The sequence below is a fragment of the bacterium genome (assembly GCA_035549195.1).
In the GTDB taxonomy this organism is placed as follows: Bacteria; Oederibacteriota; Muellerivitia; order Muellerivitales; family Muellerivitaceae; genus DASZRK01.
This window is the reverse complement of the sequence record DASZRK010000015.1, coordinates 1-56,015: the sequence shown is the minus strand read 5'-3', so window position 1 is coordinate 56,015 and position 56,015 is coordinate 1. Positions and strand designations below refer to the sequence as shown.

Sequence of the window (56,015 nt, the reverse complement as noted above, 5' to 3'; positions counted from 1 at the left end):
GGGCGTGACGGTGGCCGAGGTGCAGGGCCACGGCGTCCAGAAGGGCATCACCGAGTCCTACCGGGGCCAGACCGTCGAGGGGCTGCTTCCCAAGCTGGTCCTCACCGCGGTGGTGAACGACAAGAAGGTGGCCAAGGTCACCGATATCATCGTGAAGTGCGCCAGGACCGGCGAGATCGGGGACGGGAAGATCTTCATCTCCCCCGTCGCCAACGCCATCCGGATCCGCACCGGTGAGAAGGGCGAAAAGGCCGTTTAAGGCCCTTTCGCGGCCGATCCAAGCCCCGGTGGACATTCCGTCCGCCGGGGCTTTTTTATTCCGTCAATCGGTCTTGAGGCGGTAGCCGACGCCGGACTCGGTGACCAGGTAATGGGGCCGGTCGGGGTCGGCTTCGAGCTTACGGCGTAATTGATAGATGTAGATGCGCAGGTATTGGACCTGGTCGCCGCTGGCGGGGCCCCAGACCTCCTGGAGGATCTGCTTCTGGGTGACGACCTTGCCCGCGTGCCGGATGAGGCAGGCCAAAAGATCGTACTCATTGGGGGTCAGGTGGGTCTCCTTCCCGCGGACGGTGACGACCCGGGCGGAAAGGTCCACCCTGAAGTCGGGGGCTTCGAAGACGGCGTCCGATTTGCCCCCGGCCTTGAGCCGTTGGGAATGGCGGAGCGCCGCCCGGATGCGGGCCATGAGCTCGCCCACGTCGAAGGGTTTGGTCAGGTAGTCGTCGGCGCCCGCGTCGAGTCCCGCGATCTTGTCCTTCTCCTTGCCCCGGGCGGTCAGGATGATGATGGGGGTGGCGGTCCACTCCCGAAGGCGCTTCACGACCTCCAGGCCGTCCAGATCGGGAAGTCCCAGGTCCAGCAGGATGATGTCGGGATTGTGGGACGAGGCCAGGGCGATCGCTTCCTCGCCCCTTTCCGCCTCGACGACCTTGAAGCCGTGGCTTTGCAGGGAGGGTTTGAGGAAGCGCCGGATGGGGAGTTCGTCCTCCACCACCAGGACCGTGCCTTTATCCGCCATGTCCGGCCTCCAGGGGAAGGGTGAACCGGAAGACCGCCCCGCCGCCCGGACGGTTGCGCGCCTCGATGGAGCCGCCGTGGATCTGCACGAAACCCTTGCAGATGGAAAGGCCCAGCCCCGCGCCCGCCGCCCGTCCCTGTTCGGGACCCCGGTAGAACTTCTCGAAGAGCCGGGGCAGGTCGGCTTCGGGCAGGCCCGGCCCCCGGTCGGCGACCTCGATCTCCAGGAAACCTTCCCCCACCCCCGCGATGATCTCCACCGGGGAATCGGGGGGGGTGTACTTCAAGGCGTTGTCCACGAGGTTCACCAGGACCTGTTCGATCAAGAGGCTGTCCATGGGGACGAGCGGCAGGTCCGGGGGGATGCGGGTGGTGATCTTGCGGGCCGATGCTTTCTTGTCGAGGCGGGCCAGGGCGGAACCGATGACCTCGGCCGGGTGGTTCAATTCCCTGTTGGGCTGGATGGAGCCCGATTCCAGCTTGGTCATCTCCAGCAGGTTGTTCACCAGCCGCTCCAGGCGTTCCGATTCATCGTGGATGTTCTCCAAGAGGTCCCGCCGGGTGGGGGCGGGGAAGGACTCGCCGTTCTGCAGGAGGCTGCTGATGGAGCCCGTGATGGCGGCCAAGGGAGTGCGAAGGTCATGGGAGACGGAGCTCAAAAGGGAACTGCGGAGCTTCTCCGATTCCACCTCCATCTGGGTCTGTTGTTGTTTTTGAAGGAGCTTGTCGGCCGCCACGGCCAAGGCGGTCTGATGGGCGAAGGCCTCCAGGAGATGGAGCTGTTCGGGGATGAAGAGCTTCTCGGGGTGGCGGGGTTTCACGCCCAGCGCCCCCACGGGGGCGCCGGAAGCGAGCAGGGGCAGGTAAAGGGCATCGGTCCCCGGCAGGGTGTCGGTGCCCCGGCCTGCCGGTTGACCCAGGTCGAAGGCCCAATGGGCCACCCCCATTTCCTTGGAGGTCAGGTCGAAAGCCCCCATGTCCCCGCATTGGACCTTCAGCCGTCCATGCTCATCGGGCAGGAAGGCGATGACCGAGCTCTCGAAGACCTCGGCGATGTGCTTGACGGCGATGTCCAATAGTTCCGCCGTGCCCCAAGTGGAGGCCAACTCCCGGGAAAGGGCGTAGAGGGCGGCGGTGCGGCGTTCCCGTAGACGGGAATGCCGGGCCTGGTCCCGCACCCGCACCGTGAGGTTGCTGATGGACAGACCCACGACCAGCATCACGAGGAAGACCACGATGTATTGGGTGTCGGATACCGCGAAGGTGAAGCGGGGAGGCACAAAGAAAAAGTCGAAGGCCAGCACGCTCAGGACCGAGGCCAGGGTCGAGGGCCCCCGGCTCTGCTGGTAGGAAACGGCCAGCACCCCGAGCAGGTAGACCATGATGAGGTTGGCTAGGTCCAACCATTCATAGATAAAGGAGCAGATGAGGGTGCTGGCGGCGACCCCCAGGAGGGCGTAGAGGTAACCCTTCCATTCCCCTTGTCCGGCCGCCTTTCCTTGGAACCGGGGGCGTTCGGGGGCCCGTGGATCGGCGGATTCGCCCCGGGTGGCATAGATGTCGATATCACCGCTGGCCCGAAGGAGCCGGTCCACGGGGGATGGCCGTAAAAGATTCCGCCAGGAATAACGCGGGGGCTTCCCGATGAAGATCTTGGTGACGTTGCGTTCCTTGGCGTAGTCCATCACCTCTTCGGCGAAGTCGCTGCCGGTCAAGGTGGCGGTCTCCGCTCCCAATTGTTCGGCGAGTCGCAGGTGCTGGATGGCCTGGGAACGGGCCTCATCACCCCCCCGGGATGGGATCTCCACGTAAAGGGCGATCCAATCCGACCGCAGGGATTTGGCCATGCGGTGGGCGGCCCGCACCAGGTTCGCGGACGAGGGGCTGGGCGAGACGCAGACCAGGATGCGGTCGGAGGTGGCCCAGGTCTGGGTGATGGCCATGGTGCGCCGGTAATCCTGCACCTGGTCGTTGACCCGGTCGGCGGTGGTGCGAAGGGCCATCTCGCGAAGCGCGATGAGGTTGCCTTTCTTGAAGAAGTTCTGGACGGCCCGCTGGGCCGCCTCGGCCATATAGACCTTGCCCTCCTGCAGGCGCTTGAGGAGGTCGTCGGGCGGAAGGTCGATGAGCTCCACCTCATCGGCTTCCTGGAGCACCTTGTCCGGCAGGGTCTCACGGACGGTCACGCCCGTGATCTGGGCCACGATGTCGTTGAGGCTCTCCAGGTGCTGGACATTGAGGGTGGAATAGACGTTCACGCCCAGGTCGAGCAGTTCCTGCACGTCCTGCCAGCGCTTCAAGTGGCGGGCGCCGGGCGCGTTGGTGTGGGCCAGTTCGTCAACGAGCAGAACGTCGGGGCGACGCTTCAGGGCCGCGTCGATGTCGAATTCCTTGAGCTGGGTGCCACGGTATTCCAATTCCTGCGGGGGGAGGATCTCCAGCCCTTCCAGGAGGGCGGCGGTCTCCTTGCGGCCATGGGTCTCGAGGAGTCCCACGACCACATCGAGCCCCTCGTTCTTCTTCGCGCGGGCCGCCTCCAACATGGCGAAGGTCTTGCCCACCCCGGGTGAGGCGCCAAAGAAGATCTTCAATTTGCCCCGTTTTTCCAGCGCCGCTTCCATCTTCACGCGGTCCAGGAGCTTGTCCGGGTCGGGCCTTTTGTCGTTCATGGCCTTGATTTTAAGTCCCAGGACCAAGGGGGGTCCATGTGAGGGGTCAGAAAGCCGTGTTTTTAATCTTTTCCTAATGCCTTCCCCTCCCCTCTTAACAGCATCCTTATCCATTTCCGTCCTATCTTTCCCATGACCCAGGACATAGGTGTTTTCCAAGCCCGGGCGGAGGATGAAGAAAGGAGCCGTCCCATGAACGAAGACCATGTGCTGTTTTGGGAAGTCTTCCTTTCCATCTGTTCCCTTTGCCTGGCCATTGCCTTGGGAAGCCATTTTTGGTTCCTGCGGAAAAAAACCGGGGTCCGGAAGGAAAAGGGCGGAAGGTCCCGGACCTTAAAACGGAAAAAAAGCATTCCCCGGAAAAAGGGAAGCGGGAAAAGGAGGAAATGATGCTGGAACTGATCTGTATAGGACTGTTCTTAGGGCTCGCCTTGTCCACCCTGGGGTTGGTGGCGGGCCTGGACCGGATGATGGGGGACGAACCATGAATATCATCTATGTCGTGAGCGGTTTTGTTTCGGCCGGGTTGTTGGTCTATTTGGTCGTGGCTTTGATCAAGCCCGAGAAGTTCTAAAAGAAAGGTCAGGGAACGCAAATGACGACGAATCAATGGATCCAGATCCTGTTTTATTTCGGGGTGCTCCTGGTCCTGGCGAGGCCCCTGGGGACCTATATGGCCAAGGTCTATGGGGACAAACCTTTCTTTTTAGGGAAGCTGTTCGGTTGGCTGGAAGGTCTTCTTTATAAGCTCGGCGGCATCAAGCCGAAGGAGGAGATGGACTGGAAGGGTTATGCCCTGGCCATGCTCCTCTTCAACATCGTGGGAGGAATTCTGCTCTATGGGATCGAAAGGCTCCAGGCTTCTTTGCCTTTGAACCCGGCCGGTCAATCGCCGGTCCCGCCGGACCTGGCCTTCAACACGGCTATCAGCTTCATCTCCAATACCAATTGGCAGTTCTATGGCGGCGAGACCACCATGAGCTACCTGACCCAGATGATGGGGTTGGCGGTCCATAACTTCCTTTGCGCCGCCTCCGGCATGGCCACCCTGGTCGCCCTCATCCGGGGTTTGGTGCGGAAAGAGACCACCAAACTCGGGAATTTCTGGGTCGATATGACCCGGGGGACCCTTTACATCCTCCTGCCTCTGAGCCTGATCTTGGCCCTGATCTTGATCCAGCAAGGATCGCCCCAGACCTTCGCCAATACGGCGACGGCTTCCCTGGTCCAACCGACGTCTTATGACAAGCCAGCGGTCGACGACAAGGGGAACCCCGTGACCATCGCCGGGAAACCAAAAATGGACCACGTGGTGGTCAATGAACAGTCCATCGCTTTGGGGCCCGTGGCTTCCCAGGAGGCCATCAAGATGCTGGGGACCAATGGGGGCGGTTATTTCAACGTGAACTCGGCCCACCCCTATGAGAACCCGACGCCCTTTACGGATCTCCTCGAACTTTTGGCCATCCTTCTCATCCCGACCGCCCTCTGTTTCACCCTGGGCGCCATGGTGAAGGATATGCGCCAAGGATGGGCCATCCTAGCCGCCATGTTCCTTCTGTTGGCACCCATGCTTTATCTCTGCGCCCAACAGGAACAAAGCGGGAACCCTCTTTTGAACAAGCTCACGGCGGGGGCCGGTGGGGAAGTCCTGGCCAACGGCAACATGGAAGGCAAGGAAGTGCGCTTTGGCATCGTGAATTCGGCCCTGTGGGCTTCCGTGACCACGGCGGCTTCCAACGGGTCCGTCAATTCCATGCACGATTCCTATACTCCCCTCGGGGGGATGGTCCCCATGTGGATGATCATGCTGGGCGAGGTCTCCTTCGGCGGGGTCGGATCGGGCCTTTACGGCATGCTGGCCTTCGTCATCCTGGCGGTCTTCGTGGCGGGGCTCATGGTGGGCCGCACGCCCGAATACCTGGGCAAGAAGATCCAGGCCTACGAGATGAAGATGGCCTCGATCATGATCCTCATCCCGCCCCTGCTGGTCCTTATCTGCACGGCGGTGGCGGTGGCGACCGGCGGGGCAGGCACCAACAACCCGGGCGCCCATGGTTTCTCCGAGCTCCTTTACGCTTTCGATTCCCAGTCCAATAACAACGGCAGTGCCTTCGCGGGTCTTTCGGGGAACACCCTTTATGACCTGATGGGAGGAGCCGCCATGTGGTTCGGTCGTTTCTGGTTGGCCGTGCCGGTGCTGGCGCTCGCCGGGAGCCTGGCCAGGAAGAAAGTGGTGCCGGAGAGCGCGGGGACGCTCCCGACCCATACGCTCCTGTTCGTCGTGATGCTTTTTTGCACGGTCATCATCGTGGGGGCCCTGACCTTCTTCCCGGCCCTGGCCCTGGGGCCCATCGTGGAACACCTGAAGATGATCCATATGTAAGGGCATGAAAAGGAAAGGGCGCCGGAAGGCGCGGCCAAAACGCGTGCGGGTCCCTAGGACCCGCACGAAAGGCGAGAAAAAGGGCCGAATGGCCCAAGGGACTGAACCCAAAGGAACGGAGAAAAAAATGACGACCGAACACGTGAAAGAACGCAAATTATTCGAAGGGGAGATCACCCGCAAGGCGATCCTGGAATCCTTCAAGAAGCTGAACCCGGTCCACATGATCAAGAACCCGGTCATGTTCACGGTCTATGTGGGAAGCATCCTGACCACGGGGTTGTGGCTGCAATCCTTGGGGGGCCATGGTGAAGCCGCCTCGGGCTTCATTTTTGCCGTATCCCTTTGGTTGTGGTTCACGGTGGTCTTCGCCAATTTCGCCGAGGCCATGGCGGAAGGGCGGGGCAAGGCCCAGGCGGACACCCTTCGCAAGAGCCGCCAGGAAGTGAAGGCCAAGAAGATGGCCAAGGCCGACAAGGATTCCAAGCGGACCGAGGTCCTTTCGGGCGACCTGCGTAAGGGCGACCTAGTGTTGGTGGAGGCGGGGGATTTCATCCCCGCCGACGGCGAAGCGGTGATCGGGATCGCCATGGTGGATGAGAGCGCCATCACGGGCGAGTCAGCGCCTGTGGTGCGCGAATCGGGCGGGGACCGAAGCGCCGTCACGGGGGGAACGCGGGTCATCTCCGACTGGCTCATCGTGAAGGTCTCCTCCAATCCGGGCGAATCCTTCCTGGATCGCATGATCTCCATGGTCGAGGGCGCCAAGCGCCAGAAAACCCCCAACGAGATCGCCTTGAACATCCTGTTGGCGGCCCTCACCATCGTGTTCCTCATCGTCTGCGCGACCCTCCTGCCTTTTTCCTTTTATAGCGTGGCGGCCTCGGGCGCGGGCAAGGTCGTGACCGTGACGGTGTTGGTGGCCCTCTTCGTCTGCCTAGCCCCCACCACCATCGGCGGACTTTTGTCCGCCATCGGGATCGCCGGTATGGACCGTATGATCCAAGCCAACGTCATCGCCATGTCGGGCCGGGCGGTGGAGGCGGCGGGTGACGTGGATATGCTCCTGCTCGATAAGACAGGGACCATCACCCTGGGCAATCGCCAAGCCGCCGAGTTCATCCCGGCGGACGGTGTTCTGGTCCGGGAACTGGCGGAGGCCGCCCAGCTATCCTCGCTGGCCGACGAGACGCCGGAAGGGCGCAGCATCGTGGTCCTGGCCAAGGAGAAATACGGCCTCCGGGGCCAGGAGATCCATGAATTGAAGGCCACCTTCGTACCCTTCACCGCCCAGACCCGCATGAGCGGGGTGGATATCGGGAAACGCTCCATTCGTAAGGGAGCGGCCGAGGCCATCGAGGCTTACGTGAAGAAAGAGGGCGGGAAGTACCCGGAGGATGTGCGCACGGGGGTGGAGGCCATCGCCCGCCGGGGAGGCACCCCCCTGGTGGTGGCCGAAGGTAAGGAAGTGCTGGGCGTCATCCACTTGAAGGACATCGTGAAAGGGGGCATCCAGGAACGGTTCGCGGAGCTTCGCCGCATGGGCATCAAGACTGTCATGATCACGGGGGACAATCCACTGACGGCCGCGGCCATCGCGGCGGAGGCCGGTGTGGACGACTTTTTGGCCCAAGCGACGCCCGAAGCGAAGCTCAAGCTCATCCGGGAATCCCAAGCCGGAGGCCGCCTGGTGGCCATGGCGGGTGACGGCACCAATGACGCGCCGGCCTTGGCCCAGGCCGACGTGGCGGTCGCTATGAACACGGGCACCCAAGCCGCCAAGGAGGCGGGGAACATGGTGGACCTGGATTCGAACCCCACCAAGTTGATCGAGGTGGTCAAGATCGGGAAACAGCTCTTGATGACCCGGGGTTCCTTGACGACCTTCTCCATCGCCAACGACGTGGCGAAATACTTCGCCATCATCCCGGCGGCCTTCGCCCTCACCTATCCGGAGTTGAACGCCTTGAACATCATGCATTTGGCCACGCCCCAGTCGGCCATCCTGTCGGCGGTCATCTTCAACGCGGTCATCATCGTGTTCCTGGTGCCGTTGGCCTTACGGGGCGTGAAATACCGTCCTTCCTCGGCCTCGAAACTGCTGCAGGACAACTTCCTCATCTATGGGGTGGGTGGGCTGATCGTGCCCTTCGTGGGCATCAAGTTGATCGACGTGATCCTGGTGGCCTTAGGTCTGGTTTAAAAAGACAGCTGGCGGCTGTCAGCTACCCGCTGCCAGCCAGAAATTCGGAGGCTTAAATGCTTAAAGACATTATGGTTCAAACCAAACATTCGCTGATCTTCGTGGCGGTCTTCACGGTCCTCCTGGGCCTAGTCTATCCGGGCCTGACGACCCTTTTGGGGAAGGCCCTATTTCCCCGCCAAGCGGACGGAAGCTTGATCGAAGTGAATGGGAAGAGGGTGGGGTCGGAATTGATCGGCCAGTCCTTCGACGATCCCAAGTATTTCTGGAGCAGGCCCTCGGCCACGGGGCCTTATGGCTATAACGCCTCTTCCTCGACGGGCTCGAATTTGGGACCAACGAACCCCGGGTTCTTGGACACGGTCCAAGGACGCATCGACGCGTTGAAGAAGGCCGACCCTGACATGGCCGGCAAGCCGATCCCTATGGATCTGGTGACCGCCTCGGGGTCCGGGTTGGATCCCCATATCAGTCCGGCCGCCGCCGAGTACCAGGCTTCCCGCGTGGCCAAAACCCGAAAACTTCCCTTGGAAAAGGTGAAGGAGCTGATCGCCCAGAACACCCAAGGCCGTTGGTTGGGTTTCATCGGGGACCCCGGCGTGAATGTGCTGAAGTTGAACCTGGCCTTGGACGCTTTGGTCCCGGCGGCTTCTAAGTAGGGAGGTGGCACATGCGTTGGAGGATCAAGGTCGATCTCAAACAACGCCTGGGGGACCTGCGGATCCGGCGCCGGTTCGCTTTTTTCCCGGCGAAGGTCGGGGGATTCAAGGCTTGGCTGGAACCTTTTTATTGCGTCGAAAAATGTTATCACGTCTATGGCGGGTTCCTAGGTGCTCGGTGGGGTGAAGAATACCGGGCTTTCAAGAAGGAAGAATGTTTCGAATTCCTCCGCTCGTTCTACGAAACACCCGCTTATCTGAAAAAATTGGGCCTTTATCGGATGGGACCCGGATCCGAACCCGGGAGCCCCTGGTACCTGGATCCAGTTTCCTGAGAAGAATATAAGTCCACGTCCAAAGTGTAGAATGGCTCCGGTCCGTCATTCGCTGGGCCTTCTTCCGTGCCTTTGAAGGCTATCCGGAAGGCCCGGAACGGGAAAGTGCCTTTTCATGGATCCATTGACGCTTTTCGGCTTGTTCGCCGTCACCGCCATGCTGGTCACCTACGCGCTGGAGGACAAAAGCCGGTGGTTCATCCTGGCTTTCGCGGGCAGTTGCCTGCTGGGTTCGGCCTATGGATTCCTCCAAGGGGCCTGGCCCTTCGGGCTAGTGGAGGGGATCTGGTCCTTGGTGGCGGTGGGGCGTTGGTGGCTGATCAGGCCCGGTCTTAGGGAACGCGGCGGGAAAAAGAAGCCTATCCGACGATGACCAGTTCGGCCGACTCGGGCAGGTTCTGGGCGAGTTTTTTGAGCATCCGTCCCCTCACCATCCGCCAGAAGAAGGTCCGCTTGGACGAACCCACGAAGACCTTGGCGACCTTCAATTCGGTGGCGGCCTCCGCCAGGGAAGTGCCCGCGTCCTCGGCCATGCGCCAGACGGGGATGGCATTGATCCCGATCTTTTGAAGGTAAGCGCATGATCCGACCAAAACATTCACGGCGTTCTCGCTGGGCTTGATCTCCTGGGGCAGGAAAAGCCCGGGCATCTCATCGATATAGATCACATAAACATTCCCTTTTTTCATGCCGCGGGCGAAGACCGCCGCGTCCTCCAGGAGTTTTTCGTTCACGAAACGCAGGGCCACGATGATGGGGGAGGATTCGAAGGCCGAAGCCTCCAAGGCCTCCTCCAGGGTCAGGATATTGGAGGCCTCCGGAAGATCGGCGACGGTCGCTTCCGCCGCCGCGAACTGGGAAGAAGCCTTGCGGGCGGCGCCGATCCGGTGCCAGACCCCCACCCCCACGAGAATGACCGCCAGGGTCCCGCCGAAGAACAGGGCATCGGGCTTATGGAACATGTTGATGAACCAGGCCGCCAGGAGGGCCAGGGTGGTGAAGGCGCCGGTCCAGAACTTGAAACCCCGATCCCCGTCGCGCCAACGGAGCCGGTCGATGGCCAGGGAAGAAAGGGACAAGGTGCCCAAAAGGCCGAAGTTATAGAGATCGCCCAAGGCATCCACGTTGGCCCGGGTGATGAGGATGATGGCCATGGGGACGAGCCCGGAGATGAGGATGGAGAGGTAAGGGGTCCCCAGGGTCGGGTGGCGCTTCCGCAAGAAAGAAGGGAGGAAGCCCAGGTCCGAGAGCCGGACGTTCACGTGGTAGTTGCCCACGATGGCGGTGTTGCAAGCCATGAAAAGGAGGGTGGAGGCGGTCAGGACCACCGCCAGCCCCAGGAGCGGGCCGCCCACGGTGAAGCCAAGCGCCGAAAGAAAGGAATCGGCCTGGGCCCGTTTGACCTCGTCGGGGAGGATGTAAAGGATGACGGAGGTCATGGGGGAGGAGACCACCACGATCATGCCGATGACCCACCACATGGCCTTGTTGGCGGTGGACTTCACCGGGAGGCGCATGGAGCCTGAGATCTGGGCCACCGATTCCAGCCCCGAATAGGCCAGCCAGGTGGTGGCGTAGCCGATGGCAAGGGAACTGACGGTCAAGGGGACCCCGGGGTGGATGATGCTGTGCCAGAGGCCGGCGAAGGACAGCGAAGGGGTGACGGCGATGTGGAAAAAGGAGACTCCCAGCAGCAGGAGGATGACGGCGATCTCCACGGTGGCGAAGGTGGAATTGACCGAAGCCGATTCCTTGATCCCGATGATGTTGACCAGGATGAGGACCAAGAAAAGGATCATGGAGGCGGGGAGGACCAGGTCCTTGGTACTGGGCATCAGGCTGGAGAGGTAATAGAGGCCCGAAACGCCGGAAATGGCCGAGGTCAGGAAGTAATCGACGGTGATGAAGGAGCCGCCCACCAAAGGAAGGAATTCCAACGCGGAAAAGGCCTCGCGCACGATGGAAACCACGCCGCCGCCGTCGGGACAGCGGTCGCAGATCTCGACGTATTTCAAGGCGATGGTGATGAAGACCCCGGTGCAGATGAACTGGGCCAGGGTGGCCAGGTAGCCGATGGAATCATAAAGAATGCTGGGAACGTAAAAGACCGAGGTCCCGATATCCGCGTAAACGATGGCGAAGACCAGGACCCAACCGAGCTGATGGACCTTGATGGATGATTTGGGATCGGACATAGGGGTGACGCCTCCTGAAGCCTACGAGGTTAGCTGTCGGGCTCGGCGGGAACGGCTCGCCTTCCTCGTCCGGTCTTTCTTTTCGGATAAGGATTCGCCCCAAGAACTTGGGTCCCCCGTTCGGACAGGCCAAAAGGCTTGTCCGACTCGGCATTAAGGTGCATCTTTATACTTTCTTAATATTTTAATTCAAGGGCCCTCCGGCCCGGGGCCTTCCGGAAAGGCCCTTGGAGCAATGAAAGTGGGCTTTTTCCATTGCCGGGAATCCGGGGTCTGGAGGCTAGAATGGCCGACAAGGCGGCAGGAAGGGCGGAGCTCACTCTGGGCAAAAGGGTGCCATTTGGAAAATAAAGAAAAGACCAAGGACCAGCGGACCCTTTTATGGGCGGCGATGCTCTGGATGGCCGGGACCCTTTGCGGCGCCGAGGTCCCGGCCCCGGCCCATTTGAAGGCCGGTCAGTCCCAGGGGAAATTGGTCCTTCAATGGACCGCGCCCAAGACCCAGGGCCTCCAGGGCTACCGGGTCTATTGGAAACGCCCGGGCGCGGACCGGGCCACCTGCCTCACCCCCCAACCCATCCGGGACACGGAGATCATCCTCGGCCATTTCGAGATCGGGAAGACCTATGAAGTGGGCGTCTCGTCGGTGGACGCGAAGGGCGTGGAAAGTCCCCAGGCCCGGCTGAAGGTGGTGCCCAAGGACCCAACGCTTCCGGTCCCGGAAGGTTTCCAAGTGGAGTGGTCGGCGGGTCAGGCGACCCTCCGTTGGGACGAAAGGGACCTGTCCACGATCGCGGGCTATAACCTTTATCTCGCCGACGAGGATGGGAACCCGGTCCGAAAACTCAACGACGGACCCGTCACCGAAAGCCGGATCGACCTCAAGAACCTGAAGAAGGACAAGCTCTACCGCTTCCTGCTGACCTCCACGGACCGCCATGGCTGGGAAAGCCTTCCCGCCCCGATGTTGGAGTTCCAGCCCCAGGCCCTGGCCGTCCAGGAGAGCAGGGCGTCCCTTCCGGCAAAGCCCTCCGCGCCCCCGAACGGCCAATGGTTCCTGACCTGCGCGGCGGGCCTGGACCTTCCCCTGTCGGGCCGTTCCACCTATTCCTGGGGCCCGGCCGGATCGGTGGGCTTCGGTTTCGAGTGGTTCGACGGCCTTTCGCTGGGTCTGGAATTCCAAAAGACCGACTTCTCGACGATCAATGATTCGGGGTTCCTCTCGGAGACCGGGTTGGCCTTCCTCCCCGTTCTGCGGCTTTGTCTCCTGCCGAAAGGGGTCCGCCCTTATCTTTCGGCCGAGGGGGGACTGGACCTGGGGGTCGCCTACTCGGACGCGGGTGAGGCCGTTTCGCTGGACCCGGATGTGAGGGTCGCGGCCGGGTTCCAGTTCGAGATGGCCAAGGACGCCTATGCCTTTGTCGAGGGGGGCTATAACCTCATCCTTTCCTCCAACGGCACTGGACGGGATGTCCCCCTCTCCACGGGCCTGATGATGGGGCTTTAACTATGAACGGAAGTTGGTTTTCCGTAAGGCGGGTCGCTGCCGGAAATCAGGAATTAAGACCCGGGAAAAAATCGATAAGAATCAATCGTTTTTGAAAATTTTTCCACACTTTAGACAGATCCATCTTTTTGACCATTCTTTGTACAAGCCTGGCCATTCTTCCGTATTGAATTGCCAGGCGGTATAAGCGAAGCCGGAGAAAATAATCATTCCGAATATCCCGAAAATCGTGAATCCCTGTGAATTTTTGTCGAACAACCCACCTTGGGGAAAGAACTCGTTCTGGGGTAAAAAACGGTTTAGCGCCAAGAGCAAAGAAACGAAGAACCAAATGGCCCAGGCGGCGACCGTCTTTTTGGAGGGTGGGGAAACTTCTTCAGCGAGCAAGGTTTGAGAAGAACCGACCGTTACCCCCACGCCATTTTCTCCTCGGGCTGAAACGCCATAAGTGATCCCGTCAAAATCGGAAGTACCTTCCTCGTAAACCAACTGAAGTTTTTTAATTTCTTTCGCACCGCAATTCGGGCATTTGGCCATGATGTTCCTCTCGATTCTTGGTAGTTCGGAATATTTTATAGAGGACTGTATTTTTATGTTTGATATTCTGCGGACGCCCTCGATGCTGTTTTTGGATTTTGGTATTTTTTCATCTTGGTTTCACCGGAAGCCGAAGAATGGTCTAAGGCTGTTCTTGGTCCGGGTTCGGAATGCATATCAGGATCTTCGCGGCTCGAGACTTTTCTGTGCGCTATAAACCCACGTTATTAAGGTGGGGGCTGCGGAGTGGTGTTTTGCCGTACGATTGGAGATCATTGTTCGGTTAGAAATTTGTCCGAAGAGTTCTTGCCACTTCTTCTCCTTTCAGGTCCCATAGTAGTAGGGCTTCTGTTTGAGTGAACAGTTAGGTGGGGTCGGCGGATGGGCTTAAATTTTCGTCTGGATGATCGGTTTTTGGCCCAAGGTGGAAGAGAAATGAAGGATATGAATAAAACTGACTTTCGGATCATTCCGTTCGTTCTTTATCTCTTTATTCTCCTGGTCTTCCTCAAAATGTCCTGGATGAGATGGGGGGACCTCATCATCGATTCGGGCAAGGAATGGTACTTGCCCGAGCAGATCCTCCGGGGACGGGTGCTCTACCGGGATCTGGCCTGGCTCTATGGACCCTTCGTTCCCTATTGGAACGCCCTGCTCCTGTGGGTGGGCGGCGTCCACCTGCATAGCCTGGTGGCCAGCGGGATCCTTTCCATCGTGTTGACCGTCCTCCCCCTCCATTTCCTGGGTCGCCGGTTGCTGGGGGAGGGCTTGGCCGGGCTCACGGTCGCGACTTTCCTTTGCGTGCTGGCCTTCGGTTTTTACATCTCCCCCCATAACTACGATTACATCCTTCCCTATACCTATGCGGCCACCTATGGAATGGCCTTCGCCCTTTGGACCCTTCTTTTCTTCGCCCGTATCCTGGAAGGGGAACAGGACGGGCCTTGGGCCATCCTGGCCCTGACCTTGACCGCCTTGACGCGGTGGGAACTGGCCGCGGCCTTGGCTTTTTCCATCCTTTTGGCCGCCTGGGACCCGGCCCAACGGGGCAAGGGGCCCAACCGGTTCCGGTCGGCCCTTTCCTTCCTGCTCCCGTCACTGGGGATCACGGTGATCCTCTATGTCCTTTTCTTCGTGCTGTTGGTCCGGGGCCAGGGCTGGACCTGGGAGGCCATCCGGACGCATCTTTCCCCCACCAGCCCCTTCGCCCGTTCCCTGATGGGACTGGACCTTTTGAGGGACAACCTCCTGGGCCTGGCGGTGACCTTGGGGCTTTACGCCGTCTTCGCCCTTTTCTTTTTCGCCGGTGGCCGGGCGGCGGCGGGGCTCCGCATCGAAACCGGCCAGGCTCGTTCCTGGGGCCCGGTCCTGGTGATCGCGGCGGTGGTGGCGGTGCCGGTGGCGCTGATCCTCGAGAACCTTTTCGGCCCCCAAGCCCAGTTCCGTTGCGTACCGCTGATCTGCCTTTACTTGGCCTGGGGCACGCTGAAAAGGGGACGGCCGGACCCGAAGGATAACCTCTGGCTGGCCACGTCCCTGTTCGCCTTCCTGTCCTTAGGGCGCATCCTGCTCAAGGCCAGTCCGGAGCAATATGGGTTCACCCTGCTGGTCCCGGGTCTTTTGGTCTATTACGGGTTCTTCCTGAAGGACCTTCCGGGCAGGTTCCCGGAGGGGAGGATCAGGCTTTTCGTGAAGGGCGGGTTCCTGTTGGTGTCGGGCCTTTTCCTGGCCGGCCACGTCGGCATCGCATCGGGCTGGTACGCCAAGTGCACCTTCCCGGTGGAGACGCCCCGCGGGACCTTGATGTGCTTCCCGACCGAACCCGCCCCCGGCTGCGCGAAGCTGCTGCAGTTCCTGCGCGAAGATTCCCAGGCGGGCGACAGTCTGGCAGTCTTCCCCGAAGGAGCGGCCTTGAACTTCCTCTCCGGGCTCCCCAACCCGCTGACCGATTACGTCTGCAATCCGGTGGACCTCATGCCTTCCGGGGCCCCGAAAAGGGTCATCGACCAATTGGAGGCGAACAAGGTGACCTATGTGGTGCTTCTCCAGCGGGATACGGGCGAATACGGCCCCGCTTCCTTCGGGCGGGATTACGCCAAGGACATCATGGGTTACGTTTTCGCCCACTATTCCCCCATCCAGCAATGGGGGCCCTTCCCCTATGTCACGCAGTTCTTCGGGATGGTGTTGTTGAAGCGGCATTCGGACCAGGTCATCGTCCGTTGAGGGATACAGGCGGACCTTTCCCCTAAAGCTTGGTCCAAGGGGCGGTGCCCACCGGCCGCAGGAAGATGTCGGGGATCACGAAACCATTGGGGTTGCGGAAACGCAGTTCGATCCAATGGATCCCCATGGTCAGGTGGATCTTCCCTTTGGCTTTCGTGGCCACGGAAGGCGCATCCTGCTTCCACAAGGTCCTTCCGTCGATCCGGAGCCAGACCGGGTTGGGGGTCCCGATGCTCCATTCGTAATCGCCTTCCTGGGCGATGGGGAGGGACCCCACGGTGCGGACCAGGCCGGGCGACCCGAAATCCTTGAAAAGGTCCGACCGTAGCAGGTCCGCCGGCAGGGGCGAACCCAGGTCCGGGGTCCTTTCCTCATAGAAGATCCCGCCCAGTCCCCAACCATAGCTATTGGTGAAATAACGCCTCAACCAGGCCCCTTTTTCCGTGCCCGGCAGGAGCAAGGGCGAGGCCACGGAGGCGACGACCGGGCCGGGAAGGGCGACCCGCCACATATAGAGTTCCGGGTTCGGGTCCCCCTCCTCGTGTTTGAAGACCCAGATCTTCTCCCATTGGGCCGATGGATAGGTGCGGTGCAGTTCATCGATGAGCTTGGCGGCGGAGCCGTAAACATAGAGGACGATGTCCTCGGGAGAGTCCCCTTCGGCCAGGGGGATCCGGTTGGTCTTTTTGAGGATGTAGTAGCGCTGGCCGTCGTTCAGTACGAACTGGGTGTTCAGTCCAAAGAACCAAGGGGCCGGGGCGAGGTAAATGCGGTGGTCCTTCCCATCCTGCCGGACGTGTTCGGCCAGGACAGTGTCCGGTCCCGGGTTCCGGGCCCAGGAACCGAAAAGCTTATGGAATTGGATCCAAGCGCCGCCGGCCGCATAAAGGGAAAGGAAAAGGGCCAGGAAAACCCGGCCCCAGCGAAAGTCGCTTTTTTGCCCCGGCAGTCCGTCCCAAAGCCGGGATAAGGCCCAACCCGCCAAGAGGTACGCAGGGGGGGCACAACCCAGCAGTTTGGTGGAGGCGGGGTCGATGGAGATCACGTAGACGGCGACCCCCAATCCCCCCATTCCCACCAGGAAGGCCTTGCGCCAATCGGGTTCAACGATGAGGAAGGCCAATCCCAGGATGAGGGCCCCTTGGGAAAAGACATCGAAGAAGGGGTCCAGGGCGATGGCCAGGTCATTGCGGTCCGCACAGGCGAAGAAAAGGGAGCGGAAGGTCTGGATGGTCTGGGAGGCCAGGAAGGCCCAGGGATGGGACGCGCCGTCGCCGCTTCGGAAAGGGGATAGGTTGGCGATGCGGTCGTCGAATTGGGGGGAGAGGGTCAGGGGATAGACGAGCAGGCAGGCCAAGCCGAGCCCCAGACCCCAGCCGGCCAGCCGGGAAAGGGGGCCCTTTCGGATCGAGATACCGGCGGCCAGGGCCGAGGAAGCCAGGGTCATGACGAAGAAAGCCGCGATCACTTGGGGACTATGGGCGACCCAAAGGCCCCAGCGCTGGGTCCAAGGCTGGAACAAAGCCAACATCCCGTTGAAGGTCCCGGAGTAGATCCCGGTGAGGAGCAGGAGCGACCCAAGGGCCCCCACCGCCGCCGGCAGGCGGGGTTGGGGGACGTTCCGCAGGACCCAGGGGAGGAGAAGGAGGGGAAGGCCGATCATGAAGACCCGGAACGACGAATAGGTGTGGATGCCGAAGGCCATGGCGAAACCCCAAAGCAGGAAATGGCCCAGGGAGGGTTTGCGGAACAATTTCAGGGAAGCGAGGATCAGGAAGGACACCGCCAGCGAAAGGGAAAAGGCCCGCATGCCCGTCAGGCTCAGTTGGATCATGGGCCGTCCCAAGGCGGCCAGGCCCGCGGCGGCCAGGCCGGCCCGCCGGGAGCCCAACTCCTTCCCGCAAAGGTAAAGGACCCAGAGGGCCGCCAGGTCGATGAGGGCGGCGGTCAGGCGGGGGATCATGAAATCCGGCACGGACTCGGGAAGCAGGGCGAGGAAGAGCGCCTGCACGTAAGGCACGAAGGGTTCGATCCCATCGGTGGGAAGCATCCAATAGAAATGGTCCTTGTCCAGGATGCCGTGGACCCAGACCAGGATGGTGGCCCAGTCGTCCCAGAAGGTCCCCGGGGGATGGTCCAGCCGATAAAGCCGCAGGAAGGTCCCGGCCGCCATCAGGAGGGCCAGGATGGCCCAAGCGGCCTTTCGGCCCAGGTCGGGGGTCCTCTCCTTCGGGAGACGCCGATAACCCAAGGACAAAAGGGTGATCCCCAGGAGGAAGAGGGTCCCGATCAGTCCCGCAGGCGCACCGGGGGCCCAGGCCGTCTTGACCACCACCTGGAAGCTGAGCAGGAGCAGGACCGCGAAAAAAGCCAGTGCCCAGCCGCAGGCGATGGGGGGCCAGGTGGTCCGGGAGACCCAGGGCCGGCCCTGGGTCTTCATCCTTTTCACTCGTTTTTTGGGACGGGCCATGGATCAGGCTCCCTTGTCCTGCGCCGTGAGTTCGAGGGCGAGTAGGCGCAGGAGGTTGAACTCGTTGACGCGTCCCTCCCGGTAACCGTCCGAGGGGGCGGCTTGGGGAATATCGTTATGAATGGCCGGGTGGATGAGCACTTCCGAGTCCGCCACCCGGTTCAGGCAACGGACCAGACGGTTGAAGTTCGAGAGATCCCCGGGAAGCGGGTAATAGAAGGGTTCGGTGCGGAAACCCAACCACCGCACCCGGTCCTTCAAGGAACGGCCGAACCAGGCCACCAGGGCCCTTTTTCCCCACCAGAGGGAGGGATGGTAAGGGACCCGGACCTGGCGGATGCCTTGGGCATGGAGGGTCTTCGAAAGGGCCTCCAGCACTCCGGGGACGGCGTGCACATGGTGGTGGCTTTCCAGGCGCCTGGGCCGGATGCCCATTTTTCGCAACAGGGCCAATTGTCCGATGAGTTCGGCGCGTATCTTCCCCGCCAACTGGGCCCGTCCTCCGGCCAGGCTCCGGAACCAGTCGTCCAGGAACCCGCCGACGGATCGGTAGAGACCGCCGCTCTCGGGACTGGTGAGGTTGAAGTGGAGGCCGAACTCGATCCCGGGGACCCGCTTCAGTTCGGCGAGGCGGTAGCCCATGAACTTGCCGCCGGCCAGGACCGAGACCCGGCGCAGGTGCCCCAGGCGCGCCATCTCCAGGATGGCGTCGTTGATCGCGGGCGAGAGGCCCCAGTCATCGGCGGTGAGCCGGTTGCGGTTCAGGCGCAGGAAGGAGTAGTCCCCCTGGCGCAGGCCCTTCAGGAAACGCCAGGTCCAGCGGAGGACGCTGCCGATCTCCCGATAGACCCGCAGGCGGGGTTTCTCCCGCTCCAGGAAGAAGGAGGCGGGGAGGTCGGTCAGGCGATAGCCATTGGCCTTGGCCACCAGGGCCAGCTCGGCTTCATAAAGGAAGCCGGGGCAGGTCAGGCGGTTGAAGACCCGGAGCGCGAAGGTCCGTTCCAACACATAGGCCCCGGCGAGGTTGTCCGTCAGGGGCAATTTGAAGAGAAGCGACCAGAGGTGGCCCAGAAGGACGCCCAGCAGATGGCGCCGATAGAGAAGGGAAAGAGCGGTCACGGGGACGGTGAACTCGGAATCGGGCAGGCGGCGATTGGCCATCACCGCCCGGACCTTCGGACCCAGACGGGCCAGGGCCGCCTTAAAAAAAGAAGGACCGTAATGGCATTCCAAATTCCCGACCAGGAGGGTCCGGCCTTGGGAGAGGAAGATGCCTTCCCGTACGGCCGAACCGGGCCCGGAATGGGAACCTCCGATCCAACGGAAGGGTTTGCGGTCCAGGGTGGTGCGGGAAAGACGGTCGAGCCGCGCCCCATAGGCGGGGTTCTTTTCCCCAAAGGGGACCAAGAGGATCTCATGGGATCGGCCGAAGCGTTCCGTCAGGAAGCGTTGCAAGGATGCCACGTACCGTAAAGCTTCCTCCACATTGATCGGGGCGAAGCGGTCCAGGGGGACCGGGAGGATCAAGGAAGCGCCCAGTCGGCCTTGGGCGGATGGAAGGGGACCGGTCCATGGATCCAGCGGGCGGGAAGGAAGGATCATGGACGGTCCTTCCACCCGATGGGTGGTTCTTGGGTTTTTATCGCCGGAAAAGATGACAAAAAAAGGGCTCCTTCAAGGGATAGGCCCACGGGGGCCTTTTCGGCATGAAGGAAGGACTAAATGCGTAGGGGAGAAAAAAGCTCCTGGGATGGGAGGCGACGGTCCTTGGGAAGGGTGGGGCCGGAGCGGAAGAACGACCGGACGAATGCCCGTTGCGAGGGTGGAATCAGGTAATGGGAACGGTTGGTCCGCTTAGCGATCTTCTTGAGGCTTTGGACCTTTTTGACGAAGGAGGATGTCGGGGTCCGGCCCTTGGGGACGCTGTGAAGGGATGAATGCGGGTGAAGGGCAGCGTGAACATAACAATTGTGGAGGATGACCGCGATGGGCCGCAAAGGCAAAGCCATCGCGAAAATCCACAATAGGATGGTTGTCAAAATCCTTTGGGTCGGCCGCATGCCACCTTCCTGGAATGGAACGGAACTATTATGGACCCGACAAGGACTCCGGAAAACATTTTAAGGCGGGACGTTCGGAACTAGGGCTTTCGGCACCAAAAAAGCACGTCCGCGAAAGGGAAACGCCCCGTTGCTTCGGAGCGAACCTGGAACCCCACCCGGCGGGCCAGTTGGTCCCATTGGACCCTTGAACGGAAGTGGAGGCCCCCGGCCTTGGTGAAGCCCAGGCCGGTCATGAGGCCCTCATGCAGGCGGTTCCAGAGGGAGGAGAAACCGGGGCGTCGGTCCACATCCCGGAACAAAAATACGCCGCCCCGCGCCAAGCGACGGAAAGCGTCCTTCATCAAGGCTTCCTGTTCCTCATAAGGAAGGTAATGCAGGACGTCCACCAGGGCGATGCCTTGATAGGCGCGGCGGGGGATCTTTCGGAAGTCCCCTTTTGAAACGGAAAGGTTCGGCAGGTCCCGGCCCGCCTGGCGGGCGATGGCGACCCTTTCGACCGAATGATCGAGCCCTTCCACCCGGCGCCGGGAGGACCCAAGGGCCAAGGTCAGGGAAAGCAGGCCGTGGCCGCATCCGCCGTCCAGGACCAGGCCCCGATCGGGCAGCAGGGACGCCATGCGGTCGTAGGGTGTCCAAAGCCAGCGGAGCCAAAGGAACAGGCGAGTTCCCATGGGAAGGTGGGCGTAACGGCGCAGGAGACCTTCCATGGGGGCTGGGACCGGTCCTTTAGGCCGTCTTGAGGCTGGAATAGTGTCCCCTCCCATGCAGGAACCAGATCCGCGATATCCAATAGAGGGCCACGGCCGCGGACCGGAAAATGCGGATGGTCGATTTTTCACTGGGCAGGCTCAGCACGACCGGCAATTCGGCGATCCGCCGGCCGGTCCCCTGGGCGGTGAGGAACATTTCGATGTCGTAAGAATAGCGGGGACAGACCTGACGGCGGAAGACCTCGACGGCGGTCCCGCGGGTCATGGCCTTGATGCCGGCCTGGGTGTCGGAGGTGTGGATGGGGAAGAGGAGCCGGACGAAGGCGTTGAAGAGAAGTCCCATGAGCACCCGCTGATAGACCATGTGGAGCACCCGGGTCGGCACCCGGAACCGGCTGGCCGGAAGACGGCGGTTGCCCGTGACCAGGTGGAAACCGAGCCGCAGGAGACGGGAGGCCTGAAGGAAAAAGTCCAGGTCGAAGGGAAGGTCGGCGTCGGTGGTGAAGATCCAGCGCCCGCGGGAGAGGGCGAAGCCTTCCTTCAAGGCCAGTCCTTTGCCGGCCGATCCGGCGTTCCGGCAGACCCGGACCTCGGGGAAACGACGGGCCAGGGTTTCCGCCGCCCGGAGGGTCGCCCCGTCGCCCGGGACGGGATTGGGGACCAGGATGATCTCGAAGGACTTGGGGAAATGGTCCGATAAGAATCTACGGATCCTGGGGACATTGCCCTCCAACTGTTCGGGGCACCCGTGGGCGGGGACCAGGAAGGAAACGTCCAAGGAACGCCGGGAGGTTCGGGAAGGCCTCAAAAGTATCTCCTGATGGGGATCGCCCCTAGGATAGGCCTCCTCCGGGGCCGCGGGAATCCATTTTCCTCCGAAAAGGGGTCGTTCGCCCCCGGTTATTTTCCGGGAAAGAAGCTTGACAGGAAGGGGAGTATTGATAATGATTATCAATATCAACTAACAGGAAGTCCCATGCCGCCCCAGGAACCATTGGAACCGATCCCTTCGGGGCGTTCACGCCGCGAAGTGAAGAGCGAAGAGCTCATCCCTCCCGGCGAGACGGAACTTTGGATCGTGCATGGAACGGAACGTTACCGCCTGCAGTTGACCAAGAGCGGAAAGTTGATCCTGACCAAGTAATTCCCAGCCAGCCACCTTTCAAAAAGGCAGCGAGCCAGGACGAGGCGCCGAAAGGTGCCGCCCTGGCTTTTTTTATTTCCAGTCCGCCAGGGGAAGGGAAAGGGTTTCGGGGACCCTTGCGCCTTCCCCTGGAATGGGCAAAGGAGAAAGAGATGTTCCAATTGTTCATGAAAGGCGGGCCCTTGATGTGGCCCCTGTTCCTCGTCTCGATGGTCACTTTAACGGTGGTGATCGAGCGGTTCTGGTTCATCTTCCGGGAGGGAGGTCTTCGTAGGCCGGCCGATATCGAAGCCCTTTTCGTCCATCTGGAGAAGAAAAAGGTCAAGGAGGCCATCGAAGTAGGGAGCCGTTCCAGTGATTTTACCGCAAGGACCATGGCGTATGCCTTGGAGCACCGGGAAGTTTCCCTTTCCAATGCTTTCCTGCAGGCCGCCAACCGGGAATTGTCCCGTTTCAGCAGGGGACTGCCCGTGTTGGATACGGTCATCACCCTGGCCCCTTTGTTGGGTCTCCTGGGGACGGTGACAGGCCTCATCCATTCCTTCGGTCTTTTGGGGGACCAGGAACTCCAAGCTCCGACCGCCCTCACGGGTGGCATCGCCGAAGCCCTCATCGCCACCGCTTTCGGATTGATCATCGCGGTGACGGCCCTGATCCCCTTCAATTACCTGAACGCACGGTCCGAATCGGCCCGTAAGGAACTGGAAGATACAGGTACCCAGATGGAGCTTCTGTTGCGCCAGGTTAGGGACTGAAATGCGCATCATTGCCCCGGCCCGCCCCAAGCCCCGCATCGAGATCATCCCTTTGATCGACATCATGTTCTTCCTCCTGGCCACCTTCATCATGGTCTCTCTTTCCATGATCAAGAACCTCTCGATCCCGGTGAACCTCCCTGCGGCGCATTCGTCCAAGACGGATCAGGGAAAACCCAAGGCGGCCGTTTCCGTCACCACGGATGGAAAGATCTATTGGGACAAGCAGGAGATTTCCCCCGAGGCCCTTCCTCCCAAATTCAAGGATTTGGCGGCCCTTGACAGCGAGGCCAAGGTCATCATCCACGGGGACAAGAAGGCCGACTTCGGCCTGGTGGTCCAGGTCTTGGACGCGGCCCGGCGGGCGGGGCTCAAGCACACCGCTCTTCGGACCACCCAGGCCGGGAAGTGAGGCATCCATGGGTTTGCGCGAATACTTGAACAGGATGGCGAGCCCCTGGCGCTGGAAGGTCAGCGCCCTTTTGGCCTTCGGTCTGCACGCGTTGATCTTCCTTGGGGGTGGGATGGTCATGGCCACCCAGGCCGAGTACGGGATGGCGGGCGCGATGGCCATGACCGGGGGGAAACCCAGGGTCCAACCGCCCCAGGAAGAGATGGTGGATCTTGAGGACGATCCGGAAGCCCCCGCGGAAGCCGTGAAAAAATTGAAACCGGTCCCGACCCCGGTAGTTCCGCCCGGTACAGGCGGTACGGCTTCGGGCGGCGCACTGGAGGTTCCGTCCTATTACCGGAATCCCCCGCCGCCCTATCCACAGGAGGCCCGGGAGCGGAAACAAGAGGGGAAAGTCCTCCTTCGGGTCGAGGTGGGGGCGGATGGGAAAGTGTTGTCGGTGGCGGTGCTCCGGAGTTCGGGGTTTCCCTTGCTGGATGACTCAGCCCAAAGGACGGTATCGGGATGGGAATTCAAACCGGCCAGGATGATGGGCATGGCGGTGGCCAATACGGTAAGGGTGCCGGTCCTTTTCCGGTTGCAGGACGCCCGCTAGGGCGAATTCAAGGTCGAGGGGGAACGAAATGGGTCATCGAACGGACATGGAACTCCAAGCGGGAGGGTGTGGGTTGGCCCGTTGTACGTGCGGTCGCTCGGCCCTGCGGGTACGGGACAAAGTGCTCCTGCTTTCCTCACGGGACCTGGCCGATCTGCAAAAGATATTCCGGTCAGTACCCGAAGACCGTGCGGCAGGACGTCCTGCCCTTACCGAGATATTGGGAAGACTGACCGGTGAAAAATCCTGGGAAGATTTCAAACCAACTTGTTGAGGCCGGTGGATGGACGCCCTTGATGGAGCTAGGGATGGGCGAAACAAATGACCCAGCTGAACATCAATTCATTTAGCTCGGGAGAGAACATGGAAACGATATTGGGGAGCAAGAACGAGATGAGCGGGGGATGGAACGTGCCGGAAAGGCCGCCTTTTTCCTTGCGGATGGCCCTTTTGGAAGGCGAGTCCCGGATGGGTGCACCCACGACGGCCTTGTCGGCCCCCGCGGACTTGGCCGAGGCATTCCGAAAGGTGGTCCGGGTCCTGGCTGACGCTTCCCGAACGGCGATCCTCTTGAAGCGCTGGGTTTTGCGGTCTTTCATGGTGGGCTACCTGACGGTGGTACCCCTCAAGGCCATGGCCGCTTCTTCGAAGAAAGGCGCGGCTACACCGGTGGTTGAGGCGAGGGCGAACACGGTCGAGGCTACGACCCTGGCAGCGGGCGAGGGAGGCGAAATGGACGGCGATGCCGCTTCCATGCCCTTGGTCACCGTCATCGGGCGCTCGGAGAAGGATTACCAGGTCAAGTCCGCTTCGTCCCCCAAATACGGGGGACCGCTGATCGACGTTCCCCAGACCCTTTCCATCGTTCCCCAGGCCCTCCTGAGCGACCAAGGAAGTTCCAACTTGGCCCAGGCCCTCCAGAATGTTCCGGGCATTACCTTGAACGCCGGGGAAGGCGGGACCCCGGCGGGTGACAGCTTCAATATCCGGGGTTTCAGCGCGAAGGATGACATGTACATCGACGGTACCCGGGACACGGGGAACTATACCCGAGATACCTTCGATGTGGACCATGTGGAGGTAAGTCAGGGTCCGAGTTCGTCCTATTCGGGCCGGGGCTCCACCGGTGGGACCATCAACGTCGTCAGCAAGGACCCTGACGCCTCCAAACCCTTCGCGAGTGTTTCCTTGAGCGCGGGGACCGCCAACGGCGGGGTCTTGACGGGCGTCAAACGTGGAACCGCAGACGTCAACCAGCCCTTGAATGTGGCGGGGTTAGAGGAGGCGGGCTTGCGGTTGAACGTCATGCAGCAGGACTCGGGTGTGGCCGGCCGCCAATATATCGAGAACAAGGCCTGGGGCTTAGCGCCCTCCCTTTCCTTCAAGTTGGGCCAGGACACCAAGCTGACCTTCGACTACTACAGCCTGCGGCAGGACAATACCCCCGACTACGGTGTGCCCAGTTTCGGCGGAACCAATCGGTTCGCGCCCCCGGGGCCCGAGGATCCGTCCCTTTATTATGGTCTTTTGGGGCTGGACCACGAACGGGTGACGGTCAACAGCGGCTGGGTGCGCTGGGAGCAGAAATTATCGCCAGCGCTGGACCTCAGGGACCAGTTGTCCTATGTGGATGCCTACGTGGACCGCATCGTCACCGATGTGGAGGTCTATACGCCCATCAACGGTGTGCGAAGCACCAAGACCCACCTGACCGACGACCAGACCCTGGATGAACAACTGGACTTGACGGCCAAATTCGACACGGCCGGACTGGGGCATACGGCGGTCGGGGGCGTTGAATACGCCCACCAGTACTCCAGCTTCGGCCATTACGCAGGAGGGGGCCCCAACTGGAAGTTCGTCGATCCGGTCGTGCCCATCACCGGTAGCCCGGATCCCAACGATGCCTACGCGGGGCCAGTGACCCTTTCACCCAATACCGTCCGAATGGAAGCTGACGACCTGGCGGCTTACGCCCTGGATACCATCAAGTTGGACAAGCAGTGGCAGGTGACGGGAGGCGTCCGTTACGATTATTACGAGCCGAACAACATCCTGGACGGGGCGGTCACGACCGCCGGTGGGTGGCAATACAACCCAGTGGTGCCCATCGCCTCCCAGGGGATGTGGAGTTGGCACGCCGGGGTGATCTACAAGCCCGAGGAGAACGGGACCCTTTACGCCTCGGTAGGGGATTCCTACCTGCCCAGCACGCAAGGCCTGGCCGCCGTGGGAGGGGCCTATAGCACGATCAATCGGGTAGCCAACGCGCAGGCCCAGGAAAGCCTTTCCTATGAGATGGGGACCAAGTGGAACCTGTTCTCGGGGAAGCTGACGGCCACGGCGGCTGTCTTCCGCACCGACATGCTGAACGCCTTGGAGACGAATCCCGATGACCCCTCGGGGCCCCAGGTCAACGGCGGCAACCAGCGGGTGGATGGCGCCAGCGTGGGTTTCCAAGGGTCTCCGGTGGAATACCTCAACCTTTATGCCGGTTACACGTACCTCAACGGACAGGTTTTAAGCGGGACAGGTACAGCCAGCGGGTCCGTCACCAACCAGGCTGGATGGAAATTAGGCGGGGTGGCCGAGGATTCGGTCAACTTATGGGGAACCTATGAACTTCCCTTCCATCTCCAGGTCGGGTTGGGAGCGGCTTATTCCAGCGGATGGCCGATCCGCACCGACGCGGTCCCGGTCATGCTGCCCTCTTACCTGGTGTTCAACGGGATGCTGTCCTATCCCCTGACGAAGGAAATGGACGTCCAGTTGAACCTCTACAATCTGGGCGACACGCTCTATTGGACCCAGGGTGGTTTCTGGGTGGAGGGAACCCGGCGCTCGGGTGTCCTGACCACGAGTTACAGGTTCTAGGGAGGCAAGCATGTTGCTCCAAATTCAGGGTGTTTTGGACGCGGAAGAACTGGCGAAAGTCCGTGGCCTGCTGGACAAGGCCGAATGGGCCGACGGCAAGGTGACCGCCGGGTATCAGTCGGCCTTGGCCAAGGACAACCAACAGGCGCTCCAAGACAATCCGGCGGTCCAGGAGGCCGGAGAGATCATCCTGAAGGCTTTGGCGCAGAATCCGCTCTTCACTTCGGCGGCCCTGCCCCGGCACGTTTTCCCGCCGCTTTTCAACCGCTACGAGGGTGGGCAGTCCTTCGGGATCCATGTAGACAACGCCATTCGTCAGGTCCCGGGGACCCCACATCGGCTGCGTACCGATGTCTCCTGTACGCTTTTCCTGAGCGAACCAGGCGATTACGACGGGGGTGAACTTCTGGTGGAAGATACTTATGGGGCCCATGCCATCAAGCTTCCGGCAGGGCACTTGATCCTCTATCCAGCCACCAGCCTGCACCAGGTCAAGCCCGTGACGCGGGGAGCCCGGATCGCCTCTTTCTTTTGGGTCCAAAGCATGGTGAAGGATGATGGGGAGAGGACCCTCTTGTTCGACTTGGACCGGGCTATCCAGGGCGTCCACCGGGAAAATCCTGGGAGTGCCGGGGCCATTCAATTGACGGGCGTTTACCACAATCTGGTGCGCAAGTGGGCCGAGTTATGAGACCGATCCTGTTCTGGGTCCATTTGTCCTTGGGGGTGACGGCCGGGTTGTTGGTCGCCTGGATCGCCGCCACCGGGTTCTTATTGACTTTCCGGCAACAGGTGACGGACTTCACGGAACGGGGCCAGTCGCGGGTCGAGACCCTGCCAGGGGTCGCCCGCTTGTCCCTCGACCTATTGGCCGCTAAGGCCACGGAAGGAAAAGAGGCCAATGTGTCGGGGTTGACCCTTTCGAGCGACTCACGGTCGGCTGTTCTCTTCAACCTGGGAAAGGATGAGGTCGTTTATGTCGATCCCTATACGGGAAAGGTGTTGGGGCCTGGTGCGCCGGTCGTCCGTTCGTTCTTCCGGACCGTGGAAGGACTGCACCGGTGGTTCGGGATGACCGAGGGTCCGGCCAAGGAGAGGGCCCACCAGTTCAAGGCGGCCGTCAACCTGGTCTTCCTTTTCATGGTCCTGAGCGGGCTTTATCTTTGGTGGCCCCGATCGGGCAAAGCGGTCCTGAAGTTCAAGCCGGGCCTCACGGCCAAGGCCCGGGACTGGAACCAACATAACGTCTTGGGGTTCTGGATCTCCTGGATCCTGGTCGTCATTACCGGTACCGGCGTGGTGATGTCCTATGACTGGGCCAATGACCTGCTTTACCGCCTGACAGGGGACGCCCCTCCGCCCCATCGTCAAGCGATGCTGCCGACGACGGAAGGGAAAGGGCCGGGAGCGGAAGTCCGCAAAGAAGACCATCGTCCATCGCGGATCCGGCGGGACAAAGGGGCCCAAGCCGCCGGATGGGACGCCTGGGCGACCGCGGCAAAGATCCAGTCCCCGGGTTGGCGGGCCATTAGCCTGCGCCTGCCGCGCAAGGAAGGCGATAAGGTCATGTCCTTCATCCAGGAGGGCGATTCCCCCTACCGCCGTTCGGTCCTGAGCCTGGAACCGGATACGGCCGCAGTGGCCAAGTGGGAACCTTACGCCGAACAAAAGGCGGGCCGGAAGCTGAGGGGTTTGATGAAACCCCTCCACATCGGGGAGGCTCTCGGTTTTCCCGGACAGACCCTGACAGCTTTCGCGGCCTTAGGGACGGTCTGGATGGTCTGGACCGGACTGGCCATGGCCTGGCGGCGTTGGCGTTCTTCCTAAGGAACTTTCGGCGGAGACAAGCTGGCCGCTTTGGCGGCCACGGACCCGCTGGGGTTGCGGAGCAGGCCCTTGGCCAGGAAGACCAACTCGTAGGTCCCCACCAATACCACGATATCCCCCGCTCCTGGCGGTCCATATCCTCCTGGGCCGAAAGGCCATCAAGAAGAAGGCGGGGTCGGGGAAGGTTCAACCCCGGCCCCTTTCGGGGCTTGGGCGTCCCTTTCCTCAGCCCTTTCCGGGAAGATCGAAACGGTCCAAGTCCATCACCTTGGCCCAAGCCGTGGCGAAATCCCCTGCGAACTTCTTCTTGGCGTCGGCGCTTGCATAGACCTCGCAAAGGGCCCTTAATTCGGAATGCGACCCGAAAATGAGGTCCACCCGGGTCCCGGTCCAGCGGACTTCGCCGCTCTTCCGGTCACACCCCTCGAATAGGTCCCGCTTGTCCGACAAGGGCTTCCATTCGGTCCCCATGTCCAGTAGGTTCACGAAGAAGTCGTTGGTCAGCGTTCCCGGTGTCCGGGTGAAGACCCCATGGGGGCTTCCTTCGACATTGGCGCCCAAGACCCGCATGCCCCCCAGAAGCACCGTCATCTCCGGTGCCGTCAAGTCGAGCAGTTGGGCCTTCTCCAGGAGCATCGCTTCCGCGGCCACTGGGCATCCATTCTTGAGATAGTTGCGGAAGCCGTCGGCGAATGGCTCCAGGACGGCGAAGGAGGCCTCGTCGGTCTGCTCCTGCGAGGCGTCCATGCGCCCTGGGTGGAAAGGCACCTTCACCGCATGCCCGCCCTTTTTCGAGGCTTCCTCGACCGCCGCGCAGCCGCCCAGAACGATCAGGTCCGCCAGGGAGACCTTCTTACCGCCCTTCGCGGCCTTGTTGAAGGCGTCCTGGATCCCCTCCAGGACCTGGAACACCTTGGCCAGTTCGGCCGGTTGGTTGACCTCCCAATCCCTCTGGGGCGCCAGGCGCAGGCGCGCGCCGTTGGCCCCTCCCCGCTTGTCGGTCCCCCGGAAACTGGAGGCTGCGGCCCAGGCGGTCGTGACCAGTTGCTGGATGGACAATCCCGACTTGAGGATCCTGCCCTTGAGGGCGGTGACGGCCTTGGCGTCGATCAGCGGATGGGCCTTGGGGATCGGGTCCTGCCAGATCAGGTCCTCCTTCGGGACCTCCGGACCCAGGTAGCGGGACTTGGGGCCCATGTCGCGGTGGGTCAGCTTGAACCAGGCCCTGGCGAAGGCTTCTTGGAACTGTTCCGGGTGTTCCAGGAAACGCCTGGAGATCCGCTCGTAGGCCGGGTCGAACCTCAGGGAAAGGTCGGTGGTCAGCATGGCGGGGGCGTGGCGCTGGAAAGGGTCGTGGGCGTCGGGCACCGTGCCCGCCCCCGCGTTCCCCTTGGGCTTCCACTGGTTCGCCCCAGCAGGGCTCTTGGTCAGCTCCCATTCGTATTTGAAGAGGTTCTGGAAGAAATTGACCCCCCATTTCGTCGGGGTGGTGGTCCAGGTGACCTCCAGGCCGCTGGTGATGGTGGCGCCGCCCTTTCCGGCGCCGAAACTGCTCTTCCATCCCAGGCCCTGTTCCTCGATCGGGGCGGCTTCCGGCTCGGGTCCCACGTGGGAGGCGGGTCCGGCGCCGTGGGTCTTGCCGAAGCTATGTCCTCCGGCGATGAGCGCCACCGTCTCCTCGTCGTTCATGGCCATGCGGGCGAAGGTCTCGCGGATGTCCTTGGCTGCCGCGACGGGATCGGGGTTCCCGTTGGGTCCCTCTGGGTTGACGTAGATGAGCCCCATCTGGACGGCCGCGAGGGGGTTCTCCAGCTCCCGCCCCCCCGAATAGCGCTTGTCCGCCAGCCAGGCCGTCTCGGCCCCCCAATAGACCTCGTCGGGTTCCCAGACATCCTTTCGCCCCCCGGCGAAGCCGAAGGTCTTGAAGCCCATGGTCTCTAGGGCGACGTTACCCGCCAGGATCAGGAGATCGGCCCAGGAGATCTTCTTCCCGTACTTCTGCTTGATGGGCCAGAGGAGGCGGCGCGCCTTGTCGAGATTCGCGTTGTCGGGCCAGCTGTTGAGCGGAGGGAAACGCTGCTGTCCCGTTCCAGCCCCGCCCCGGCCGTCGGCCACCCGGTAGGTCCCCGCGCTGTGCCAGGCCATGCGGATGAAAAGGGGGCCGTAATGGCCGAAGTCGGCCGGCCACCAGGGTTGGGAGACGGTCATGAGGGCCGCCAGATCCTTCTTCAGGGCCTTCAGGTCCAGGCTCTTGAATTCCTTGGCGTAGTCGAATTCCCCGTCCATGGGGTCCGAAAGGGAGGAATTGCGGCGCAGGACCCCCAGGTCCAACCGGTGGGGCCACCAATCCCGGTTCATGGCCCCCCCCGTGTGCATGACCGGACACTTCGATTCGCTCGACATAGGCACCTCCCTCGGATCCTTTGGAATGCCGTCCTCTCCCGCCCGGCTTCTTTTCATCCCAAAGTAGACCCAGGGCCTGGAAAAGAATATGTCTTCGGTCATGGAAGGTCCCCGTGGCAGGGGAGAGAGTTGGAAAGAAGGGGACCGAGCGGGGGTTGGCTTTTCCCAAAGATTGGGAACACACTAAAAGGACCAGAAGGACCAAAAAGGAGCCGAAAATGGGAACACGTGGCCGTGAGATCGTCGGGGTCGAGGTGGACCAGATCCTCAAGCTGTTGAACCAGGCCTACGCCAGTGAATGGCTGGCCTACTATCAATACTGGGTCGGGGCCAAGGTCATCAAGGGGCCCATGAAGGACGCCGTCGCGGCCGAACTGAACCTCCATGCCACCGAGGAGCTCAATCACGCGACCCTGGTATCGGGACGGATCCTCCAATTGGGCGGCACGCCGATCCTCTCTCCCAAGGGCTGGCTCGACCTGAGTCCTTGTAAGTACGACGCCCCAGAGGACCCCTACGTGGCCCAACTCCTGGACCAGAACATCCGCGGGGAGCAATGCGCCATCAGCATCTACAAAGGCTTAATGGATTTCACCAAGGACAAGGACATGGTGACCTACAACATCGCCCTGACCATCCTCGAGCAGGAGGTGGAGCACGAGGAGGACCTGCAGAGCCTCTTGGAGGACCTTCAACTCATGGTGAGCCGGGGAAGCAAATAAAAGTCCCTGCACGGGTCGGTCTGGGGTGGACCTCCGCGATGAACCGTAGCGGGCCCTTGCCGGTGTTTCCCGTCGGGTCCTGGGCCTGGCCCGGGCTGTCCTCTTGGCCGCCCACATCCTTATTGGCCGGAAGGTCTATCGGAAGAAGGGGGAGGGCCCCCGGACGCTTTAACGGCGACGGAGCCGGTGGGATTGCGGAGCAGGCCCTTGGCCAGGAAGACCGCCTCCTGGCTTCCCACCAGGACCAGATTGTCCCCCACTTGAAGGGTCTCCTTGCCGGATGGCATCAGGATGCGCTCTTCCCCCCGGTTGATGGCGATGATGCTGGCCCCGGTCAGGAGCCTGAGGTTCAGGTCCCCCAGCCTTTTCCCGATGGAGGGACAACCCGGTTCCATCCGCATGGAGGTCGGTGCCCCGATCCCGGGCGCCATGGTGTTGATCTCCTCCAAAAGGACTTCCTGGTTGATGGGGGCCCGGTGGGACAGGGCCTCGGCCACCATCTGGGCGCCGGCCCGCAGGTGATCCTGCAGGTTGACGGCGCTCTTCCAGAAGACGACCCCCAGGACGGTCAACAGGATGAAGAAGATCAACGGACTATAACCGAAGGGCAGGAAGGGCTGGGTGAGGGCCAGGAGGGGGAATCCCACCGCGAAAACGATCCCCAATTGCAAGGCGAGCGTCAGGGCCCGGCGGGGGGCCAGGCCCAGGTCCAGTTCCCCTTCGTGGGAAGGCCGCACCGCCGCCGCGGCGATGAGCCCGCCCATGGTCCGGGCCGTCCGGACCACGCCGAGGAAGAAGGGGAGGCTCAGGACCAGGCCGGTGGTCGCCAGGATCATCTTGGCCCATTGGCCCGGAAAGCCCCAATGGGAGACCAGCCAGGGGATCCAGTGCTGGATGGTGGCCGAGGTGGTGATGATGACGACCGCCAGGATGAAGGTGTCCAGGACCAGCCTCCAGGCCATGCGCCGGGTGCGACGCCAGACCGTTTTGCCCCCCTCCCCTTCGTTCCGGATCTCGTCCAGCCAGGAACCGTAAAGGGCGGTGAAGGTCTGCAAGGGCTTGGGCAGGTGGCTGTCCACGAACCGGGAAAAAGGTTCGGCGGCCCGGAGCAGGAGCGGCGTGGTGAAAGCCGTGACCACCGCGACCGCTACGGTCACGTCATAGAGGAATCCGCGGACCACGCCGTGGGAGACGCCGATCTGGGCGATGATGAAGGAGAACTCTCCGATCTGGGTGAGCGCCATGGCCGCCTGCAGGGCCGTCTTCAGCGGTTTGCCGCTCAGGAAGGTCCCCACCGAGACCGTCAGGATCTGTCCCCCGACCACCAGTCCGGAAAAGAGAAGGACCGAGCCCCAGTGCTCCCGCAGCACCGCCGGATCCACCAGCATCCCGACGGAAACGAAGAAGACGGCCGCGAACATGTCCCTCAAAGGGTGGATCAGGCGGCCGATGGTATGGATGGCACCCGACTCAGCCACCAGCATCCCGGCCAGGAAAGCCCCCAAGGCGACCGAATAGCCGCCTTCCCGGGCGAGGAGCGCCATGGCGAAGCAAAGGCCGACGGTGGCCACCAGCAATGTTTCCGAGTTGCGCTGGGCCACCATGGCCCGGATGAATCGGGGGATGATGAGGTAACCCAGGCCGAAGAGAAGGCCCAGGAACCCGATGAGGCTACCGCAGGTCATCAAAAGACCGCTCAGGGAAAGTTTGGCCCCTTCGGCCAAAGGGGTCAGGACGGCCAGGAGAAGGACCGAAACGAAGTCCTGGACCACCAGGATCCCGACGATGACCCGGTCCAATTGGGGATTGGGATACCGGTCGGCGAGCGCTTTGGTGGCCACCATGGTGCTGGGAAGGGAAACGATCGCGCCGGCGAAAAGGGATTCCATTGGGCTCCAACCCAAGAGACGGGCGGCCATATAGCCCAGCCAAGCCATCAGCGAGATCTCGATGACCGCGGTAAGGCCGGCGGTCGGCAGCACCTTGAGGAAGCGGGGAATGCTGAATTCCAGGCCGATCGAGAACATGACCAGGATGACCCCGAGTTCGGACAGGGTCCGAACGGTCCCTTCGTGCGCGAGGAGGGGAAGGGGGACATGGGGGCCGACCAAGAGTCCGGCTAAAAGGTAACCCAATACGGTGGGTTGTTTGAGCCAGTGGAAAAGAAGGGTGGTGACCGCGCCCACGCAAAGCACCAGGGCCAAGTCTTGGAGGAAGAGGAACGATTCGTTCATGGTCCCATTATTGAGGGAAATGGGAACAGGGCAAGGTTTTGGGCCGCGAGAAGGACCAGGGGAGGGACTTGGGGCCGAAGGATGGGCCCAACCGCCCGGAAAGGGATGGACGGCCTCTTTTCATCCCACCAAAAGGGGATAGGAGGACAAAATCCGTTTTCAACACATCAATTTTGTATTGGGTACAAATATGTAGATTTGTTTGAAAGCTTGGGCTTCCGTTTTTTCGCCCGAAACCAGCTTAGTTTCGAGCTCCGGCGGGTCTTTACGTTCTGTTTACGGGTGGCACAAGGTTTGCTTTTAAGGGGTGAACCGTTGGGTCTTTTTATGTTTCGCATTTGTTCGGGAAGTTTGCCTTCACTTGCGGGGTCGTCTTACCGGTGAAGGTTGCCGATCGCTTTAAATCAAGCAAGGAGGAGCGAGTTATGTTTTCCAAAATTAAAAAAGGGGGGGTCATGGGTCTTCTTCTTTTGGGCCTCATGACGCTCGCCGTCCCTGTGCTCGTGCATGCACAGGCCGCGGCAGCGACCCCCGCGCCGACGCCTTCGATGGCGGACACGGTCAAGGCCTTGGGAGACCAAGCCACCAGCCTGAAGGTGGCCGCGGATACCATCTGGACCCTGATCACCGCCATGCTGGTGTTCTGGATGAACGCCGGTTTCGCCTTGGTCGAATCGGGGATGTGCCGCACCAAGAATACGGTCAACATCCTGTCCAAGAACTTCATCGTTTTCGCCGTCTCCAGTATCTCCTTCTGGGTGCTGGGATGGGGGCTGATGTTCGGAAACGGTAACGGATTCATCGGGACCAGCGGCCTCTGGCTCGTGGGCGGCGCCGATAACAGCCCTGCCACGGGCGCGGCCTATCAAGGGGACTATAGTTCCATCAATTGGACCTCGACCCCGCTCTGGGCCAAGTTCTTCTTCCAATTGGTGTTCGCCGGAACGGCGGCCACCATCGTTTCGGGGGCCGTGGCGGAGCGCATCAAGTACTTCTCCTTCATCGTGTTCTCCTTCATCCTGGTCGGGATCATCTATCCCATCACCGGGCACTGGATCTGGGGCGGCGGCTGGTTGGGCGGGAAGCTCTTCCATGACTTCGCCGGCTCCACGGTCGTGCACTCGGTCGGCGGTTGGGCCGCTTTGGCCGGCGCCCTGATCCTCGGGCCCCGCATCGGGAAGTACAACAAGGACGGGTCGGCCAATACCCTCCCCGCCCACAACATGTCGACGGCCACTTTGGGCTGCCTGATCCTCTGGCTGGGCTGGTTCGGGTTCAACCCCGGGTCCACCATGGCCGCCGATCCGACCGCCATGGCCCGCATTTGCGTGACGACCAACACCGCCGCCGCCATGGGCGCTTTGGCCGCCACCTTCATGACGGCCCTCCTGATGGGTAAGCCCTCGCTGGGCATGACCATCAACGGTTGCTTGGCCGGTTTGGTGGCCATCACGGCCCCCTGCGCTTTCGTGAGCGTTGGAAGCTCCGCCATCATCGGACTGATCGCCGGGGTCCTAGTGGTCCTTGCGGTCATCTTCTTCGATAAGATCAAGATCGATGATCCGGTCGGTGCGGTCTCCGTCCACATGGTCAACGGCGTGTGGGGCACCCTTTCGGTGGGCCTCTTCGGCGCCAAGGACCTGGTCCTGGCTGGTTCTCCTGGTTACGGGTTGTTCCTGGGAGGCGGGTCTGGTCTCTTGATGGTCCAATTGGAAGGGATCGTGGCTGTCGCCGTGTTCGTCTTCGCCATCAGCTGTGTCTCCTGGTTCCTCATCAAGATGGTCATGGGGTTGCGTGTGTCGGCCGATGAAGAGACCGAAGGTCTGGATATCGGGGAGCACGGTGAGTTGGCTTATCCTGAGATGATGTTGAAGAAGGGCTGAGGAGTTCGGACAAGGGAAAAAGGACCGGCCTGAGAGGGCCGGTCCTTTCCTTATTTTGATCGGCAGGGTTAACCCGGCGAGGTTAGCCCTTTTTCATTTCGTATCGAACCGCATCCGACCGGATGCGCGAAGGTTGTCGAAGCGTCGTTCCGTGCCGCATAATCCTTCCCAATTAATCCTTGTTCGAGGAAATCCCCAAGGTGGAAAATCAGAGCTACTGGCAAAGCATGGAGCAGTGGAAGGCGGGTCTCAATTGCTCGCCCTTTTTTCTCCTTCTTTTCTTCATCGCCGTTCTTCCCTTCGTCCCCAAGGTCAATGAATGGTGGGAGAAGCTTGGGAACAAGCTGATCCTATCGGGTCTTTGTGCCCTGGCGGGCATCTGGCTCTACGTCGCCCCCACGGGCGACCACGGTAAGATCTGGGAGACCTTCCTGGAATATGCCGCTTTTCTTTCCCTCCTCGGAGCCCTTTTCACGGTCTCGGGTGGCATCCATATTTCGGGGGCCTTCGCCGGTCTTCCTTATATCAACACGTTGTTCCTGGGTTTGGGCGGGTTCCTGGCCAGTTTCCTGGGGACCACCGGGGCCAGCATGATCCTGATCCGGCCTTTACTGCGGGCCAATCGCCTGCGCAAGCACAAGACCCATATCGTGGTCTTTTTCATTTTCATTGTTTCCAACTGTGGGGGGGTCCTGACCCCCCTGGGCGATCCGCCCCTCTACCTTGGATTCCTGCGCGGGGTCCCTTTTTTCTGGACCTTTCGGTTGATCCCGGTCTGGGCCCTCATCTTGCTGATCCTTCTTTTTATCTTCCATATCCTGGATGACCGCATCTTCGATGAGGAAGAGAAGAACATGCGGGTCAACCTGATCCGGGAGATCGAGGGCGCGGAAAGGACGATCCATATCCAGGGATGGCCCAACGTGTTCTTCCTTTTCGCCATCCTGGCGACCATCCTCGTCTCGGGGGACCTGATCTATCCGGGTTTGAGGGAGAGCCAAGGAGAGAAAGCGGCCCAGGAGATATCGAAGATCTTCCAGATCTTCATGATGACGGGGATCGGGATCTTTTCGCACCGCATGACATCGCCCAAGATCCATTACGACAACCAATTCTCCTTCGCGCCGATCCAGGAGGTGGCGGTCCTTTTCCTGGGGATCTTCGGGTCCATGATCCCGACCCTGGCCCTTTTGGAAGCCAAGGGCCAGAGCTTGGCCTTGGCCCATCCTTGGCAATATTTCTGGTTCTCGGGGTTCCTGAGCAGTTTCCTGGACAATGCGCCGACCTATCTCAGTTTCGCTACCTTGGCGGCGGGCCAGAACGGGCTGACGGCCGACCATTTGGGGACACTGGCTGAAAAATTCCCCCATCTTTTGGCAGCGATCTCCTGTGGGTCGGTCCTGATGGGCGCCAACAGTTACATCGGTAACGGGCCGAATTTCATGGTGAAGGCCATCGCCGAATATATGGGGGTCAAAATGCCGTCCTTTGGGGGCTACCTGCTCTGGTCCCTTTCCGTACTGGTGCCGGTCTTCATCCTGGTGACCTTCGTTTTCTTCGGGTGAAGGGCGGGGGAAATAAAAAAGGCCCCGGAAAGGGGCCTTGGATAAGAAGCAAGAAGGGGGAGGGACCTTAGGTGATCGCCTTTTCCCCCGATTCCCGGGTCCGTACCCGGTAGGCCATCTCGACCTTGCTGATGAAGATCTTTCCGTCACCTTCGCGGCCGGTGCCGGCGGTATCCATGATGACCTTGACGATGTTGGTGACGGCCTTGTCCTTGGCGACGATCTCGATCTTCATCTTGGGAAGGAGCGCGTACTTGAAGGTCATCCCCCGCCATTTCTGGGTGAGCCCCTTCTGCATGCCGTGCCCTTGGACCTCGGTGACGGTCATTCCCGAATAGCCGACCTCGTCCAATGCTTTTTTCACGTCCAGGAATTTCTCGGGACGGATGATGAGTTCGATCTTTTTCATTTCGAAGGATCCTTTCGAAGTGTCGTACGATGTTATCCTAGAAGCGAACGGGATCGAACTCAACCGGCTTCCAGGAATCGGGATCGAAAACTACAAAAGTGTGGATTGCCCTATTTTGCCTTTGGCCGAGACGTACCCGGGATGGACCGGGACCCATTGCAAGGAGCGTGGAGAATGGTGAAGCGGAAAGAGACCGACGGTCTAAAAGCCTTGGATGAAAGGATCCAAAAACGAAAGACCCTTTTCCGGGTCCTTCTCTTTGGGCTTACGGCTTTCGCTGTTTTTGAATTGACCCACACCCCATTGGAATTTTGGGAGCCGAAGGCCGCTCTTTTGGGACTGATCTACGCGGGTGCCCTGCATTCCATCTTTTATCTCAAGATCGCCCCCTGGATCGCCGGAAAGAAGGAAGTGGAAGATAGGGAAAGGCTTGGTTTCCGGTCGGTGTGGGTCTATTTGTTCTTCCTCCTGGGGCCATTCCTTGTCCCCCAAACCGGGCTAGCCCAGAGTTGGTTCCGGATGGGGTTCCTCATCGGATATGCCCTGGTCTTCTCGATCTATGGGACCTACCTGGAATACGCCCGGAAGACCTGGATGCGGTCTTGACCTTCCCTATTTTCGGATAGGGAACCTGGCCCCGCGTTCAACTTTAAGTTGAATCCCCCGGGGCCGACGGTTACCGTAACCCCATGTCATCTTCTTTCCTTTATATGTTGCTCAGCGTGACGGTCGTGAGCCTTTTGTCCCTGATCGGCATATCGCTATTGGCCTTGAGCCATCGGACCTTCCATCGATTGGTGTTCTTCTTGGTGGCCTTGGCGGTAGGCGCCCTTTTTGGGGACAGTTTCCTGCATTTGATCCCGGATTCCTTCCAGGATCCATCGCGATCCACCGTCTCATCCTTTTGCGTCCTTTTGGGGATCCTTTTGTTCTTTGGACTGGAGAATTTCCTCCAATGGCGGCATCAGCATTCGGACGAGGACCATGCCATTGAACCCTATGGTTACCTCAATATCCTCGCGGATGTGGCCCATAATCTCATCGACGGCCTCCTCATCGGGGCATCCTACCTGGTCGGGACGAAGATGGGGCTGGCCACTACCCTGGCGGTGGTCCTCCACGAGATCCCCCATGAGTTCAGTAATTTCGGGATCCTGGTCCGTTCCGGGTTCAGCCGTTGGCGGGCCCTCTTCCTCAATTTTCTTACGGCCTTGGCGGCCCTTTTGGGCGGCCTTTTGGCGTGGTGGGTCGGGGAACGGTCAGGAAACTTCATCCAGATCCTGATCCCGCTCACGGCGGGTGGGTTCATTTACATCGCCGGTTCCGACCTTGTGCCCCAACTGCACAAGGATGTGAGGTCCCTCAAGGCTTTATCCCAACTCCTGGCCATCCTGGCGGGAGTTGGATTGATGTACTTGGTGAAGGTCCTCGAATAGCCTTTCGGGCCTAAATCCTTTGGGCCTTCGAATTCTTCGAAGCTTCCTTCCAAAGCCGCTTTAAAGCGGCCCATAAACTTTTCCGCATGGCCCAAGGATAGGGATTGCCGAGCGGCAAGTCCCGCATCAGACGGCGATGCGCTTCTCCCAAGGAGTGATAAGGCATTCCAGGGAAAAGATGATGGGTCGCGTGGAAACGCAGGCCGACCGGCGCCCAGAGCGGCGTGATCAGGTTGTTGCCTGGAATGTCGATGGAGTCGAGGAACTGTTCGGTGAAGGTCATCTCCCGATCGGGAGGGTTGAGGTAGCAGTGGGCCACCAGGGTGCGCAAGCCATTGGTAAAAAGGATGAAGACCGCCACCGCATACCAAAGGCCGAGGACTTTCCAGGGAAGGATATCCCGCGCCATCAGGAAGACAACGGTGGCGGCATAGGCAAAGGTCATGAATTCCTGGACCCACCAGATCCTTTGTTCGTGACGGTCCGGCCAAGGACGCTTGAAACCGGAACCGACCGCCAAGGAAGAGGCCAACTCCCAGAGGGGTTTGCGAAGGGGTTGGACCAGGTAGGAAAGGGGCGTCAAAAAAAGGAAGCGGACCAGAAAAATGGCGGGGGCCAGCAGCATGGTCAGGAGGAAAAGCGGGATACGATAGGGCCGCTCCAGGCCAAAATCGAAATACTCGTGATCGTTCCGGGTCCCATAGAATTTCTGCTTGTGGTGGTCGATGTGGACGCCCATATAAAGGAAGGGAGGGACCATCAGCGGGAACCCGCAAAGGACATTCCAGATCCCATGGAAAAGACGGAATGTCCCCTTTTTCAAATGGGTCAATTCGTGGACAAAGATGACCGCCCGGTAGAGGGAGAATCCCGCCAAAAGAAAGGCGCTTATCTGGGCCAACGAGAAAAAAGGGAACCGTGCGGCCCGGACGAAAGCGACCCATCCGAGCAGGTCGAAGAACAGGAAGTCGATCCAATAGATCCAAGCGTGTGGTTCAAAGAGGTCCTGGGTGACCCTTTTTGCTTCGGCCATGGGGAATTGGAGAGAGGTTTGGTCCAAAGGAATCCTCCGATCGAGTCACGGAAAGATTTATCCGTGAAACCAAAGGGGAACTATGAGAAAACTCATAACCCTGGCTTTTTCTGGAACGGACCGGTCGAAGCCTGAAGAAGGACGCTAAAGAGCTTGGAAAACCCCATTTTTGGGGTGGCTCTTTAGTGAACCTTCTCCTAAAATATGCCGGTTTTCGCCCTGCCTTTCCCGGTTCCCAAAACGTTCCGACATGTCTGCGAGCCCAAGGCACGGCCCTTTTGGCCAAAACATCGAAAGGAAACTCCTTCATGCTTGACGCCCTGCCCCAAGCCATCTCGTCCTTCGCCCCGGACATCGACCATATGCTTCGGCTCATTTATTGGATCACGGGAGCCTTCTTCATCGGTATGGAGGGTTATCTTGTTTATCTGGTCGTCCGTTACCGCCAACGCAAAGGCGTAGCGGCCAAGTACGAGACGGGGAGCACCTTGGTCCAGATCCAATGGATCTTGATCTTTTCCGTGGTCATCCTGGCTTTGGACCTGACCCTCGATTTCCTGGGAGCCAAGACCTGGGATCTGGTCAAGGTCGACATGCCCGTCACCGATATGAACATCCGAGTCCAGGCCAAGCAGTTCGACTGGACCTTCTTTTATCCTGGCGCGGACGGTCAACTGGGGACCGCCGACGATATCTCTTCCTATCGTGAACTCCATATCCCGGTCGGCAAGAAGATCGGGATCGACCTGACCTCACTCGACGTCATCCACGACTTTTTTCTTCCCGAGGTCCGTTTGAAACAGGACGTCATGCCCCAACGGCACATCAAGGCCTGGTTCGATACGACCCAAGCCGGGACCTTCCATATCGTCTGCGATGAATTGTGCGGCATCGGGCATACGCGGATGACCGGGGTCCTGCAGGTGGATGATCAAAAGACCTTCGAGGATTGGTTGTCGGCGAAAGATAAAGAACAGCATGGAGGGGCTAAATGAGCCACGATTCCCACGAACAGGGACAAGAGCACCACAAGGAAAGTTTCCTGAGTCATTACATCTTCTCCACCGATCACAAGATGATCGGGAAACAGTTCCTCCTTCTCTCCATCATCATGGCGCTCTTTGGCGGGGCCATGGCCTTCCTGATCCGTTGGGAAGTGGCTTTTCCCAACGTTCCCGCCCCTTTCTTCGGATTGGTCTCGGCCGATAAATTCAACGCCATCATCACCCTGCACGGGACCATCATGATCTTCTTTGTGGGGATGCCGTTCCTGGGGGCGTTCCCCTCCAACTTCCTCATTCCCCTCATGATCGGGGCGCGGGACATGGCTTTTCCCAAGCTCAACATGGCTTCTTTCTGGCTCACTTTCGCGGGCGCGGTTCTTTTGATCGCCTCCCTCTTCGTGCCGGGAGGGCCTGTGGCGGGTGGTTGGGTCGGTTATCCTCCCTTGTCGGCCAGCTCGGAATTCGCCGGAGTGCACATGGGCGCCATTCTTTGGCTTTTGTCCTTGGCCCTGGCCTTGTTCTCCTCCAGCTTGGGCGGCTTGAACTACCTGGTCACGGTCATCACGTTGCGGGCGCCGGGCATGACCTACAACCGGCTTCCCATGACGGTCTGGTTCCTCTTGGCCGCGGCCATCACCTTCTTCTTCTCGGCCGGGCCGCTCATTGCCGGTGCCTTCATGCTCCTGATGGACAATACGTTCGACACCGGGTTCTTCCTTCCGGCCCAAGGGGGCGAGCCCATGCTCTGGGAGCACCTTTTCTGGTTCTTCGGGCACCCGGAGGTCTACGTCCTTTTCTTCCCAGCGTTGGGGATGGGGCTGGATATCCTGGCCACCTTCACCCGGAAGCCGATCTTTGGTTATAAGTTGATCCTCCAGTCCACCGTGGCGGCCATCCTCCTCTCTTTCATCGTTTGGGCCCACCATATGTTCATGTCGGGCCTGAACCCGCTCTTGGCCACACCTTTTTCGATCACGACGATCCTCATTTCTATTCCCTTCGCCATCATCATCTTCTGCATGTTGGCGACGCTCCGGCATGGTTCCATCCGTTTGGAACTACCCATGCTTTGGATGTTGGGGTTTCTGGCGACCTTCCTGATCGGCGGTCTTACCGGGATCTTCCTGGGGTCCGCCGCGGCCGACATTTACCTGCATGGTACCTACTTCGTAGTGGCCCACTTCCATTACACCCTTTTCCCGTCGGTCTTTTTCGGCGGTTTCGCGGGGACCTACTATTGGTTCCCCAAGATCTATGGCCGTAAATTGAACGAGAAGTTGGGCCTCCTTCACTTGGCGGGGACCTTCCTGTTCTTCAACGGGACCTTCTGGCCCCTTTTCCGCGTCGGCATCGGCGGAATGATCCGCCGTATCGCCGATCCCTCCTTCTATCCGCAATACCACCAATTCGACGGTTGGAACATATTCGCCACTGTTTCAGCGACCTGCTTGATCGCCACCCAGGTGATCTTCCTCTGGAACCTGGTCACCAGTATCGTCCACGGGAAAAAAGCCGAACGTAACCCTTGGGAGTCGAACACCCTGGAATGGTTGGCCGAATCACCGCCTCCCCACGGTAACTGGGGGCCGGCGTTGCCGATCGTGACCAGCGACCCTTATGAATACAGCAAGCCGGGTGAGTCGAAGGATTGGAAACCCCAGGCGAGCAATATTCCCCTGGAAGGAGCCTGACAATGGACAAGAGCGCGACCATGGCCTTGAACGAGGGCCCTTGCGGCAACAACTCGGCCCCTGAGGGGTTGACCGCCGGCCGACTGGGTATTTGGGCCCTGATCTCCTCCGAGATCGTGCTGTTCGCCGGTCTTTTCGGGTCCTTCATCCTGATGCGGATGATCCATCCGGAGTGGGCCGAGGAAGCCCGGCATTTGAACCTTTACGCAGGCACCCTCAATTCCATCCTTCTTCTTATCAGCAATTTTTTCATGATGAAGGCGGCGACGGCCGTCTCTGAAAGCAAACCGGAGGCGGTCAAGAAGTTCCTGGCCCTGACCATGCTGATGGGTGTGGCCTTCCTGGGCGTCAAGGCCTATGAGTACACCCACGAATTCGCCGAAGGCGAATTCCCCTGGAGCCATGGGTTCTGGTCCTTTTATTTCCTGATGACGGGCATCCACGCCACCCACATCGTGGGTGGGCTCGTGGCCCTCTGGTTGCTTTTTGCCCGTGCCTTGAAGGGGACCCTGGGGCCCTACCAGGGCCGGGTGGCCATCACGGGGATCTATTGGTCTTTCGTCGAGGTGGTCTGGATATTCCTGTTCCCGATGCTTTACCTTTTAGCCTGAGAAAACGGAGGAGTTCCATGCAAAGCAATACAGCGAGCGCCAATCATTCGGCGATCTTCACCTCCTTGGTGGTCCTGGTCCTTTGTTCGGTCGGGATCTTCTTCCTTCACTTGCCGATCATGATGAACAACTTGGCCATTTTCGCCGTGGCCGTCGTGATGGCGTCCCTGGTTTTTTTCCAATACATGGGCCTGAAGATGGAAGGAAAGCTCATTTACTGGACCCTGGTGATCCCTTGCGTGCTTTTCGGCATCCTCGTGGTCCTTTTCACCCCCGACGTCTGCCACTATTCCATCGATTTCCTGAAAAAGGTCTTTTGAGATGGGCGGGCCGATGACCGGCCCGGCCACCCCGGCGGCCGGAGCTTCGCCGATGCACCGGTTGGAACCGGGCCGTGTCGCGTTGATGCTCTTCATCGCCATGGAGATCATGTTCTTCGGCGGACTCATCAGTTCTTTCTCGGTCTTCCGTTTCGGTCCCGTTGCCTGGCCTCCCCCCGACCAACCCCGGTTGCCCATTCCCATCACGGCCCTGAACACCCTGGTCCTTTTGGTGAGCGGCCTCACTTTTTTCCTGGCGTTGCCCGCCCTGAGGTCCTCCGACCAAAACCAATTCAAGAAGCTGCTCACCTGGACCATGGTCCTGGGAACGCTCTTCCTCGGCATCCAAGGGATGGAATGGGTCAAGTTGCTCCGCTTCGGGTTGACGGTGCATGGCAGCATCTTCGGCGGGTTCTTTTATTGCCTGGTAGGGACCCATGCGGTCCATGTGCTAGGCGGGTTGGTCGCCCTTGTGTGGGTCTGGGCGCGGGCCCAGCGGGGCCGTTATGACGCCCAGCGTTCCCTGGGAGTGGAACTTTGCCGCATCTACTGGTTCTTCGTGGTGGCCTTGTGGCCCATTCTTTTCGTCCTGGTGTACCTATGATCAGGTTCCGCGGGATCCTGCCCCTGGTCCTCGGGGTCCTTTTTTACCTGACCCCTTGGACCCTATGGGCCTGCCCCCGTTGCGTGGATGCCACCCCCTACGGCCGGAGCCTCCTTCTGGCTGTCTGGGTCATCCTGCCCTTGCCCGCGATCCTGGGTTCGGCCCTTTATCTCTGGATCCGGAAGTCCTCCCAGGACTGATCCGTCCCCGGCAATATGATGTTCGTCATATAGCCGCCCCACTCCTTTTCCCTATGCTCCCCCTGTCCTGCAGATCATTCTTGGACCTTGAGGGGGGATGATGAGCTCCAAACCTGCCGTATCCCATGGCGTCATTTTCGGTTCTTTGGTCGTTCTGGTCCTGTTATCGGTCGGCACGAAGTTCCTGGTCCTGCCCGTCCTATGGCACAACCTCATCCTCTTCGGTATCGCGACGGTCATGGCGGCCCTGGTCCTGGCCCAATACATGGGCCTGCGCCTGGAAGGCCCATTGGTGGTCTGGGCCTTCATCATTCCGGTCGTCCTTTTCGTGATCCTGACCCTCTTGTTGATGCCCGATATCGGCCACGTTCGGGTGGAATTCCTGAAGAAGCTCATTCCTTGACCGCAAGGCGACCCTAGGAGAAATCATGGACGCAACCGTGGCCCCTGAAATGAACGTTCCCGAGGATCTCAAAGCCTTTGACAAGCCGTCGGCGAAGAATTGGGACGGCCTTTCCCGAATGGCTTTCGCCGCCAATTGGGACCCCGAGACCGCCATCCAGTGGGACAAACCCATCGAATTGGGGCAGGTCAAGGATGGATGGGTCAATATCCTGCATTATTTCTATGAGGGGGAGTGGCAGGGCCTGGAGATCATCCAGCGGCTCATGAACCGGGCCGCGCACATGTTCAAGAACCCGGAGATGGTCACCTATTATTCGACCCAATGCAGTGATGAAGCCAAGCACCTTTTCGTTTTCCGCCGCTACCTGAACAAACTCGATTCGCCGCCGTCCAAACAAAAGGCCTTCGACCCGTTGGTCTGGCTGGCCACCTCCGGGCCCTTGCCGGTGGAACGGTGGATCCTGGGGACCTTCTTCACCGAAACCCTGGCCGGGGCCATCTTCCAGAGGACCTTGGAAATACCCGCCATCGATCCGGTCGGAAAAGAAGTGATCCGGTTGCAGCTCAAGGATGAATCCCGCCACATCGCCGGGACCAAATTGGGGGTCCAGACCCTCCTGGCGCGTAGCGGCCCCTTGAAGACCTGGTTCCTCAAGATCTGGTGGAGGGTCTTCGTGAAGCTGGCGGTCTCCGAGATCCGAAAGTTGAAGCCCTATGGGGATCAGGTCGGTTTCGACCCCGAGGTCATCATCCGAAGGGCTTTCGCCAAGATGAATGAATTGGAAGAGTTCAGCGAAAAGTTCCTCCGGAACCCGACCTGTCGGGAATTCCTTCCGCGGTCCTGACCACGCATTTTTCAGGCCAAGGCGTTTGGGCCCGTTTAACCCATGGGAATCCCGGCTTCCCGTCATGAAGATTTAACAAAAGGCCACTTCCTCCTTGGCGATAAAATAAGCCCACACGAAATATCAACGCTTGGGGCGGCTGGATCCTTTCAGGGTCGGCCAAGATTTCCCTTTTCGCACGATATCCGTTGGGTTGGAGGAGGTTTTGATGGAGATCACGAAGAAGGTCAAGATCCTGAATCGGCTGGGGCTGCATTTGCGGGCCGCCGCCCAGTTGGTGAAGACTTCCTGTAAATTCAAGTGCCGTATCCTGGTCAAGGGGCCGGTGGGGGAAGTGGATGGGAAAAGTCTGTTGAACCTGATGACCCTGGCCGCCAGCTACGGGGCCGAGTTGACCATCGTCTTCAAGGGGGACGACGCAAAGGACGCCTGCGCCGAGATCCAGCAACTATTCCAGACGAAGTTCGGCGAACAGGATTAGGCCAGGAGCGAGACAAAAAAGGCCCGCCCTTCATGGGGCGGGCCTTTTTTGTTTTTGTGCTTTAGGGATTGGAACCGTTCGGGACCCATCCCCGGTGGCCGCGAAAATCCTCCGCGATATCGTAAACGGTCTGATGGACGGCGTTCTGCCGGAGGTCCCGGAAAGCCTGGCTTTTCGGATAAATGAGGGTGTTGTGGTCGTTCTCGGTCACGGCCAGGGGTTCCTCGTCCCCGTCCTTCGTGACCCGGTGCCGGACCAGATCGGCCAGATGGATGAATCGATCGATCTCCGAGGGGATGGCGATCTCCCCGGGGATGGGCAGGGGGTTCCAGGTGTTGCGCCAGCTGTAACCCTGGTTTTTCTGGGACCAGAGCAGGTTCCCCGTGGCCGGGTCCAAGATCTTGAAGGAGGCGTCCACGATGGCCTTCCGGCGGGTCGTGAACCCCCATTCGGCCCGTCCGTTATCCAGGGATTTACGGACCGGCGCCTCGTCCTTAAGGACTTCCGAGTAAGCCAGGGCGGTCCCCATCATCAACAGGTCACATTTGAAGCGGGTCTGGAGGGCCCTGCGCAGGCCGTCGTTGGTCAAGAGATCCGAGGGCGTGGCTTTTTGGGAGCGCAAGAAGGCCGCGACCTGGGAGGCCTGGACGATCGGAAGGGCGTTCAGTCCCGCCACTTCGTCGGTCATTTCCTCCGCGAGGGCGGAGGCCAGCTCCGGATCGGAACTTTGATTGATGAAAGGGACCACCGCCATGCCCTTGTAACCATAAAGGCTGAAGGCGGGTGGGATGGGTTTGGGGGGAGGGCCACAACCTTCCCAGAACGCCAGGACCAAAAAACCGGCTAAGGCCAGGCTCCACGATGCGATGGACCGTTTGATCATTGGATCCTCCGGACAGGATTTAACCGCGCCCTATTATAGACGCCGGACCGTACTGGATGGTTCCGTCTGGGGCTCAGCCACGATTTCCGGGTAAAATGGCCCATGCTTCCCAAAGAACATGGTGCGTGGAACGGGCTTTTCATCGGCTTGGCCGCGGGTTGGATCGGCCTGGGGCGCTTCTCCTGGGCGGCCTTGGCCGTTTCGATCCTTTGGTTGACCGCTTTTTCCCTCCGGGGTCCTTGGAACATCTACCGACAATACCGGAATGTGGATCCCGCCCGGACTTATCGGGCGCGGATTTTTCTGGCCCTGTTGGGGTTGTCCGCCTTGGCCGGGATCTGGGGGTTCGTGGCCTGGGCCCCGGCCCTTTCCCTTCGGATGGCCGGTCGGTTCGGTGTTCCCTTAGGCTTGGTGCTGACGCTCCTGATCGCCTGGAACCGGAACCTTCGTTTCCCGTTGGCTGAAGTCCTCGGCTTTTCAGCTTTGACCTTGGCCACACCCGTGCTTTATCTTTGCGGTCCTTCCCACGATCTTTTTTGGGCCTTCTGGCTTTGGGGATTTTTCGGCGGTTATTTCCTGCTGAGCCTGGCCGGCGTGAAGATCCGCCAGAAGTGGCTGGAAGATTCCCGCAGGGGCCGCCGATCCCTTCCAGCGGACCGCCTTTCGCAAGGATGGTGGGTGATCCTGTTGTATGCCCTTTGGGTGGAAGCCTTAGGGGACACCTGTGGCGGGAAACTCATCCTCATGGCGGCCCCTCTTTACGCCGCCCTCAGGGCCTTAGCCGGCCTGGCCTGGGGAAAGCCCGACACCCCCATGATGCGCCTCGGGATCCTGGAAATGGTCCACTCGATCCTTTTCACTTCGATCTGGGCCTGGACTTGGTCCCGCTGAGGGATATCTGGACCACCTTGTTACGACCCCGGTGTTTCGCCTTATAAAGGGCCTGATCGGCCAGGACGATCAGGTTGCGATAATTAGCCCCCGACCGGCGGTAACCGGTCACGGTCCCGGCGCTGACGGTGACCCGAACGGGTCTCTTGTTGTGGAGAAAAGGGAAGTTCTCGGTCTCTTTTCGGATCCTTTCGGCCACTGCCCGGGCTTCCTCCATGTCGCAATTGGGAAGGATGCAGAGGAATTCCTCTCCGCCGTAACGGCTGGCCGTGTCCCCCTGGCGTATCGACCGCCTTACCAAGCCGGCGAAATGCTTCAAAACGTAATCGCCGAAAGGATGACCATAGGTGTCGTTGATCCGCTTGAAATGGTCCAGGTCCATCATGATGCAGGAAATAGGCTGGCGCGTGGCCAAGTGGCGGCGGAACTCGATCTTGAAAACATCGTGAAGAAAACGATGATTGCCCAGTCCGGTCAGCGAATCGGTCAGGACCTCGTTGGACAGGGTGATGTTCCGGGAAAGGAGCAGGTCCGTTCTTTTCCCAAGGAAGTACCCGAAGAGCCCGAAGGCCAGACAGGTCCCCGCCAGCATGTAGTAAAAGAAGAACCCGTGATCGGCCCATTCCTGGACGAAGAAGGGGAGAAGGTCGTGGCCCTCATGGCCGAAGGCCCAACGCAATAGGATGGCGCCGGCAGGCGATCCGATCCCCATGACCGTGCCGATCAGGGCATAGGCCGCGGAACGGGGAATGGTCTTGAGGGTGTCCGAACCATGGTCAGTCACGGGGTTCCTCCCGCTCCATTGTAGGGGGTCCCGTCCCTGGCGTCGTGGGTCCAGTTCGTCGTGGTCAGGGGTCGGCCATGTCCCTCAATGAGACCGATAATAACCTCAACAGGTGCGGTTTTTGCCCCTCGGGAACGACCCGTTCCAGCTCGGGATAAAGGATCCTGTCCTCCCGCAAGGTGTGGTGTTCCATATACTTCTTGAAATAGGCTTCATCGTCCAGAAGGGCGAGAAGGGCTTTCGTTCCCGGGTCGAAGTTGCAAAGCCGGTGGACCCTTATCTTCAGGCGGCTCAACCATTCCCTTAATTTTTTGTGTTCGGCCAGGAAAAGGTCCGGATCCCCACCCCGAAGAAGATCGCCCTTTTCCCGGTAGACGGGGAGGAGGATCTCCTCTTCCTCCTGGGTGTGGAGCAATAGGACCCGTTCGTATTCCAGGATCAGCCGCTGGGCTTCCTGGGGGTTCCTTTCGAGAAGCGCGGATTGGTGCTGGAAGAACAGGGCCTCGAATTCCCGGTGGACCTGGTTCAGGTCCAATAAGGTAAAAGAAGAGATCGGGTCCATGTTTTCCTCCCTGCCCTGGTTCGGGGCCCACGACCATCCTAGGGAGCGCCAGCGGACACCGACATGATAGGACTCATAAACCCGTGGGCAGGATATTCAAGGAAAGCGGCAGAGGATCATTTCCGGGATGGGATCCAGAGAAGGATCAGGGAAGCGGCCAAGGCGAAGCAGGCCCCCAGTGTGAAGGCGGTGGAATATCCCCATTTTTGGCCCACGAAACCGAAGATCAGGCTGGCCGGAAGGGCGGCCAGTCCCGCAGTCAGGTTGAAAAGCCCGAAGGCGGTGCCCCGGAGGGTCTTTTTCGCCATGTCGCCCACAAAGGCCTTTTGGGAAGGTTCGCACAGTCCGTAGAAGGTCCCGTATGCCAGAAAGATGAAGGTGAACCACCAAGGATCCTGGACATGGGCGAAGGCGAAATAGACCAAGGCGTAGAAGGCCCACCCCGCCAGGATCAGGGGTTTTCGCCCGAAGCGGTCGGAAAGTTTCCCGCCCCAATAAGAGGTCACCATCATGACGCCGCTGAAAAGTCCCCAGATCAGGGGGTTCAAGTTCATGGGAACGCCGAGTTTGGAGAGCTGGATGATCAGGAAGGCATCGGTGGAGTTGCCCAATCCGAAAAAGAACATGGCCAGCAACAGGGTCTTGAAGCGGGGGTCCATCAGGGACCAACCCTTGAGGAGATCGGGTCTTTCAACGGATTTGGTCCCGCTCTTTTTCTTCTTCTCGGGGACCACCCAAAGGGTCAGCCAGGCGATCAAACCCGGGACGATGGAAAGATAAATGATCGTTCTCAGGGAAAGATGTCCCAGGGTCAGGATGAGGCTGACCAAGAGCGGCCCCAAAAGGGCGCCGGCATGGTCCATGGAACCATGAAGCCCAAAGGCGGTGCCCCGGTTCCTGTCCGTCGTGACATCGGTGATGAGCGCGTCCCGCGGCGAGGAGCGGACGCCTTTTCCCATCCGGTCCAGGAACCTCAGGAAGAGGACCCAGGGCCAGGAAAGGGCCGCTCCGATGAAGGGCCGTGCGAAGGTCGAAAGGCCGTATCCCCAGAGGATCAGGGGTTTTCGTTGGCGTAGCCGGTCGGTCCAGATACCCGAGAAGACCTTGAGAAGGGAGGAGGTGGTCTCGGCCACACCCTCAATGACGCCCAAAGCCAAGGGGCCCGCCCCGAGGACCTGGGTCAGGAAAAGGGGCAGGATCGAATAAATGCCCTCGCTGGAAACGTCGGTAAAAAAACTGGCCGCGCCCAACAAAAGGACGGTCTTTGGGATGTTCTTGGGGAGTTTCATGAAGTGATCATTCTCGCGATCCCATAAGCGGCCCCGGCGGCGAGCAGCCCGATCAGGGTCACCATCAGGGCGCCTTTCCAAGGATTCTGTCCGGTGAAACGGGCTTTATAAAAGCCGAAGACCATAAGGCAGGCCACGGTGATCAAAGTGGAGTAACGGAGCCCCGAGTCCGGGGTGTGGCAAAAGAAATAGGCGGAAAGAGGAATAAGCCCGCCGACGGCATAGGAAAGTCCGATTCGTAAGGCGCTCAGGAAGGCCTGCCTTGGATCGGGTTTTTCCAGGCCCAGCTCGAAACGCATCATGAAATCGACCCATTTTTGATGGTCCCGGGCCAGGTCCTCGGTGACCGCTTCCTGGGTGGATGGGCTGATGCCATAGGTTTCCAGGATGTTCTTGATCTCGTCCTTTTCCTCCTGGGGGATGCGCTTGACCTCCAGTTCCTCACGACGTTGTTCGCCTTCGTAATGTTCGATCTCGGTCTGGCCAGCCAGGTAGCCCCCCAGTCCCATGGAGATGGTCCCGGCGATGATCTCGGCCAACCCCGCCACCAAAATGATGGAGTTGTTGGAGACCGCCCCGGAAAGTCCGGCGGAAAGGGCGAAGGGTACGGTCAAGCCGTCCGACATGCCCACGACGAAATCCCTTAAGGCCAGAAGGGAAAGGGAATGTCTCTCATGATGGTGGGGAATGGTGATGGGCAAGCCGAGTTCCTTTGCCGGACAATAAAAAAGGCCCCGGGAAGCACCCGGGGCCACAAAAGTTTACGGGACCCAAAGGTCCCAACACAAGTCCGGCGGTTCAAGTTACCTTGATCTCCACCGTCCTTTCCTTGGCCGCCTCGGATTTGGGCACTGTCACGGTCAAAATGCCATCCTTATAGGCGGCGGCGACCTTGTCGGCCTTGATCGAGTCGGGTAGGACGAAGCTGCGCTGGAAGGAACCGTAGTAGCTTTCCACGCGGTGGTATTTCTTGTCCTCGTGCTTTGCCTCGGACCGTTTTTCGCCCGAGATCGTCAGCACATTGTTGTTCACCGAGATCCTGGTGTCCTCCTTCTGCATTCCCGGGATCTCGGCCCGCAGGGTGTATTCCTGGGGGGTCTCCGAAATATCCACGGTCGGGAATTGCTCGCCGCCTTTCAACGGGAACTCCCAGTCCTTGGGGAGATCCAAGAATCGGTCGAACATCTGCTGGATGTTCTTATCCAGGGCAAAAGGCCGCCATAGGGTCCTTCCTTCCGCCGGGTCGTATTTGATCAGCGCCATAGGGCACCTCCTGATATTTTTTTCTTCCTGTCCCAAGATTAGGAAAGTCCCTCCCTGATTTCCATGAGGGAGCCCATAAAGCCCGGCCGCCGGGTCAACCCATCAAAGTCGGGGTGGGTCGGTTCTTTTCCAAGGGGTCATCTTCGATGACTTGGGTCATAATTTCGGAGGTGGGGCCGGGCGATGATTTGGGGACCAAATCCCGGAGTGTCCCTTGATCCCTTTCGACCATGAACTTTTCCAGGTCCGCCTTCCCTGGCTCATTCGCCTACGCTGGGGGGCGGTGGCTGGCGGGTCCGTGCTCCTTTTGGTGGCGCCCGGCTTCCTGTCCTTGAACATTCCTTATGGCCAACTGGGAATCTGTCTCCTGCTTTTAGGGGCCTTGAACGGCCTCTACCTCTGGATGGTGGAGCGTTGGAGGAAGGCGCCCGGCACGGAGGTGGAGGCCGCGTGGCACTTGCTCCACGGGCAAATGGCCGGGGACCTTGTCCTTTTAACGGTGATGTTGGCTTTGAGCGGCGGCACAGGGAACCCCCTCTTCTTCCTTTACCTGTTCCATTTGGCCATCAGCGCCATCCTTTTCAGCCAGTGGGAGAGCCTGGCCTATGCCTCGGCCGCCCTGGCCCTCCCTTGGCTCCTTTTCCTTTTGGAGACGATCCACGGTCCGGAGCCCGGTCTTTGGTCGGAAGGACCGGTCCTTCCCCTCCATGGCCGTCCGGCGGTCCTAGCCGCCTATTCCCTGGCGGTCATGGGTCTTTGGTATTTTTTGTCCCGGCTTTCAGGGGACCTGGCCTTGAAGCAAACCGAACTGGAAACCACGGGGGAAAAATTGAAGACCGCCAACGAGGCCTTGCGTCAGATGAACAACTTCAAATCCCAATTCCTGAAACAAGTGGTCGCCCAGCTGAAGAACCCGGTGGTCGAGATGGATTTCGACCTGACCTCGGTCGAGACCGCCTTGCCCGCGGAGGCCGAAGGCGCCCAGGCCGCCATCCAGTCCGCGAAAAAAAGGGTATGGGTCCTTTTACAACTGATCGAGGACCTGGCCTGGTTGACCCGGACCGAGGCCGCCGAGGTCCCGCTCCGCAAAGAATGGATCGATGTCTATGAGGCGGCCCTCCGGAAAGTCCAGGCCCTGGAACCGCTGGCACGCCCCAAGGGGATCGAGTTCCAATTGCATGGCGACCCGGGGACCCGGTTGTTGGCCGACCCGGAGGCCTTCGGAAAGGTGCTCGATAACCTCCTTTCCAACGCGGTGAAATATACGCCGGAAGGGAAGAGCCATGTTGTCGTCGAGTTCAAACCGGAAGGGGATTGGCTGGTCCTCAGCGTCCAGGATGAAGGGATCGGCGTCCCCGCCAAGCAACAAAAAAAGCTTTTCCAACAATTCTTCCGCGCCACCAACGCCAAAGCGGTCGAAAAATTCGGGACGGGGCTTGGGCTTTCCATCGTCCGGCAGGCCCTGGAGAACCATGGGGGGCGGGTGGTCATGTCCAGCGGCCCCCAAGAAGGGACCCGGGTGGAGACCTGGTGGCCCCTTCTTCTGGAGATCAAAGCCTAGGGTCCTTCCCTGTGTTATGATTCCTTCGTCGTCATCGAACCTAAGGGATCCTTCCTTGCCGCATTCGGACTCGCTCGTGTCGATACCCGCGTTCTTCATCCTGGGGTCCGCTTTCGGGAGCTTCCTGAACGTCTGCATCCTCCGGATCCCCGCCGGAAGATCCATCGTCCATCCCCCCTCCCACTGCCCACGCTGCAAGAGGGCCATCGCTTGGTACGATAATATCCCGGTCCTGAGCTATCTTTTGCTCGGCGGAAAATGCCGCCATTGCGGGAAGGGGATCTCGTGGCAATATCCGGCCGTGGAACTCCTGACCGCTTTCCTTTTCGTGTCGGCCCTCTGGCGGTTCGGGAACGAACCGGTCCGTCTTGCTTGGATGCTGGCCCTGCTGCTGGTCTCGGTCCTCCTTTCGGTCATCGACCTGAGGACCCTCACCCTCCCGGACAGGATCCTCCTTCCTTTTGGGGCCCTTTGCCTCCTCTTGGCCCCGTTCAACCCGGCTTTTGAAGGGACGGTCGGGGCTCAGTACCGGGGATCCCTTTGGGGATTCCTGGTCGGAGGTGGCGTCCTGTGGGGCTTGAGCGTGATCGGATACCTTTTTTTCAAACGGGAGAACCTGGGGGGCGGGGATGTGAAGTTGATGGCCGTCTTTGGTTCGGTCCTGGGTTGGGAGAGGGCGATCGACGGTCTTTTCTTGGGATCCCTTTTGAGCTCCCTGGCGGTGATGATCCTTTTGTCCAGGGGCCGCCTCACCTTGAAGTCGGCCTTTGCCTTCGGGCCTTTCCTTTGCGCGGGGACCCTGGCGGCGGCCTTCTGGCCGCAGGCAGGACTTTTATTTTGGTTAGGGCCGGGTTAAGGGAATACTTTGGACCTAGTCGCGCTTGGGCCGGTAGGGTGGGGCGGGGACCTGGTCCTTCCGTTTCGTGCCGGTTCCCGTCCATTTCCCGTAGGGTGAAACAAAAGGCGCATTTTTACAGGTGAAGTGGATCAAGGCATAGGCGTGGCTTTTCCACTTGCGGTGTTGTTCGCTGAAAAAATTTTTCATAAGTTCGGACTTGGACATATCCGTCCCCTAAAAGATATCCTCGCATTCTAATGGCCGATCCTCCATGAGCCCGGGCAGTGAAGCCGAATTTCGCCCAAATTTACACCCGTCAGGTCCACGGAAAAGGCCTTTCCCGACCGCCGGTTTTTTCCCTATGAGCTTCGTCATATTCCGGGACCCTTCCTTTGCCTAAGGTAACGGTGCCGGTCCCTTCCAATGGACCGGCAAGGAGCGCCCATGCAACCCATCAAGCCATCCATTCCGGGCAGGCCGTTCGGGACACCGCGGGCATTCCTCGCGACCTTGGACATTTTCAAGCAGGTCCCCCAGGGGATCCTTCCCGAGATCGAACGAAAAATGGTGGAACGCAGGTTCGCGAAAGGTGATTCCATCTTCCTGGAGGGGGATCCGGCGCAGAACGTCTGGTTCGTCAAGGAGGGCCATGCCAAGGCGCTGGTCCACACCGCGACGGGACGGGACCTGGCGCTCTGCATGATGGGCCCCCATAGTCTCTTCGGGACCTGTTGTTGTTTCGGGGGAGGGGAATACCCCTGCCACGCGGTGGCGGAAACGGACCTGACGGTGGTCTCCTTCCCCATGAAGGATTTCCAGGACCTCATGGGACGGTTCCCCGAGATGGCCAAGGCGGTGGTGATGGAACTTTCCAAGCGGTTGCGGCATTCCAAGGACATGCATACGTTCGACCAGGAAAGCGTGGAGAAGAGGATCCTCCATGTCCTGGCGGACTTGGTGTCGGAATTCGGCAATACGATCCCCCTGACCCGGCGGGAGATCGCGGAGATGACGGGCACGACGGTGGAGACCTGCATCCGGACCTTCTCGGCCCTGGAAAAAGAGGGGCTGGTCGCCGGGGCCCGCGGCAAGATCACCGTCCGTGATCCTCAAGCCTTGGCGCGCCGGTTGGAGAAGGCCTGAGAGCGGCCCTTATTTCCCCAGGTTCCCGGTCTGGTAATCGTAGAAGGCCTGTTTGAGCTCTCCGACGGTGTTCATCACGAAAGGCCCGCCCCGGGCCACCGGCTCATTGATCTTTTGGGCCGCGGCAAAAAGGAAGTGAAGCGGGTCTTTTTCATTGTTCCGCACTTCGATCGAATCACCTTCCCCCAACACCCCCAAATAACCCGCCTTTACATAAGAAGGTTCCATGGTGTTTCCGGTCTTTGCTTTTCCTTCAATGACATAGATGAAACCGTTCTGATCCTTCGGGACGGGTTGGGAAAAGATCGCCCCCGGATCCAAGCGAACATCCAAATAGGTGAAGGGAATGAAGGACCGTCCCGGGCTTT

54 protein-coding genes and 1 riboswitch (1 of these 55 running past the window's edge) are annotated in these 56,015 nt (G+C 60.2%); of the genes, 34 read left to right on the top strand and 20 right to left on the bottom strand.

What is annotated here, in order from left to right:
- Positions 1-259, top strand: partial view of a P-II family nitrogen regulator gene (locus VHE12_03015; protein ID HVZ79756.1) — the 3' portion only. Its footprint begins 77 nt before the window's first position; only the last 259 of its 336 coding nucleotides appear in the window; its start codon lies off the left edge, out of view; the stop codon is at positions 257-259.
- Positions 260-322: 63 nt separating this feature from the next.
- Here VHE12_03015 and VHE12_03010 read toward each other — a convergent pair whose 3' ends face one another.
- Complete coding sequence (locus VHE12_03010; GenBank protein HVZ79755.1) at positions 323-1,021, bottom strand: response regulator; 699 nt, start codon at positions 1,019-1,021, stop codon at positions 323-325.
- Positions 1,011-3,689, bottom strand: coding sequence for a sensor histidine kinase KdpD (locus VHE12_03005; GenBank protein HVZ79754.1), 2,679 nt, complete (start codon positions 3,687-3,689; stop codon positions 1,011-1,013). Before VHE12_03005 ends, VHE12_03010 begins: the two co-directional genes overlap by 11 nt.
- 484 nt (positions 3,690-4,173) lie before the next feature.
- Here VHE12_03005 and kdpF point away from each other — a divergent pair, with 484 nt between their 5' ends.
- From kdpF to VHE12_02975, 6 genes are all read left to right on the top strand, one after another.
- Complete coding sequence (gene kdpF / locus VHE12_03000) at positions 4,174-4,263, top strand: K(+)-transporting ATPase subunit F (protein ID HVZ79753.1); 90 nt, start codon at positions 4,174-4,176, stop codon at positions 4,261-4,263.
- A 21-nt stretch (positions 4,264-4,284) separates the two neighbouring features.
- Positions 4,285-6,075, top strand: coding sequence for a potassium-transporting ATPase subunit KdpA (gene kdpA, locus VHE12_02995; GenBank protein HVZ79752.1), 1,791 nt, complete (start codon positions 4,285-4,287; stop codon positions 6,073-6,075).
- A gap of 127 nt (positions 6,076-6,202) precedes the next feature.
- On the top strand, positions 6,203-8,278 hold the full coding sequence (gene kdpB, locus VHE12_02990) for a potassium-transporting ATPase subunit KdpB (protein ID HVZ79751.1): 2,076 nt from the start codon (positions 6,203-6,205) through the stop codon (positions 8,276-8,278).
- 56 nt (positions 8,279-8,334) lie between these two features.
- Complete coding sequence (gene kdpC, locus VHE12_02985) at positions 8,335-8,937, top strand: potassium-transporting ATPase subunit KdpC (protein HVZ79750.1); 603 nt, start codon at positions 8,335-8,337, stop codon at positions 8,935-8,937.
- An 11-nt stretch (positions 8,938-8,948) separates the two neighbouring features.
- A complete protein-coding gene (locus VHE12_02980; GenBank protein ID HVZ79749.1) occupies positions 8,949-9,272 on the top strand; it encodes a hypothetical protein in 324 nt (107 codons plus the stop codon).
- Between the two features lie 115 nt (positions 9,273-9,387).
- A complete protein-coding gene (locus tag VHE12_02975; protein ID HVZ79748.1) occupies positions 9,388-9,645 on the top strand; it encodes a hypothetical protein in 258 nt (85 codons plus the stop codon).
- On the opposite strand, the gene VHE12_02970 is transcribed toward VHE12_02975, so the two are convergent.
- The gene (locus tag VHE12_02970; protein ID HVZ79747.1) at positions 9,632-11,467 is read right to left on the bottom strand and encodes an APC family permease; all 1,836 of its coding nucleotides are present in this window, start codon (positions 11,465-11,467) and stop codon (positions 9,632-9,634) included. The genes VHE12_02975 and VHE12_02970 overlap by 14 nt on opposite strands.
- 3 nt (positions 11,468-11,470) lie before the next feature.
- Positions 11,471-11,630: riboswitch (cyclic di-AMP (ydaO/yuaA leader) on the bottom strand.
- Between the two features lie 177 nt (positions 11,631-11,807).
- On the opposite strand from VHE12_02970, the gene VHE12_02965 reads away from it, so the two are divergent.
- Positions 11,808-12,974, top strand: a complete 1,167-nt coding sequence (locus tag VHE12_02965) for a fibronectin type III domain-containing protein (GenBank protein ID HVZ79746.1) — start codon at positions 11,808-11,810, stop codon at positions 12,972-12,974.
- 81 nt (positions 12,975-13,055) lie between these two features.
- Here the strand turns inward: VHE12_02965 and VHE12_02960 are convergent, their stop codons facing one another.
- Positions 13,056-13,511 carry a hypothetical protein gene (locus VHE12_02960; protein HVZ79745.1) on the bottom strand — a complete coding sequence of 152 codons (456 nt, stop codon included), beginning with the start codon at positions 13,509-13,511 and terminating at the stop codon, positions 13,056-13,058.
- Positions 13,512-14,033: 522 nt separating this feature from the next.
- On the opposite strand from VHE12_02960, the gene VHE12_02955 reads away from it, so the two are divergent.
- Positions 14,034-15,737: a hypothetical protein gene (locus tag VHE12_02955; protein HVZ79744.1), complete on the top strand. Its 1,704-nt coding sequence runs from the start codon at positions 14,034-14,036 to the stop codon at positions 15,735-15,737.
- A gap of 22 nt (positions 15,738-15,759) precedes the next feature.
- On the opposite strand, the gene VHE12_02950 is transcribed toward VHE12_02955, so the two are convergent.
- From VHE12_02950 to VHE12_02935, 4 genes are all read right to left on the bottom strand, one after another.
- On the bottom strand, positions 15,760-18,207 hold the full coding sequence (locus VHE12_02950) for a glycosyltransferase family 39 protein (GenBank protein ID HVZ79743.1): 2,448 nt from the start codon (positions 18,205-18,207) through the stop codon (positions 15,760-15,762).
- Positions 18,208-18,210: 3 nt separating this feature from the next.
- Positions 18,211-19,809 (bottom strand): ChbG/HpnK family deacetylase, encoded by a 1,599-nt coding sequence (locus VHE12_02945; protein ID HVZ79742.1) that lies wholly within the window; start codon positions 19,807-19,809, stop codon positions 18,211-18,213.
- A gap of 538 nt (positions 19,810-20,347) precedes the next feature.
- Positions 20,348-20,977, bottom strand: coding sequence for a class I SAM-dependent methyltransferase (locus VHE12_02940; protein HVZ79741.1), 630 nt, complete (start codon positions 20,975-20,977; stop codon positions 20,348-20,350).
- A 19-nt stretch (positions 20,978-20,996) separates the two neighbouring features.
- On the bottom strand, positions 20,997-21,788 hold the full coding sequence (locus tag VHE12_02935; protein HVZ79740.1) for a glycosyltransferase: 792 nt from the start codon (positions 21,786-21,788) through the stop codon (positions 20,997-20,999).
- A gap of 168 nt (positions 21,789-21,956) precedes the next feature.
- Here VHE12_02935 and hemP point away from each other — a divergent pair, with 168 nt between their 5' ends.
- The 7 genes from hemP to VHE12_02900 all read left to right on the top strand — a co-directional run bounded on the left by hemP (position 21,957) and on the right by VHE12_02900 (position 28,587).
- Positions 21,957-22,124 (top strand): hemin uptake protein HemP, encoded by a 168-nt coding sequence (gene hemP / locus VHE12_02930; protein HVZ79739.1) that lies wholly within the window; start codon positions 21,957-21,959, stop codon positions 22,122-22,124.
- Between the two features lie 152 nt (positions 22,125-22,276).
- The gene (locus VHE12_02925; GenBank protein HVZ79738.1) at positions 22,277-22,879 is read left to right on the top strand and encodes a MotA/TolQ/ExbB proton channel family protein; all 603 of its coding nucleotides are present in this window, start codon (positions 22,277-22,279) and stop codon (positions 22,877-22,879) included.
- A gap of 1 nt (position 22,880) precedes the next feature.
- Positions 22,881-23,291 carry a biopolymer transporter ExbD gene (locus VHE12_02920; GenBank protein ID HVZ79737.1) on the top strand — a complete coding sequence of 137 codons (411 nt, stop codon included), beginning with the start codon at positions 22,881-22,883 and terminating at the stop codon, positions 23,289-23,291.
- 7 nt (positions 23,292-23,298) lie between these two features.
- Positions 23,299-23,886 (top strand): energy transducer TonB, encoded by a 588-nt coding sequence (locus VHE12_02915; GenBank protein HVZ79736.1) that lies wholly within the window; start codon positions 23,299-23,301, stop codon positions 23,884-23,886.
- Between the two features lie 363 nt (positions 23,887-24,249).
- Entirely contained in the window at positions 24,250-26,760 is a 2,511-nt protein-coding gene (locus VHE12_02910; GenBank protein ID HVZ79735.1) for a TonB-dependent receptor, read from the top strand.
- Between the two features lie 10 nt (positions 26,761-26,770).
- Entirely contained in the window at positions 26,771-27,451 is a 681-nt protein-coding gene (locus VHE12_02905; GenBank protein ID HVZ79734.1) for a Fe2+-dependent dioxygenase, read from the top strand.
- Positions 27,448-28,587, top strand: coding sequence for a PepSY-associated TM helix domain-containing protein (locus tag VHE12_02900; GenBank protein HVZ79733.1), 1,140 nt, complete (start codon positions 27,448-27,450; stop codon positions 28,585-28,587). Before VHE12_02905 ends, VHE12_02900 begins: the two co-directional genes overlap by 4 nt.
- Before the next feature lie 225 nt (positions 28,588-28,812).
- Here the strand turns inward: VHE12_02900 and katG are convergent, their stop codons facing one another.
- On the bottom strand, positions 28,813-30,990 hold the full coding sequence (gene katG / locus VHE12_02895; protein ID HVZ79732.1) for a catalase/peroxidase HPI: 2,178 nt from the start codon (positions 30,988-30,990) through the stop codon (positions 28,813-28,815).
- A gap of 218 nt (positions 30,991-31,208) precedes the next feature.
- Here katG and VHE12_02890 point away from each other — a divergent pair, with 218 nt between their 5' ends.
- On the top strand, positions 31,209-31,712 hold the full coding sequence (locus VHE12_02890; protein HVZ79731.1) for a ferritin-like domain-containing protein: 504 nt from the start codon (positions 31,209-31,211) through the stop codon (positions 31,710-31,712).
- A 119-nt stretch (positions 31,713-31,831) separates the two neighbouring features.
- Here VHE12_02890 and VHE12_02885 read toward each other — a convergent pair whose 3' ends face one another.
- On the bottom strand, positions 31,832-33,946 hold the full coding sequence (locus VHE12_02885) for a cation:proton antiporter (protein ID HVZ79730.1): 2,115 nt from the start codon (positions 33,944-33,946) through the stop codon (positions 31,832-31,834).
- A gap of 548 nt (positions 33,947-34,494) precedes the next feature.
- Here VHE12_02885 and amt point away from each other — a divergent pair.
- On the top strand, positions 34,495-35,829 hold the full coding sequence (gene amt / locus VHE12_02880) for an ammonium transporter (GenBank protein ID HVZ79729.1): 1,335 nt from the start codon (positions 34,495-34,497) through the stop codon (positions 35,827-35,829).
- A 179-nt stretch (positions 35,830-36,008) separates the two neighbouring features.
- The gene (locus VHE12_02875) at positions 36,009-37,394 is read left to right on the top strand and encodes a sodium:proton antiporter (GenBank protein HVZ79728.1); all 1,386 of its coding nucleotides are present in this window, start codon (positions 36,009-36,011) and stop codon (positions 37,392-37,394) included.
- Between the two features lie 67 nt (positions 37,395-37,461).
- On the opposite strand, the gene VHE12_02870 is transcribed toward VHE12_02875, so the two are convergent.
- Positions 37,462-37,803 carry a P-II family nitrogen regulator gene (locus VHE12_02870; GenBank protein HVZ79727.1) on the bottom strand — a complete coding sequence of 114 codons (342 nt, stop codon included), beginning with the start codon at positions 37,801-37,803 and terminating at the stop codon, positions 37,462-37,464.
- 174 nt (positions 37,804-37,977) lie between these two features.
- Between VHE12_02870 and VHE12_02865 the strand changes: the two genes are divergently transcribed.
- Both VHE12_02865 and VHE12_02860 read left to right on the top strand, forming a co-directional pair.
- Positions 37,978-38,409 carry a hypothetical protein gene (locus VHE12_02865; protein ID HVZ79726.1) on the top strand — a complete coding sequence of 144 codons (432 nt, stop codon included), beginning with the start codon at positions 37,978-37,980 and terminating at the stop codon, positions 38,407-38,409.
- Between the two features lie 83 nt (positions 38,410-38,492).
- Positions 38,493-39,239: a ZIP family metal transporter gene (locus VHE12_02860; protein HVZ79725.1), complete on the top strand. Its 747-nt coding sequence runs from the start codon at positions 38,493-38,495 to the stop codon at positions 39,237-39,239.
- 10 nt (positions 39,240-39,249) lie between these two features.
- Here VHE12_02860 and VHE12_02855 read toward each other — a convergent pair whose 3' ends face one another.
- Positions 39,250-40,299: a fatty acid desaturase gene (locus VHE12_02855; GenBank protein ID HVZ79724.1), complete on the bottom strand. Its 1,050-nt coding sequence runs from the start codon at positions 40,297-40,299 to the stop codon at positions 39,250-39,252.
- 281 nt (positions 40,300-40,580) lie between these two features.
- Between VHE12_02855 and VHE12_02850 the strand changes: the two genes are divergently transcribed.
- From VHE12_02850 to VHE12_02810, 9 genes are all read left to right on the top strand, one after another.
- Positions 40,581-41,267 (top strand): cytochrome c oxidase subunit II, encoded by a 687-nt coding sequence (locus VHE12_02850; GenBank protein HVZ79723.1) that lies wholly within the window; start codon positions 40,581-40,583, stop codon positions 41,265-41,267.
- On the top strand, positions 41,264-42,967 hold the full coding sequence (locus VHE12_02845; GenBank protein ID HVZ79722.1) for a cbb3-type cytochrome c oxidase subunit I: 1,704 nt from the start codon (positions 41,264-41,266) through the stop codon (positions 42,965-42,967). The genes VHE12_02850 and VHE12_02845 overlap by 4 nt, the downstream gene beginning before the upstream one ends.
- A 2-nt stretch (positions 42,968-42,969) precedes the next feature.
- Entirely contained in the window at positions 42,970-43,578 is a 609-nt protein-coding gene (locus VHE12_02840) for a cytochrome c oxidase subunit 3 (protein HVZ79721.1), read from the top strand.
- 17 nt (positions 43,579-43,595) lie between these two features.
- Positions 43,596-43,898: a hypothetical protein gene (locus tag VHE12_02835; GenBank protein HVZ79720.1), complete on the top strand. Its 303-nt coding sequence runs from the start codon at positions 43,596-43,598 to the stop codon at positions 43,896-43,898.
- A 1-nt stretch (position 43,899) separates the two neighbouring features.
- Positions 43,900-44,502 carry a heme-copper oxidase subunit III gene (locus VHE12_02830; GenBank protein HVZ79719.1) on the top strand — a complete coding sequence of 201 codons (603 nt, stop codon included), beginning with the start codon at positions 43,900-43,902 and terminating at the stop codon, positions 44,500-44,502.
- Positions 44,499-44,702 carry a hypothetical protein gene (locus tag VHE12_02825; GenBank protein HVZ79718.1) on the top strand — a complete coding sequence of 68 codons (204 nt, stop codon included), beginning with the start codon at positions 44,499-44,501 and terminating at the stop codon, positions 44,700-44,702. Before VHE12_02830 ends, VHE12_02825 begins: the two co-directional genes overlap by 4 nt.
- Positions 44,703-44,802: 100 nt before the next feature.
- Positions 44,803-45,105: a hypothetical protein gene (locus VHE12_02820; GenBank protein HVZ79717.1), complete on the top strand. Its 303-nt coding sequence runs from the start codon at positions 44,803-44,805 to the stop codon at positions 45,103-45,105.
- 25 nt (positions 45,106-45,130) lie between these two features.
- Positions 45,131-45,952, top strand: coding sequence for a ferritin-like domain-containing protein (locus VHE12_02815; protein HVZ79716.1), 822 nt, complete (start codon positions 45,131-45,133; stop codon positions 45,950-45,952).
- A 208-nt stretch (positions 45,953-46,160) separates the two neighbouring features.
- Complete coding sequence (locus VHE12_02810; GenBank protein ID HVZ79715.1) at positions 46,161-46,433, top strand: HPr family phosphocarrier protein; 273 nt, start codon at positions 46,161-46,163, stop codon at positions 46,431-46,433.
- A gap of 61 nt (positions 46,434-46,494) precedes the next feature.
- Here VHE12_02810 and VHE12_02805 read toward each other — a convergent pair whose 3' ends face one another.
- Positions 46,495-47,316, bottom strand: coding sequence for a hypothetical protein (locus VHE12_02805; GenBank protein HVZ79714.1), 822 nt, complete (start codon positions 47,314-47,316; stop codon positions 46,495-46,497).
- A 102-nt stretch (positions 47,317-47,418) separates the two neighbouring features.
- Between VHE12_02805 and VHE12_02800 the strand changes: the two genes are divergently transcribed.
- The gene (locus VHE12_02800) at positions 47,419-48,207 is read left to right on the top strand and encodes a YwiC-like family protein (GenBank protein HVZ79713.1); all 789 of its coding nucleotides are present in this window, start codon (positions 47,419-47,421) and stop codon (positions 48,205-48,207) included.
- On the opposite strand, the gene VHE12_02795 is transcribed toward VHE12_02800, so the two are convergent.
- From VHE12_02795 to VHE12_02775, 5 genes are all read right to left on the bottom strand, one after another.
- Positions 48,173-48,991 (bottom strand): GGDEF domain-containing protein, encoded by an 819-nt coding sequence (locus tag VHE12_02795; protein ID HVZ79712.1) that lies wholly within the window; start codon positions 48,989-48,991, stop codon positions 48,173-48,175. The two genes, VHE12_02800 and VHE12_02795, sit on opposite strands and share 35 nt — an antisense overlap.
- 64 nt (positions 48,992-49,055) lie before the next feature.
- Positions 49,056-49,553: a hemerythrin domain-containing protein gene (locus VHE12_02790; GenBank protein HVZ79711.1), complete on the bottom strand. Its 498-nt coding sequence runs from the start codon at positions 49,551-49,553 to the stop codon at positions 49,056-49,058.
- A 116-nt stretch (positions 49,554-49,669) separates the two neighbouring features.
- The gene (locus VHE12_02785; protein ID HVZ79710.1) at positions 49,670-50,842 is read right to left on the bottom strand and encodes an MFS transporter; all 1,173 of its coding nucleotides are present in this window, start codon (positions 50,840-50,842) and stop codon (positions 49,670-49,672) included.
- Positions 50,839-51,543 carry a VIT1/CCC1 transporter family protein gene (locus VHE12_02780; GenBank protein HVZ79709.1) on the bottom strand — a complete coding sequence of 235 codons (705 nt, stop codon included), beginning with the start codon at positions 51,541-51,543 and terminating at the stop codon, positions 50,839-50,841. Before VHE12_02780 ends, VHE12_02785 begins: the two co-directional genes overlap by 4 nt.
- A gap of 97 nt (positions 51,544-51,640) precedes the next feature.
- Positions 51,641-52,105, bottom strand: a complete 465-nt coding sequence (locus VHE12_02775) for an Hsp20/alpha crystallin family protein (GenBank protein ID HVZ79708.1) — start codon at positions 52,103-52,105, stop codon at positions 51,641-51,643.
- A gap of 214 nt (positions 52,106-52,319) precedes the next feature.
- On the opposite strand from VHE12_02775, the gene VHE12_02770 reads away from it, so the two are divergent.
- Together VHE12_02770 and VHE12_02765 are read left to right on the top strand one after the other, a co-directional pair.
- Positions 52,320-53,666 (top strand): HAMP domain-containing sensor histidine kinase, encoded by a 1,347-nt coding sequence (locus VHE12_02770; GenBank protein HVZ79707.1) that lies wholly within the window; start codon positions 52,320-52,322, stop codon positions 53,664-53,666.
- A gap of 55 nt (positions 53,667-53,721) precedes the next feature.
- The gene (locus VHE12_02765; GenBank protein ID HVZ79706.1) at positions 53,722-54,522 is read left to right on the top strand and encodes a prepilin peptidase; all 801 of its coding nucleotides are present in this window, start codon (positions 53,722-53,724) and stop codon (positions 54,520-54,522) included.
- A gap of 15 nt (positions 54,523-54,537) precedes the next feature.
- On the opposite strand, the gene VHE12_02760 is transcribed toward VHE12_02765, so the two are convergent.
- The gene (locus VHE12_02760) at positions 54,538-54,729 is read right to left on the bottom strand and encodes a hypothetical protein (protein HVZ79705.1); all 192 of its coding nucleotides are present in this window, start codon (positions 54,727-54,729) and stop codon (positions 54,538-54,540) included.
- A 219-nt stretch (positions 54,730-54,948) separates the two neighbouring features.
- Between VHE12_02760 and VHE12_02755 the strand changes: the two genes are divergently transcribed.
- Positions 54,949-55,647 carry a Crp/Fnr family transcriptional regulator gene (locus tag VHE12_02755; protein HVZ79704.1) on the top strand — a complete coding sequence of 233 codons (699 nt, stop codon included), beginning with the start codon at positions 54,949-54,951 and terminating at the stop codon, positions 55,645-55,647.
- A 9-nt stretch (positions 55,648-55,656) separates the two neighbouring features.
- On the opposite strand, the gene VHE12_02750 is transcribed toward VHE12_02755, so the two are convergent.
- The coding region (locus VHE12_02750; GenBank protein ID HVZ79703.1) for a pirin-like C-terminal cupin domain-containing protein at positions 55,657-56,015 on the bottom strand (359 nt) is incomplete at its 5' end.

Excerpts from the sequence above, each read along its gene's own strand:
- VHE12_03010 (HVZ79755.1), bottom strand. The coding sequence starts at position 1,021 with ATGGCGGATAAAGGCACGGTCCTGGTGGTGGAGGACGAACTCCCCATC.
- VHE12_03005 (HVZ79754.1), bottom strand. The coding sequence starts at position 3,689 with ATGAACGACAAAAGGCCCGACCCGGACAAGCTCCTGGACCGCGTGAAG.
- kdpF (HVZ79753.1), top strand. The coding sequence starts at position 4,174 with ATGAATATCATCTATGTCGTGAGCGGTTTTGTTTCGGCCGGGTTGTTG.
- kdpA (HVZ79752.1), top strand. The coding sequence starts at position 4,285 with ATGACGACGAATCAATGGATCCAGATCCTGTTTTATTTCGGGGTGCTC.
- kdpB (HVZ79751.1), top strand. The coding sequence starts at position 6,203 with ATGACGACCGAACACGTGAAAGAACGCAAATTATTCGAAGGGGAGATC.
- kdpC (HVZ79750.1), top strand. The coding sequence starts at position 8,335 with ATGCTTAAAGACATTATGGTTCAAACCAAACATTCGCTGATCTTCGTG.
- VHE12_02980 (HVZ79749.1), top strand. The coding sequence starts at position 8,949 with ATGCGTTGGAGGATCAAGGTCGATCTCAAACAACGCCTGGGGGACCTG.
- VHE12_02975 (HVZ79748.1), top strand. The coding sequence starts at position 9,388 with ATGGATCCATTGACGCTTTTCGGCTTGTTCGCCGTCACCGCCATGCTG.
- VHE12_02970 (HVZ79747.1), bottom strand. The coding sequence starts at position 11,467 with ATGTCCGATCCCAAATCATCCATCAAGGTCCATCAGCTCGGTTGGGTC.
- VHE12_02960 (HVZ79745.1), bottom strand. The coding sequence starts at position 13,511 with ATGGCCAAATGCCCGAATTGCGGTGCGAAAGAAATTAAAAAACTTCAG.
- VHE12_02955 (HVZ79744.1), top strand. The coding sequence starts at position 14,034 with ATGAGATGGGGGGACCTCATCATCGATTCGGGCAAGGAATGGTACTTG.
- VHE12_02950 (HVZ79743.1), bottom strand. The coding sequence starts at position 18,207 with ATGGCCCGTCCCAAAAAACGAGTGAAAAGGATGAAGACCCAGGGCCGG.
- VHE12_02945 (HVZ79742.1), bottom strand. The coding sequence starts at position 19,809 with ATGATCCTTCCTTCCCGCCCGCTGGATCCATGGACCGGTCCCCTTCCA.
- VHE12_02940 (HVZ79741.1), bottom strand. The coding sequence starts at position 20,977 with ATGGAAGGTCTCCTGCGCCGTTACGCCCACCTTCCCATGGGAACTCGC.
- hemP (HVZ79739.1), top strand. The coding sequence starts at position 21,957 with ATGCCGCCCCAGGAACCATTGGAACCGATCCCTTCGGGGCGTTCACGC.
- VHE12_02925 (HVZ79738.1), top strand. The coding sequence starts at position 22,277 with ATGTTCCAATTGTTCATGAAAGGCGGGCCCTTGATGTGGCCCCTGTTC.
- VHE12_02920 (HVZ79737.1), top strand. The coding sequence starts at position 22,881 with ATGCGCATCATTGCCCCGGCCCGCCCCAAGCCCCGCATCGAGATCATC.
- VHE12_02915 (HVZ79736.1), top strand. The coding sequence starts at position 23,299 with ATGGGTTTGCGCGAATACTTGAACAGGATGGCGAGCCCCTGGCGCTGG.
- VHE12_02910 (HVZ79735.1), top strand. The coding sequence starts at position 24,250 with ATGGAAACGATATTGGGGAGCAAGAACGAGATGAGCGGGGGATGGAAC.
- VHE12_02905 (HVZ79734.1), top strand. The coding sequence starts at position 26,771 with ATGTTGCTCCAAATTCAGGGTGTTTTGGACGCGGAAGAACTGGCGAAA.
- VHE12_02900 (HVZ79733.1), top strand. The coding sequence starts at position 27,448 with ATGAGACCGATCCTGTTCTGGGTCCATTTGTCCTTGGGGGTGACGGCC.
- katG (HVZ79732.1), bottom strand. The coding sequence starts at position 30,990 with ATGTCGAGCGAATCGAAGTGTCCGGTCATGCACACGGGGGGGGCCATG.
- VHE12_02890 (HVZ79731.1), top strand. The coding sequence starts at position 31,209 with ATGGGAACACGTGGCCGTGAGATCGTCGGGGTCGAGGTGGACCAGATC.
- VHE12_02885 (HVZ79730.1), bottom strand. The coding sequence starts at position 33,946 with ATGAACGAATCGTTCCTCTTCCTCCAAGACTTGGCCCTGGTGCTTTGC.
- amt (HVZ79729.1), top strand. The coding sequence starts at position 34,495 with ATGGCGGACACGGTCAAGGCCTTGGGAGACCAAGCCACCAGCCTGAAG.
- VHE12_02870 (HVZ79727.1), bottom strand. The coding sequence starts at position 37,803 with ATGAAAAAGATCGAACTCATCATCCGTCCCGAGAAATTCCTGGACGTG.
- VHE12_02865 (HVZ79726.1), top strand. The coding sequence starts at position 37,978 with ATGGTGAAGCGGAAAGAGACCGACGGTCTAAAAGCCTTGGATGAAAGG.
- VHE12_02860 (HVZ79725.1), top strand. The coding sequence starts at position 38,493 with ATGTCATCTTCTTTCCTTTATATGTTGCTCAGCGTGACGGTCGTGAGC.
- VHE12_02850 (HVZ79723.1), top strand. The coding sequence starts at position 40,581 with ATGCTTGACGCCCTGCCCCAAGCCATCTCGTCCTTCGCCCCGGACATC.
- VHE12_02845 (HVZ79722.1), top strand. The coding sequence starts at position 41,264 with ATGAGCCACGATTCCCACGAACAGGGACAAGAGCACCACAAGGAAAGT.
- VHE12_02840 (HVZ79721.1), top strand. The coding sequence starts at position 42,970 with ATGGACAAGAGCGCGACCATGGCCTTGAACGAGGGCCCTTGCGGCAAC.
- VHE12_02835 (HVZ79720.1), top strand. The coding sequence starts at position 43,596 with ATGCAAAGCAATACAGCGAGCGCCAATCATTCGGCGATCTTCACCTCC.
- VHE12_02830 (HVZ79719.1), top strand. The coding sequence starts at position 43,900 with ATGGGCGGGCCGATGACCGGCCCGGCCACCCCGGCGGCCGGAGCTTCG.
- VHE12_02825 (HVZ79718.1), top strand. The coding sequence starts at position 44,499 with ATGATCAGGTTCCGCGGGATCCTGCCCCTGGTCCTCGGGGTCCTTTTT.
- VHE12_02820 (HVZ79717.1), top strand. The coding sequence starts at position 44,803 with ATGAGCTCCAAACCTGCCGTATCCCATGGCGTCATTTTCGGTTCTTTG.
- VHE12_02815 (HVZ79716.1), top strand. The coding sequence starts at position 45,131 with ATGGACGCAACCGTGGCCCCTGAAATGAACGTTCCCGAGGATCTCAAA.
- VHE12_02810 (HVZ79715.1), top strand. The coding sequence starts at position 46,161 with ATGGAGATCACGAAGAAGGTCAAGATCCTGAATCGGCTGGGGCTGCAT.
- VHE12_02805 (HVZ79714.1), bottom strand. The coding sequence starts at position 47,316 with ATGATCAAACGGTCCATCGCATCGTGGAGCCTGGCCTTAGCCGGTTTT.
- VHE12_02800 (HVZ79713.1), top strand. The coding sequence starts at position 47,419 with ATGCTTCCCAAAGAACATGGTGCGTGGAACGGGCTTTTCATCGGCTTG.
- VHE12_02790 (HVZ79711.1), bottom strand. The coding sequence starts at position 49,553 with ATGGACCCGATCTCTTCTTTTACCTTATTGGACCTGAACCAGGTCCAC.
- VHE12_02785 (HVZ79710.1), bottom strand. The coding sequence starts at position 50,842 with ATGAAACTCCCCAAGAACATCCCAAAGACCGTCCTTTTGTTGGGCGCG.
- VHE12_02775 (HVZ79708.1), bottom strand. The coding sequence starts at position 52,105 with ATGGCGCTGATCAAATACGACCCGGCGGAAGGAAGGACCCTATGGCGG.
- VHE12_02760 (HVZ79705.1), bottom strand. The coding sequence starts at position 54,729 with ATGTCCAAGTCCGAACTTATGAAAAATTTTTTCAGCGAACAACACCGC.
- VHE12_02755 (HVZ79704.1), top strand. The coding sequence starts at position 54,949 with ATGCAACCCATCAAGCCATCCATTCCGGGCAGGCCGTTCGGGACACCG.